56 protein-coding genes and 2 tRNA genes (1 of these 58 cut by a window edge) are annotated in these 54,276 nt (G+C 56.8%); 21 read left to right on the forward strand and 37 right to left on the reverse strand.

What is annotated here, in order from left to right:
- Nucleotides 1-1,251, forward strand: partial view of a methyl-accepting chemotaxis protein gene (locus HFD94_RS02870; protein WP_010255214.1) — the 3' portion only. Its footprint begins 327 nt before the window's first position; only the last 1,251 of its 1,578 coding nucleotides appear in the window; its start codon lies off the left edge, out of view; the stop codon is at nt 1,249-1,251.
- Between the two features lie 310 nt (nt 1,252-1,561).
- On the opposite strand, the gene HFD94_RS22960 is transcribed toward HFD94_RS02870, so the two are convergent.
- From HFD94_RS22960 to proB, 10 genes are all read right to left on the reverse strand, one after another.
- A complete protein-coding gene (locus HFD94_RS22960) occupies nt 1,562-1,732 on the reverse strand; it encodes a cold-shock protein (protein ID WP_085978710.1) in 171 nt (56 codons plus the stop codon).
- Between the two features lie 3 nt (nt 1,733-1,735).
- Nucleotides 1,736-1,948 (reverse strand): RNA chaperone/antiterminator CspA, encoded by a 213-nt coding sequence (cspA, locus tag HFD94_RS02880; RefSeq protein WP_003854408.1) that lies wholly within the window; start codon nt 1,946-1,948, stop codon nt 1,736-1,738.
- 381 nt (nt 1,949-2,329) lie between these two features.
- Nucleotides 2,330-4,084, reverse strand: a complete 1,755-nt coding sequence (locus tag HFD94_RS02885) for a glycosyl hydrolase family 28-related protein (protein ID WP_167432740.1) — start codon at nt 4,082-4,084, stop codon at nt 2,330-2,332.
- 203 nt (nt 4,085-4,287) lie between these two features.
- Nucleotides 4,288-4,581 (reverse strand): hypothetical protein, encoded by a 294-nt coding sequence (locus HFD94_RS02890; protein ID WP_010255207.1) that lies wholly within the window; start codon nt 4,579-4,581, stop codon nt 4,288-4,290.
- Entirely contained in the window at nt 4,578-4,925 is a 348-nt protein-coding gene (locus HFD94_RS02895; RefSeq protein ID WP_010255205.1) for a hypothetical protein, read from the reverse strand. The genes HFD94_RS02890 and HFD94_RS02895 overlap by 4 nt, the downstream gene beginning before the upstream one ends.
- Nucleotides 4,922-5,389 (reverse strand): glycoside hydrolase family protein, encoded by a 468-nt coding sequence (locus HFD94_RS02900; RefSeq protein ID WP_010255203.1) that lies wholly within the window; start codon nt 5,387-5,389, stop codon nt 4,922-4,924. Before HFD94_RS02900 ends, HFD94_RS02895 begins: the two co-directional genes overlap by 4 nt.
- Before the next feature lie 204 nt (nt 5,390-5,593).
- Nucleotides 5,594-5,872 (reverse strand): hypothetical protein, encoded by a 279-nt coding sequence (locus tag HFD94_RS23155; protein ID WP_071785064.1) that lies wholly within the window; start codon nt 5,870-5,872, stop codon nt 5,594-5,596.
- A 423-nt stretch (nt 5,873-6,295) separates the two neighbouring features.
- Complete coding sequence (locus HFD94_RS02910; RefSeq protein ID WP_010255201.1) at nt 6,296-7,027, reverse strand: S24 family peptidase; 732 nt, start codon at nt 7,025-7,027, stop codon at nt 6,296-6,298.
- Between the two features lie 360 nt (nt 7,028-7,387).
- A complete protein-coding gene (gene proA, locus HFD94_RS02915; protein WP_033766601.1) occupies nt 7,388-8,641 on the reverse strand; it encodes a glutamate-5-semialdehyde dehydrogenase in 1,254 nt (417 codons plus the stop codon).
- A 10-nt stretch (nt 8,642-8,651) separates the two neighbouring features.
- The gene (proB, locus tag HFD94_RS02920; RefSeq protein ID WP_010255198.1) at nt 8,652-9,755 is read right to left on the reverse strand and encodes a glutamate 5-kinase; all 1,104 of its coding nucleotides are present in this window, start codon (nt 9,753-9,755) and stop codon (nt 8,652-8,654) included.
- Between the two features lie 238 nt (nt 9,756-9,993).
- Between proB and ompC the strand changes: the two genes are divergently transcribed.
- Nucleotides 9,994-11,106: a porin OmpC gene (gene ompC, locus HFD94_RS02925; RefSeq protein ID WP_010255197.1), complete on the forward strand. Its 1,113-nt coding sequence runs from the start codon at nt 9,994-9,996 to the stop codon at nt 11,104-11,106.
- 333 nt (nt 11,107-11,439) lie between these two features.
- On the opposite strand, the gene crl is transcribed toward ompC, so the two are convergent.
- The 3 genes from crl to gpt all read right to left on the reverse strand — a co-directional run bounded on the left by crl (nt 11,440) and on the right by gpt (nt 13,796).
- On the reverse strand, nt 11,440-11,841 hold the full coding sequence (crl, locus tag HFD94_RS02930) for a sigma factor-binding protein Crl (protein ID WP_003851176.1): 402 nt from the start codon (nt 11,839-11,841) through the stop codon (nt 11,440-11,442).
- 132 nt (nt 11,842-11,973) lie between these two features.
- Nucleotides 11,974-13,221, reverse strand: coding sequence for an esterase FrsA (gene frsA, locus HFD94_RS02935; protein WP_061901724.1), 1,248 nt, complete (start codon nt 13,219-13,221; stop codon nt 11,974-11,976).
- 116 nt (nt 13,222-13,337) lie between these two features.
- The gene (gpt, locus tag HFD94_RS02940) at nt 13,338-13,796 is read right to left on the reverse strand and encodes a xanthine phosphoribosyltransferase (RefSeq protein ID WP_031590376.1); all 459 of its coding nucleotides are present in this window, start codon (nt 13,794-13,796) and stop codon (nt 13,338-13,340) included.
- Nucleotides 13,797-14,050: 254 nt separating this feature from the next.
- Here gpt and pepD point away from each other — a divergent pair, with 254 nt between their 5' ends.
- The 4 genes from pepD to HFD94_RS02960 all read left to right on the forward strand — a co-directional run bounded on the left by pepD (nt 14,051) and on the right by HFD94_RS02960 (nt 19,365).
- Nucleotides 14,051-15,508, forward strand: coding sequence for a beta-Ala-His dipeptidase (gene pepD, locus HFD94_RS02945; RefSeq protein WP_010671162.1), 1,458 nt, complete (start codon nt 14,051-14,053; stop codon nt 15,506-15,508).
- Nucleotides 15,509-15,768: 260 nt separating this feature from the next.
- Nucleotides 15,769-17,274: a sugar ABC transporter ATP-binding protein gene (locus HFD94_RS02950; protein WP_031292786.1), complete on the forward strand. Its 1,506-nt coding sequence runs from the start codon at nt 15,769-15,771 to the stop codon at nt 17,272-17,274.
- Entirely contained in the window at nt 17,271-18,272 is a 1,002-nt protein-coding gene (locus tag HFD94_RS02955; protein WP_167432741.1) for an ABC transporter permease, read from the forward strand. Before HFD94_RS02950 ends, HFD94_RS02955 begins: the two co-directional genes overlap by 4 nt.
- A 25-nt stretch (nt 18,273-18,297) precedes the next feature.
- Nucleotides 18,298-19,365, forward strand: a complete 1,068-nt coding sequence (locus HFD94_RS02960) for a sugar ABC transporter substrate-binding protein (RefSeq protein ID WP_010255186.1) — start codon at nt 18,298-18,300, stop codon at nt 19,363-19,365.
- A gap of 36 nt (nt 19,366-19,401) precedes the next feature.
- Here the strand turns inward: HFD94_RS02960 and dinB are convergent, their stop codons facing one another.
- On the reverse strand, nt 19,402-20,457 hold the full coding sequence (gene dinB / locus HFD94_RS02965; RefSeq protein WP_031590388.1) for a DNA polymerase IV: 1,056 nt from the start codon (nt 20,455-20,457) through the stop codon (nt 19,402-19,404).
- 244 nt (nt 20,458-20,701) lie between these two features.
- Here dinB and dpaA point away from each other — a divergent pair, with 244 nt between their 5' ends.
- On the forward strand, nt 20,702-21,445 hold the full coding sequence (gene dpaA / locus HFD94_RS02970; RefSeq protein WP_010255183.1) for a peptidoglycan meso-diaminopimelic acid protein amidase: 744 nt from the start codon (nt 20,702-20,704) through the stop codon (nt 21,443-21,445).
- On the opposite strand, the gene HFD94_RS02975 is transcribed toward dpaA, so the two are convergent.
- Nucleotides 21,416-22,183 carry a class II glutamine amidotransferase gene (locus HFD94_RS02975; RefSeq protein ID WP_010255181.1) on the reverse strand — a complete coding sequence of 256 codons (768 nt, stop codon included), beginning with the start codon at nt 22,181-22,183 and terminating at the stop codon, nt 21,416-21,418. The two genes, dpaA and HFD94_RS02975, sit on opposite strands and share 30 nt — an antisense overlap.
- A 51-nt stretch (nt 22,184-22,234) precedes the next feature.
- Entirely contained in the window at nt 22,235-22,813 is a 579-nt protein-coding gene (lpcA, locus tag HFD94_RS02980; protein WP_010255178.1) for a D-sedoheptulose 7-phosphate isomerase, read from the reverse strand.
- A gap of 253 nt (nt 22,814-23,066) precedes the next feature.
- On the opposite strand from lpcA, the gene fadE reads away from it, so the two are divergent.
- Nucleotides 23,067-25,517, forward strand: a complete 2,451-nt coding sequence (fadE, locus tag HFD94_RS02985; RefSeq protein WP_111533468.1) for an acyl-CoA dehydrogenase FadE — start codon at nt 23,067-23,069, stop codon at nt 25,515-25,517.
- Nucleotides 25,518-25,709: 192 nt separating this feature from the next.
- On the opposite strand, the gene mtnK is transcribed toward fadE, so the two are convergent.
- Nucleotides 25,710-26,909 carry an S-methyl-5-thioribose kinase gene (gene mtnK / locus HFD94_RS02990; RefSeq protein ID WP_010671158.1) on the reverse strand — a complete coding sequence of 400 codons (1,200 nt, stop codon included), beginning with the start codon at nt 26,907-26,909 and terminating at the stop codon, nt 25,710-25,712.
- A 122-nt stretch (nt 26,910-27,031) separates the two neighbouring features.
- Between mtnK and mtnA the strand changes: the two genes are divergently transcribed.
- On the forward strand, nt 27,032-28,054 hold the full coding sequence (mtnA, locus tag HFD94_RS02995) for an S-methyl-5-thioribose-1-phosphate isomerase (RefSeq protein WP_089414533.1): 1,023 nt from the start codon (nt 27,032-27,034) through the stop codon (nt 28,052-28,054).
- A gap of 56 nt (nt 28,055-28,110) precedes the next feature.
- Here mtnA and HFD94_RS03000 read toward each other — a convergent pair whose 3' ends face one another.
- The 3 genes from HFD94_RS03000 to HFD94_RS03010 are packed head-to-tail and all read right to left on the reverse strand — an operon-like array spanning nt 28,111 to nt 29,949.
- Nucleotides 28,111-28,653, reverse strand: a complete 543-nt coding sequence (locus HFD94_RS03000) for an acireductone dioxygenase (protein ID WP_010671156.1) — start codon at nt 28,651-28,653, stop codon at nt 28,111-28,113.
- 1 nt (nt 28,654) lies between these two features.
- The gene (gene mtnC / locus HFD94_RS03005; protein WP_158131977.1) at nt 28,655-29,338 is read right to left on the reverse strand and encodes an acireductone synthase; all 684 of its coding nucleotides are present in this window, start codon (nt 29,336-29,338) and stop codon (nt 28,655-28,657) included.
- The gene (locus tag HFD94_RS03010) at nt 29,335-29,949 is read right to left on the reverse strand and encodes a methylthioribulose 1-phosphate dehydratase (RefSeq protein ID WP_010671154.1); all 615 of its coding nucleotides are present in this window, start codon (nt 29,947-29,949) and stop codon (nt 29,335-29,337) included. The genes mtnC and HFD94_RS03010 overlap by 4 nt, the downstream gene beginning before the upstream one ends.
- A 358-nt stretch (nt 29,950-30,307) precedes the next feature.
- Here HFD94_RS03010 and HFD94_RS03015 point away from each other — a divergent pair, with 358 nt between their 5' ends.
- Both HFD94_RS03015 and HFD94_RS03020 read left to right on the forward strand, forming a co-directional pair.
- Nucleotides 30,308-31,468: a pyridoxal phosphate-dependent aminotransferase gene (locus HFD94_RS03015; RefSeq protein WP_033766594.1), complete on the forward strand. Its 1,161-nt coding sequence runs from the start codon at nt 30,308-30,310 to the stop codon at nt 31,466-31,468.
- Nucleotides 31,456-32,223: an amidohydrolase gene (locus HFD94_RS03020; protein ID WP_159227321.1), complete on the forward strand. Its 768-nt coding sequence runs from the start codon at nt 31,456-31,458 to the stop codon at nt 32,221-32,223. The genes HFD94_RS03015 and HFD94_RS03020 overlap by 13 nt, the downstream gene beginning before the upstream one ends.
- A 27-nt stretch (nt 32,224-32,250) precedes the next feature.
- Here the strand turns inward: HFD94_RS03020 and uraH are convergent, their stop codons facing one another.
- The 9 genes from uraH to hpxU all read right to left on the reverse strand — a co-directional run bounded on the left by uraH (nt 32,251) and on the right by hpxU (nt 39,450).
- Nucleotides 32,251-32,586 carry a hydroxyisourate hydrolase gene (gene uraH / locus HFD94_RS03025; RefSeq protein WP_010671151.1) on the reverse strand — a complete coding sequence of 112 codons (336 nt, stop codon included), beginning with the start codon at nt 32,584-32,586 and terminating at the stop codon, nt 32,251-32,253.
- Nucleotides 32,583-33,077, reverse strand: a complete 495-nt coding sequence (uraD, locus tag HFD94_RS03030; protein ID WP_167432742.1) for a 2-oxo-4-hydroxy-4-carboxy-5-ureidoimidazoline decarboxylase — start codon at nt 33,075-33,077, stop codon at nt 32,583-32,585. Before uraD ends, uraH begins: the two co-directional genes overlap by 4 nt.
- A 2-nt stretch (nt 33,078-33,079) precedes the next feature.
- The gene (gene hpxK / locus HFD94_RS03035) at nt 33,080-34,333 is read right to left on the reverse strand and encodes an allantoate amidohydrolase (protein WP_167432743.1); all 1,254 of its coding nucleotides are present in this window, start codon (nt 34,331-34,333) and stop codon (nt 33,080-33,082) included.
- Nucleotides 34,330-35,565, reverse strand: coding sequence for an alanine--glyoxylate aminotransferase family protein (locus HFD94_RS03040; protein WP_010671148.1), 1,236 nt, complete (start codon nt 35,563-35,565; stop codon nt 34,330-34,332). Before HFD94_RS03040 ends, hpxK begins: the two co-directional genes overlap by 4 nt.
- A 20-nt stretch (nt 35,566-35,585) precedes the next feature.
- Complete coding sequence (locus HFD94_RS03045) at nt 35,586-36,317, reverse strand: amino acid ABC transporter ATP-binding protein (protein ID WP_010671147.1); 732 nt, start codon at nt 36,315-36,317, stop codon at nt 35,586-35,588.
- Complete coding sequence (locus tag HFD94_RS03050; protein WP_010255156.1) at nt 36,298-36,954, reverse strand: amino acid ABC transporter permease; 657 nt, start codon at nt 36,952-36,954, stop codon at nt 36,298-36,300. The genes HFD94_RS03045 and HFD94_RS03050 overlap by 20 nt, the downstream gene beginning before the upstream one ends.
- Nucleotides 36,954-37,622 (reverse strand): amino acid ABC transporter permease, encoded by a 669-nt coding sequence (locus tag HFD94_RS03055; RefSeq protein ID WP_010255155.1) that lies wholly within the window; start codon nt 37,620-37,622, stop codon nt 36,954-36,956. The genes HFD94_RS03050 and HFD94_RS03055 overlap by 1 nt, the downstream gene beginning before the upstream one ends.
- Before the next feature lie 10 nt (nt 37,623-37,632).
- Nucleotides 37,633-38,418: a transporter substrate-binding domain-containing protein gene (locus HFD94_RS03060; RefSeq protein ID WP_010255154.1), complete on the reverse strand. Its 786-nt coding sequence runs from the start codon at nt 38,416-38,418 to the stop codon at nt 37,633-37,635.
- A 192-nt stretch (nt 38,419-38,610) separates the two neighbouring features.
- On the reverse strand, nt 38,611-39,450 hold the full coding sequence (gene hpxU, locus HFD94_RS03065) for a MurR/RpiR family transcriptional regulator HpxU (protein WP_010255152.1): 840 nt from the start codon (nt 39,448-39,450) through the stop codon (nt 38,611-38,613).
- A 138-nt stretch (nt 39,451-39,588) separates the two neighbouring features.
- Here hpxU and HFD94_RS03070 point away from each other — a divergent pair, with 138 nt between their 5' ends.
- Genes HFD94_RS03070 through hpxZ form a run of 4 tightly spaced genes read left to right on the forward strand, consistent with a single transcriptional unit; the run spans nt 39,589 to nt 43,144 of the window.
- A complete protein-coding gene (locus HFD94_RS03070; protein WP_167432744.1) occupies nt 39,589-41,175 on the forward strand; it encodes a gamma-glutamyltransferase family protein in 1,587 nt (528 codons plus the stop codon).
- Between the two features lie 12 nt (nt 41,176-41,187).
- Nucleotides 41,188-41,370: an oxalurate catabolism protein HpxX gene (hpxX, locus tag HFD94_RS03075; protein ID WP_003852562.1), complete on the forward strand. Its 183-nt coding sequence runs from the start codon at nt 41,188-41,190 to the stop codon at nt 41,368-41,370.
- Nucleotides 41,367-42,764 carry an AtzE family amidohydrolase gene (locus HFD94_RS03080; RefSeq protein ID WP_122889168.1) on the forward strand — a complete coding sequence of 466 codons (1,398 nt, stop codon included), beginning with the start codon at nt 41,367-41,369 and terminating at the stop codon, nt 42,762-42,764. The genes hpxX and HFD94_RS03080 overlap by 4 nt, the downstream gene beginning before the upstream one ends.
- Nucleotides 42,764-43,144 (forward strand): oxalurate catabolism protein HpxZ, encoded by a 381-nt coding sequence (hpxZ, locus tag HFD94_RS03085; RefSeq protein WP_010255141.1) that lies wholly within the window; start codon nt 42,764-42,766, stop codon nt 43,142-43,144. Before HFD94_RS03080 ends, hpxZ begins: the two co-directional genes overlap by 1 nt.
- Before the next feature lie 50 nt (nt 43,145-43,194).
- Here hpxZ and puuE read toward each other — a convergent pair whose 3' ends face one another.
- From puuE to HFD94_RS03100, 3 genes are read right to left on the reverse strand one after another with little or no spacing between them, the layout of a single operon-like run.
- Nucleotides 43,195-44,148 (reverse strand): allantoinase PuuE, encoded by a 954-nt coding sequence (puuE, locus tag HFD94_RS03090; protein ID WP_010255138.1) that lies wholly within the window; start codon nt 44,146-44,148, stop codon nt 43,195-43,197.
- 32 nt (nt 44,149-44,180) lie between these two features.
- A complete protein-coding gene (gene hpxA / locus HFD94_RS03095) occupies nt 44,181-44,912 on the reverse strand; it encodes an allantoin racemase (protein WP_167432745.1) in 732 nt (243 codons plus the stop codon).
- Nucleotides 44,909-45,631, reverse strand: a complete 723-nt coding sequence (locus HFD94_RS03100; RefSeq protein ID WP_010671140.1) for a GntR family transcriptional regulator — start codon at nt 45,629-45,631, stop codon at nt 44,909-44,911. Before HFD94_RS03100 ends, hpxA begins: the two co-directional genes overlap by 4 nt.
- 144 nt (nt 45,632-45,775) lie before the next feature.
- On the opposite strand from HFD94_RS03100, the gene HFD94_RS03105 reads away from it, so the two are divergent.
- The gene (locus HFD94_RS03105; RefSeq protein WP_010671139.1) at nt 45,776-47,284 is read left to right on the forward strand and encodes an NCS1 family nucleobase:cation symporter-1; all 1,509 of its coding nucleotides are present in this window, start codon (nt 45,776-45,778) and stop codon (nt 47,282-47,284) included.
- A 49-nt stretch (nt 47,285-47,333) separates the two neighbouring features.
- Here the strand turns inward: HFD94_RS03105 and HFD94_RS03110 are convergent.
- Together HFD94_RS03110 and dnaQ are read right to left on the reverse strand one after the other, a co-directional pair.
- Nucleotides 47,334-47,410: transfer RNA gene (locus tag HFD94_RS03110), tRNA-Asp, on the reverse strand.
- A gap of 134 nt (nt 47,411-47,544) precedes the next feature.
- Nucleotides 47,545-48,276 carry a DNA polymerase III subunit epsilon gene (dnaQ, locus tag HFD94_RS03115; protein WP_010255127.1) on the reverse strand — a complete coding sequence of 244 codons (732 nt, stop codon included), beginning with the start codon at nt 48,274-48,276 and terminating at the stop codon, nt 47,545-47,547.
- 51 nt (nt 48,277-48,327) lie between these two features.
- Between dnaQ and rnhA the strand changes: the two genes are divergently transcribed.
- Entirely contained in the window at nt 48,328-48,795 is a 468-nt protein-coding gene (gene rnhA, locus HFD94_RS03120; protein WP_010255125.1) for a ribonuclease HI, read from the forward strand.
- On the opposite strand, the gene HFD94_RS03125 is transcribed toward rnhA, so the two are convergent.
- Entirely contained in the window at nt 48,777-49,514 is a 738-nt protein-coding gene (locus tag HFD94_RS03125; protein ID WP_010671138.1) for a class I SAM-dependent methyltransferase, read from the reverse strand. The two genes, rnhA and HFD94_RS03125, sit on opposite strands and share 19 nt — an antisense overlap.
- Before the next feature lie 42 nt (nt 49,515-49,556).
- Between HFD94_RS03125 and gloB the strand changes: the two genes are divergently transcribed.
- Nucleotides 49,557-50,312: a hydroxyacylglutathione hydrolase gene (gloB, locus tag HFD94_RS03130; RefSeq protein WP_010255119.1), complete on the forward strand. Its 756-nt coding sequence runs from the start codon at nt 49,557-49,559 to the stop codon at nt 50,310-50,312.
- 71 nt (nt 50,313-50,383) lie between these two features.
- A complete protein-coding gene (gene mltD, locus HFD94_RS03135; protein WP_022625195.1) occupies nt 50,384-51,760 on the forward strand; it encodes a murein transglycosylase D in 1,377 nt (458 codons plus the stop codon).
- Between the two features lie 110 nt (nt 51,761-51,870).
- Here the strand turns inward: mltD and HFD94_RS03140 are convergent, their stop codons facing one another.
- The gene (locus tag HFD94_RS03140; RefSeq protein WP_010255114.1) at nt 51,871-52,662 is read right to left on the reverse strand and encodes an endonuclease/exonuclease/phosphatase family protein; all 792 of its coding nucleotides are present in this window, start codon (nt 52,660-52,662) and stop codon (nt 51,871-51,873) included.
- A gap of 262 nt (nt 52,663-52,924) precedes the next feature.
- Between HFD94_RS03140 and yafC the strand changes: the two genes are divergently transcribed.
- Together yafC and HFD94_RS03150 are read left to right on the forward strand one after the other, a co-directional pair.
- Nucleotides 52,925-53,827, forward strand: coding sequence for a DNA-binding transcriptional regulator YafC (gene yafC, locus HFD94_RS03145; RefSeq protein ID WP_022625197.1), 903 nt, complete (start codon nt 52,925-52,927; stop codon nt 53,825-53,827).
- A 62-nt stretch (nt 53,828-53,889) separates the two neighbouring features.
- Nucleotides 53,890-54,036: a hypothetical protein gene (locus HFD94_RS03150; RefSeq protein WP_155724509.1), complete on the forward strand. Its 147-nt coding sequence runs from the start codon at nt 53,890-53,892 to the stop codon at nt 54,034-54,036.
- Nucleotide 54,037: 1 nt separating this feature from the next.
- Here the strand turns inward: HFD94_RS03150 and HFD94_RS03155 are convergent.
- Nucleotides 54,038-54,114: transfer RNA gene (locus HFD94_RS03155), tRNA-Asp, on the reverse strand.
- Nucleotides 54,115-54,276: the final 162 nt, after the last annotated feature.

Genomic DNA, 54,276 nt, shown 5'->3' on the forward strand with positions numbered 1-54,276 from the left:
ACGCCGGTCGGCAAGAAAAAGATCGCCGGTCTGCTGGCCTCTTCCCAGGCTTTTGAGAAAGTTAAAGCAGAGCTGATCACCCTGGTGAAAGCGGGCGATTTTGAGGCTGCCAGCACCTATGTCCTGAAATCAATGACCGCCACCCAGAACAAATTCCTTCAGGATGCCGTGGATTTTGCCAACTCTCAGGACGCACAGTTGCGCAGTGAAGGTCAGGGTATTGTGGAAAATGGTCAGTCAGCTATCTCCATTACGCTGATTTTCTCCGCGCTGGCGATTCTGGCGTCTATTCTGCTGGGCTACTTCCTGACCCGTTCTATTGTGCGTCCGCTGGTTGCAGCGGTTGACGTTGCTGAACGCGTTGCCGCAGGCGATCTGAGTTCACAGATGCAGGTGACCTCACGTGATGAAACCGGCGTCCTGATGCAGGCGCTGCAACGAATGAACGATAATCTGCTGTCGATTGTGACTGAAGTGCGTACCGGTTCCGACACTATTGCGGTGGCCTCTAATCAGATCTCCAGCGGGAACCTTGATCTTTCGACCCGAACCGAACAGCAGGCCAGTTCGCTGGAAGAGACCGCCTCTGCCATGGAGCAGATGACATCGACCGTGAAACACAACGCCGACAACGCGCGTGAAGCCAATCACCTGGTTTCAACCACTTCCAGCGTGGCGCGTGAAGGTGGCGTGGTGATGGAGCAGGTCATTGAGAAGATGGAAGCGATCGCCCTCTCCTCACGAAAAATTGTCGATATCATCAGCGTTATCGACTCCATCGCCTTCCAGACCAATATTCTCTCCCTCAACGCCGCGGTTGAAGCGGCACGCGCGGGTGAACAGGGTCGTGGCTTTGCGGTGGTGGCGAGTGAGGTGCGTAATCTGGCGCAGCGCTCAGCCTCAGCGGCCAAAGAGATTAAGGTACTGATTGAAGATTCCGTCGCTAAAGTCGATGAAGGCAGCAAGCTGGTGACACATGCCGGTTCAACTATCGGCGAAGTGGTGAACAGCGTGCAGAGCGTGGCAAACATCATGAGCGAAATCACCATTGCCAGCAGCGAGCAGAGCAGCGGCATCAATGAAATCAATCAGGCGATTACCCAGATGGAAGCGGTGACGCAGCAAAACGCCGCGCTGGTACAGGAAGCGTCAGCCGCCTCACAAGCGCTGCAGGATCAGGCAGAGCGTATGGCACAGGCGATGAGCGTCTTTAATACCGGCAAGCTCTCACTGCAACCCGTACTGCGTTAATCCCTCTCAACGGCCTGCTTCGGCGGGCCAGTTCAAGAATGGTGACGATAAGGGCGGATAGGTTACAGGCAACAGAGCGGTAAGCGGGAAGCGGGAAGCGGGAAGCGGGAAGCGGGAAGCGGGAAGCGGGAAGCGATGAACGTTATACAAGGGAGTTGCAACTAAACAGCGAAAATGAAGGTAAACAGGCAGGTTACGAGTAAAAAAGCGTGGGGTTTGAGAAGGAGGAAACGCAGAAACAAAAAAGGCTGCCAGAGGCAGCCTTTTATTACTGTAAATGCAACAACGCTATAAAGCTCACTAGCCTTAATCAGAGAGCGCGCAGCTGGCTCTGAATTGCAATCCTTGCCAGGTTCACCTGAACCACGACAGATTTGCAGAAAATGCATTTCGCTCCATGCGGGTTGGCTCTTGTAACATCAAAATGTGATGTACGAAACTGTGAGCCACTACAGTGAGGACATTTAAAAGTAATTTTCAGTCCTTAGAGACCAACAACGTTCGCAGCAGCTGGGCCTTTGGCGCCATTTTCTACTGTGAATTCAACTTGCTGACCTTCATCTAATGAACGGAAATCGGTGCCCTGGATTGCAGAGAAATGTACGAATACATCTTTGCTGCCGTCTGCAGGAGAAATGAAACCGAAGCCTTTCTCTGCGTTAAACCATTTAACGGTACCGCGAATTTTGTTAGACATGCTTAAATCCTTAATATATCGAGCCTTCCGGCATACATAATGGCCTGAGAACAGATTTTAATCAGAACGTAAGAGAAGACTCAAAAAGAAGGGATGTCTCGCGACAAACTTAGAGATGAGAACTGCTTTGGTTACTTACTTTGATAGTGTCTGTTAATCAAACCGACGATTCATTAGGCCACACTTCTTAAAGTGACGCAAGCCGTAATTCAAATTAATCGCAATCAGCCCGCTGACGAGGATGAAGGCGAAAGGCTGTGTCAGGGAGACTGTCTGGCTTCACAGTGCAACTGTGACTTTCCCGGCGACGTAAAAAGAAGCGGAGATAATGTCAGATCAAAAAAGGGCGAGGCCGGAGCCTCGCCCAAAACATGCCGATCATCAATCGTAGTAAGGAACCTTACGGTCAACGCCGTTGATATTGATCAGCACAAAACCGGTCGGAGCGGTCTTATTAGTCGGCGTACCCGCAGCAGTAGCCAGCGTAACCACCCCTTTTTCGTTGGCCCCGATGCCCGCCAGCCCGTTGTGCATGCCAAAACGTGCAGCGGGTTTCAGATTGCTGATTTTGGTGATGTCCGTAACCACCGACATATCAGCCTGGAACAGCGAGCAGGAACCGGTATCGAAGCGGGTCGGACCGGTCGTCTTCAGGTTGAACATGGTCTCGCCGCTGTTCGCTCTCAGCTTGACCCAGATTACGGCATAGGTGGTCCCTACCCGGCCATAACGAATGTCCAGCACGGAAGGCTGACCCATATGGTAAGCATCGGCCCAGACCGTCTCCAGTCGCTGGAGGTTGATCAGGGTTTTACCGGTGCCCACCACATTAACCGGCGAACCGGCGGTGCCGGAGGGCGTGGTCGCATCCGCTTTCCCGATCAGCTCCATTACCCATTGCTGGTTAGGCGCCGGGAAATAGAGCTGCCCCAGCCGATACCAGTTGTCGGTATCAGTGTTGTTCACCACTTTATAGCCGCTGTAGTAGCCGGCACGCAGCGAACCGGTCATGAACGTGCCGTAGTTCTCATCCCGACGATAGCCATATTCGAAGGTCGATAACCACTTACTTCCGGCCAGATCATTGGTGATTTTCGCCCCCGCCTGCAGGTTGATATGACGCATCACCACGCGGGCATTATTGAGATTGAGCGGCGTGCCGCAATCTTCCATGTTGAGCGTTTCGATGTTCCAGCCGCCATCCGACAGATCCCCCGGGTTAGTCGTGTGCTCAATCCAGACGTTACGCATGAGCCCCTGAGTGACGCGCGGCATATAGAGCGTGGCGTCGCCATAGCCCGACTGGAAGTTGGCATTACACAGCTCAATGGCGGTTGAGTGGTCCCAGTTCCCCTTCGGCGTGTTTGACCAGCCGACATCAAATACCCGTGAAAAGGTATTGGAGCTGTAAATCTGATCGAACTTACTGTCGAGCGTATCCTGCAGCTTAAAGACGGTTCCCCCGGTACTTTGCGCCTTGAAGCAGAAGATATTGACGATCTGGCCTCCGACAATGGTATTTTCAAAGAACGGCTGCGTGTTACTGCACTGTTCAGGCGTGACGGTGACTTTGGCCGTGGTGTCGACAGTCCCGGCGTTAGCCTGTCCATGCCAGCAGATGCCTTTAATGACGATTCGACGCGCATTAACCTTAAACACGGTTTTCGCGCTTTTATCAGAAACAATGGTGGTACGCGGTGCCGAGCCGAGCTCGATATCATCGCCTGCCAGACCAAAAAACGACAACTCCGTATCGCTGATATCGATGGGTGAAATCAGGAAGCGGCCCCCCGGAAAACGCACCGGAATCGCTTTCGCGTAGGCGTTGTAGGATTGTGTCCATGCCAGCATCCGCTTAAAGGCTTCAGTGTCATCGGTCACGCCATCCCCTTTCGCGCCAAAGTGCAGAATGTTCACTTCGGCGGGATCGTTGATGGTGCGCTTCCAGTAGAAACCGTTACCCACCGCCACCGTACCGCCATCATCTTTCAGCGGAGTGGTGCTGAGAAAACCGACAAAGTCTGCGCCGCCACGGAAGCTGGAGTCCTTATCGTAATAGCGTTTAAGGCTCGCGACTTCACCTGATTTTGGTGGAACAGTGGTACGCAGTTCAGCAAAAGAGTTAACTTCGATCATAGAATCCTCCTCAGGATCATAGAGATATCGCGCTGAAATCAGCGCACTACTTAGCCGCAGCCGGATGGCCGCAAAGGGAGTCCCACATGTCGTTGTGGGTGTTGATGGCGCGCACCGTACGAACGTCCATTTTTTGCGCGTCATCGCCGTAGGTATAAAGAGGGGAAAAAAGTACGCAGGCAGAGTCGGTGATCGCCACCGGCTCAGGGTTTGTGGTATTTCGACTGCTGCAGCTTGTCGCGAGCAGCAGCGTCATCAAGGCTATGGTTGTCAGTCGCCACACGGTTAGCCTCCTCGCGGTTATGTTGTTGCTGTTGCGCTACCGCGGTGACGCGGGACGCCTCCTGTTGCGCGTTATCGACGTCAGAACGCGCTTTTTGCTGCACTTTGCCGATTTTCTTGCCGCCGAAATAACTGGCGCCCAGCGCCGCGATGACCGCAGCCAGCGCGGCGATCCAGTGCCAGCTGCCGCCCAGTAAGGTGGTAATCAGAGTCATGGCTTCGCTCCTTCAGACTGCTCCTTCGCATTGAGCAGGTTTTTCTGACGAACAAATTGTGCAATCACCCCCATCGCCACCATGAAGGCGCCCACCAGCCCGAGGTAGTTGTGCGGCAGAATCGCTTTAACGTCTTCGGGCAGTGCGCTCCAGGCATCAACGGCGGCCGAAGGAAACGACTGCGCCCAGGCGCTGAGCATGGAACCCAGCGACGCAAGCCAGACAGACCAGGTTTTGAAAAGCAGACGGGCATGAGAGACAAACTGGAGGGTGGTAAAGCGCTGCAGCAGCAGCAGAATGATGATTGCCGTCAGCACGGCGGTGAGAAACATGAGCCATCTCATAGCAACCCCCTGTAAACCGCATAGGTTCCGCTGCGCATCATCTCCGCGTGACGTCTGGCGCGGCCCGGCGTCTGACGGGCCCAGAGGCTGTTCATCATCGCGTCAGCCGCATCATTAAACTGTTCAGCCACGATCGCGCTGAGCATGTTTTTGAACTGCAGGACGCCCTCGACGCCCAGCTGATAAGCCATGCTCAGCAGCACGTCGGTGCGGGCGTCGTTGCACTTCGCCAGCGCATTACGCAGCAGCTCCCTGCCCTGCATCTCCTGAATTTTGTTTTCAAGAATGCACTGCTTCCAGACATCACCGACGCGCCGTGGCACGCGGAAAGCGTAATTACTCAGAGACGCCCCCTTGGGTCCAATGCGAATGCCGCCGGCCACCGTGGGAAAGCCCAGCGTGTCGAGATAGGGCGTGTCGACATACCCCTCTTCAAAATTCAGTACTGCGATTATCTGGCTCATAACGACTCCTCAATGACGGGTTAAAGCAACTCAGCCTTGTGAAAAGAAATACATAACGCTCGCTGATCATTACTCAGCACGGCGCAGCAGAAGGCCTTACTGACCCTGCAGCAAAACTGAACAGTAATTCAGCAAATTGCGCCCAGTGAGAACTGGAGAAAGCGAAGAGTTAGCCGGAACGGAAAAATGCGTTTTCTGCGCGTTTCAGCTCACGGCGTAGAGATGAACGTGCGGAAGACAGCAATTGTCGAAACTGGGTGTTTCCTGACTGGTGACGCGGGGTGCAGTAATTGCGCGGTCAACGCGCGGGGCGACCTGACGCTGGCAGATTTGCTCTGCACGTCTCAGGGTGGGTGTTTCAGTTGGGAAGTTCAGGGCCTCGTCGATACTCTGTGTCAGGCTGCTGAGAGGTTGGCGCCGCCGGTGGCGACGAGTACGTGCGTTGCCTATAAAAACGCTTTTGCCATAGTGAATTATCGCCATAACTCCTCCTGTGAATGAGTCTTTGGCGATGGGGTGGCAGGCGCGAGCTTTCGGCGAACCGAACGGGCCCGAATGTCGCGTATCACGGTCGCACGCTTGCCGCCCGGCTGCATCAGCAGTCAGGTGGAAAGTAAGCGAGGGGAAATAAACGGCATCTGACGACGCTGCATTTTGCGCATCCACCCCATCCCAAAGTTCACTAACTTTGTGGTGGTATGATTCGCGCTTGTGCAGCGCCTCAATTGTTTAAGAGCGGCTCGTCCCTGAAAGAACTGCTTCGTTCATCCATATCCAAATTATTAACAGGTTCTTATGCTTTATCAAACACTGTTGGTTAATTTTTTATTTACCGCTGGTTAAATTTATGAATTTATGCCGATTATTTTTTTTTCAGCCTTCCTGAAAAAACCGGCAGAAGTGGCCTTAACCGAGGATTTGATAATGTCGCGCCTGGCTCATGATCACTTTGGCCAGTACCTTCAGGCTGGTGACGTCATCATGATTGAGATACCAGGTTTCATAGCGCTTATTGTCTGATATCACAGCGATTTTCTTATGCTGCAGCTGCAGGCGCTTGAGATAGAGCTGCTCATCGAGGGTGAAAATATAGATGCCGTCGCCGTCGAACATCCGCACGCTGATATCCACAAACAGCTGATCGCGCGGCGCAAAGGTGTCAGCCATGGAGTCACTGTTGATAGCGATTAACCGGATGTTTTCCGCCGGGCGCCCGTTGAACAGCACCCGCGCCTCATCCAGACCATATTCGATCGCCTGGATAGTCTCGACAAACTCATCACGCGCGGGCAGGCCTGCAGCACTTCGCTGACCAATGTCGAGGCTATCAATCCGAAACACATTCTTCTGACCGGTGAGCGCACTTAGCGTCACCGGTTCAGCAGGTTGTTCCATACCGTATTGCAGCCACTCAACCCTGACGCCTAGCAGCTGACTGAGAGCCAGTAAATTGCCGCCATCCGGCACTGACTGCGCGTTAAACCACTTCCACACTCCCGGCGTTGAAATCTTACAGCCTTGCTGCTGCAGAGCCCTGGCAACCTGTTTGTTTCGTCCATGTCCGGCAATGCCGGCACTCTCACAGGCCGCTATCAGCCTGGCGGTGAAAGCTTGTCTTGTACTTTCTTTTTTAACCATTAGTTAATAATCAGCCATAGAAGAGATACTGGATGTTATTTTCATTATTGCTACCAGTTCATTTTATATTACCGCTCGTTTACTACCTAACCGCTTTATCAAGCATTCCTGATAATCATTATCCGCTTCAGCCCGCGGCTGGACAAAAAATATTGCCTCAGGCCGCGTACAGCCCCGGCTTTCAGGAATGTTCCGTAAAAAATTGCGTGAATATCAGCCAGAATAATGGCCAGTAGTGACGAGACCGGAACGGAAATTAAGCTGATGCGCAGAAAACTCTATCTTTCACTGGACCGGAAAATGGAGCTAAAAAAAACGGGAGTCTCTGAAAGACTCCCGCTTTGTTAAAAATTATGGCAGTTATGGCCGGAGCGTATCGTCGCCCCATGCTATCCATTTATAGGTCGTCAGCGCCTCTAATCCCATCGGACCACGGGCATGCAGTTTCTGTGTACTGACCGCCACTTCGGCACCCAGGCCAAACTGTCCGCCATCGGTGAAGCGGGTGCTTGCGTTGACATAGACCGCTGAGGAGTCGACCTGACGGACAAAACGCGCGGCGTTGCGGGTATTACGGGTCAGGATGGCATCCGAGTGCTGCGTGCCGTGCGTACGGATGTGATCGATCGCCTCATCCATATCCGCCACTAATTTGACGTTAAGATCCAGCGACAGCCACTCATCATTGTACTGCTGCGGATTCACCTGCGTGACCGATGCCGGGCCTTGCTGCAGCTGCGCCAGCACGTTGCTGTCAGCATGCAACGCGATCGCTTCCTGTGCCATACGCGCGCTGAAGGCGGGCAGGAAACGATCGGCAATCGCCTGATCCACCAGCAGCGTCTCCAGTGAGTTACAGGCGCTGGGACGCTGTTTCTTGGCGTTGACGATCAGATCAAGTGCCGGTTCGATCTCCATCGTCTCATCAATATAGATATGACAAACGCCGATGCCGCCGGTGATCACCGGAATAGTGGAGTTTTCCCGGCACAGCTTATGCAGCCCGGCTCCGCCACGCGGGATCAGCATATCGACGTAGCGATCCAGCTTCAGTAGCTGATTCACCAGCTCGCGATCCGGATTTTCGATCGCCTGAACGATCGCCGCAGGCAGACCGTGCTGTTTCAGCGCGTTCTGGATCACCCGGACGGTGGCCGCATTGGTGCGCCAGGTCTCTTTACCGCCGCGCAGAATGGCGGCGTTGCCGGTTTTCAGGCACAGAGTGGCGACGTCCACCGTGACATTGGGACGCGCCTCGTAGATTACGGCCACCACGCCCAGCGGCACGCGACGACGCTCAATGCGCAGCCCGCTGTCGAGCTGACCGCCGTCAATTAGCTGTCCAACCGGATCGGCCAGCTGGCAGACCTGGCGCACATCGCTGGCGATGCTGCCGAGGCGTTGCGGATTGAGTGTCAGCCGGTCCAGCAGCGCGGCGCTCATACCGTTCTGACGCGCATCGGCTAAATCCAGCTCATTGGCCGCCAGAATGTCTGCGCTTTCCGCCTCCAGACGGTCGGCAATAGTCATCAGAACCTGATTTTTCTCTGCAGTCGACAGATCGGCCACGGTGTAAGCTGCGGCGCGCGCCGCTTTTCCCATCTCTTCTAGCATTGTCCGCTCCTTAACTGACGATCATGTCGTCGCGGTGAACCGCCACCGGGCCATATTCATAGCCCAGGATTTCGCTGATCTGCTGGCTGTGATGACCGGCAATCATCCGCATCGCGTCGCTGTTGTAGCGTGAAACACCATGCGCGATATCCCTGCCCTGCAAACTGCGGATACGGATCACTTCCCCACGTGAGAAATTCCCCTGAATAGCACGGATCCCTTTCGGTAGCAGCGAACTGCCGCGTTCAATAATTGCTGCCAGCGCACCATCATCGACGGTGAGTTCACCTGCCGGAGGCGCACCGAAAATCCAGCGTTTACGATTTTCCAGCGGCGATTGCTGCGCATGAAAGCGCGTACCGACCGGCTTGCCGTCAATAACATCGCTGATTACGCCGCTGCGGCTGCCCGAGGCGATGATCACATCGATACCGGCGCGGCAGGCGACATCCGCCGCCTGAAGCTTGGTCGACATGCCACCGGTGCCGAGACCCGATACGCTGTCGCCCGCCAGGGCACGCAACGCATCATCAATCACATGGACATCACTGATCAGCTCAGCCTCAGGATTGTTACGCGGATCGGCGGTGAACAGTCCCTGCTGGTCGGTCAGCAGCAGCAGCTTGTCGGCACCGCCGAGCATCGCCGCCAGCGCCGAGAGATTGTCGTTGTCACCCACTTTGATTTCAGCGGTGGCGACGGCATCGTTCTCATTGATCACCGGCACAATGTGGTTATCCAGCAGCGCGCGCAGCGTGTCGCGGGCATTCAGGAAGCGCTCGCGATCTTCCATGTCGGCACGGGTCAGCAACATCTGACCAATATGGATACCGTAGATTGAGAACAACTGTTCCCACAGCTGAATCAGACGGCTCTGCCCCACCGCAGCCAGCAGCTGCTTTGAGGCGATGGTGGGTGGCAGTTCGGGGTAACCCAGATGTTCGCGTCCGGCGGCCATCGCGCCAGAGGTCACAATCACAATGCGGTGGCCCGCCGCGTGCTGCTGCGCACACTGACGAACCAGTTCCACCATGTGCGCCCGATTCAGCCGGCGGGAGCCGCCGGTGAGAACGCTGGTACCCAACTTGACCACTAAGGTCTGACTGCCACTCATATTTCCTGCCGTAGTGAAAAATTTTTACGAAAGGACGTTTTAACAGGAGTCGATAAGGAAGCCAACAGCCAGCGGGGGAAAAGCACGAATTTACGCGGACAAGGACGTAGACCAAAAGTTCAGGGTTAACAAGAAATCATGAAAAGTGTCATAAAAAGTTCATCGCCGACGGGTAAAAAGTCCGTGCTTTACAAAAACTTTCATTTTTTTACGGCGTTCACATTGGGATTGATAGCAAATGAAGAAAAGCACACTGGCCATGATCCTCTCCACGCTGACGCTGGCATCCGCCGCGCAGGCTGCCGAAATCTATAACAAAGATGGCAACAAACTGGACTTATACGGCAAAGTTAAAGCTGAGCACTACATCAGCGATAATGCCAGCCAGGATGGAGACAAGTCCTATACCCGTATCGGTTTTAAGGGTCAGACACAGATTAACGACCTGATGACCGGTTATGGTCAGTGGGAATATCAGTACAACGTCAATAACTCCGAAGGCAGCGACGCCAACAATGGCAACAAAACCCGCCTTGGGTTTGCTGGTCTGAAATTCTCGCAGTATGGTTCGGTCGATTACGGTCGTAACTACGGTGTGCTGTATGACGTTGAGGCCTGGACCGACGTGTTCCCGGAATTCGGCGGTGACGGTACAGCCCGTTCCGATAACTTTATGACTCAGCGCGCTACCGGTGTGGCGACTTACCGTAACAACAACTTCTTTGGTCTGGTCGATGGGCTGAAGTTTGCGTTGCAGTATCAGGGTAAAAACGACGCCACCAGCGCCAACACCCGCACCGACATTAACCGTCAGAATGGCGACGGCTACGGTGCCTCACTGGGCTATGCCCTGGGTGATTCCGGTGTGAGCCTGATGAGTGCCATCACCTCTTCTGACCGTACCAACCAGCAGCAGGCACGTGCCTATGGCGGCGGTGACCGTGCGGATTCCTGGGGCGCAGGCGTGAAGTATGATGCCAACAGCGTTTACCTGGCGGCGATCTATACCGATACCCGCAACATGACACCAATCAGCGGCACCAACCGTAACACCGGTGCTACCGTCGCGGGCGCAGCCAACAAAGCGCAGAACATCGAACTGGTGGCGCAGTATCAGTTTGATTTCGGCCTGCGTCCTTCTATTGGCTATGTACAGACCAAAGGCAAAGATATCGAAAACGGTATCGGCGATGCGGATCTGGTGAAATATATCGACGTGGGCGCGACCTACTACTTCAACAAAAATATGTCCGCCTTCGTTGATTACAAAATCAACCAGCTGGATGATGACAACGCGCTGTCGATTAACAACGATGACGTGGTCGCGATGGGTGTGACTTACCAGTTCTGATTTCAGGCTAATGCCGCACAGCATAAGCTACAGAATGTGTGAGCATGAAAAAGGGCACGTTTTTCAACGCGCCCTTTGCTTGTTAACAGCATCTGGCCCGCTCTGCTATGAGATCGAGCTGGCGCAGGGAACACGGTCAGATCGGAAAGACGCAAAAGACGTCATCCCTGACACGCTCGGCCCGCGCCGTCCCTGGCGCGGGACGCTTTCCTCTTCTGCCCATGTTCCCTGCGTGTTGAGCTTATTCGTTGCTGCCAGATTCACCCTACTTGAGATTTGTCAGCAGTTTGTGGGCAAACGTTTTAACTCACCCTTTAATCTCTAAACACCCAATCAGGCGCTCAGCTTCACCGGTTTCTCATCGAAATCGCTGGCCGGAATCAGATCCAGCTCGAACTCTTTCAGCATCGCTTTCAGACGGGTATGGAAATTCCGTAAGGTCTCTTCCACGCGCGCCGTATTCTCTTTGCCTTTGATGGTTGCCACCGACCAGTCACCCTCTTTATCGAACAGACCGATATGGTAGACATAGGTAAAGTGGTCAGCCTGCGCTTCCAGCTCCATCCACCAGCCCCAGAACTCACGCAGTTCCGGTGCCGGTTTCACATTAACGCAGGCAGCCAGGCAGTCGAAAAAGAACCGGGTTTCGCCACATTTCCCATCGCGAATATAAGGCCCAAGCTCCGTAAAGCGCTTAAGCAGGCGACTGCGGGGATGACCACTTGGTAACGTCATGCTGAATCTCCATAGATTTTGACCGCTATACAGCCTTGATTTTCCGGACGGCCAGGGGATGTCATGTTTCGCTTAACGGCAGCCCGGAAGAATTCCGCTACTAGTTGTAGCAAATACTGTAAATTTTGCCAGTTACCTTTTTAAACGCTTCTCCAGCCAGTCGCAAATTTCATTCAGCGCCTTGTCGAAACTGGCCATCATCGGCTTCACCGGAATCAGCAACGCCTTACCGTCTGACGAAGAGTTAGCGATCAGCTTGCTCTCCTCTTCCGGGCTGAAAAGATCGTTTTGCCAGTAGCCCGACAGCATGGGTGTCGGCGTCCGGCGGCCCAGCAATCCCTGAGTTTTCAGCGAATATCGATTGAGTTCGGTACGCAGCGCACTGTCAGAGGCAGTTGCCATGCCCAGCCGGCTCGCCAGCATATCCATATACATATCCGGGATCTCATCCTGCAACGCCGTCTGCGTCAGCAGCGCATGCACAATCGGGCCAAGACAGGCGACCCCACGCAGCCGCTGCGATTCCAGATAGGCCAGTCGTACGGCCACGTTAGCGCCAAAGCGATAACCAAACGCCGCCACGCGGGTATGGTCGATCCAGGGCACGTTTTTCAGATCGCGCAGCACCTGCTGATGCAGAAAGCTGGTGTCCTGACTCAGCGTCCATTTCACCGAGTTGCCTACCGACGGCACATCAATGGTCAGCATGGCGATGCCGCGCGGTGCAAGGTAATCATGGAACAGGCGATAGTGATCGCTCTGTAATGAGTCGAGCGCGCCACAGAACAGCACGGTGGGATAAGGCGCTTCAACGTCAGGCGGCATGTGCAGAAAGCCGTTAACCGGGCTGCCACCCTGAATGGCGAACGTCAGCGGTTTCAGCTCGCCCGGCAGGCGTTGAGTCGCCTCTTCATAGGCGCGGTTCGCCAGCGTCTGCGCCTGGTCGGCCAGCTCATCCCCTTTTATATAGGGATAGGCCGCAACGCTGTAGAGATGCGCCGCGTGTAACCAGTAGTCGCCCGCCTCGCTGTCGTCGGTGGCCTCCAGCGCTTTCTGCTGCCAGATACCCGCCTGTTTACACCATTCGAAATGCCAGTTGCCGCCGCGAAAACCGATTACAGTGTCGAGCAGAGTCTCATCAGTATGTTCAACATTGCTGATGGCAATCCGAGCCAGCACTTCGCTGATCTCCTGCGGCGTCAGGCCACGCCATGTCCACATCAGCTTATTCAGCATACGATACCAGCCACGCTGGCTGTCACCATCCAGGGCTGAGTGGACATCCGAAGTAGCATGATGGTGGCGGCGAACCAGGGATGAGGTTTCAGGATGTTTAAAGCGCGGTTTGAACAACTCCTCGCTGAGATTTTTGCTCGACATACTCACTTCTCCTGCAACAGAAACGGCGATGGCTAAGTGTACTGTACGGCAATTCGGGGTGCGAGGCACAGAAAGCACAACGCCCGGAAAACCGGGCGTTGTCTGATGTGTATCAATCAGTTTTTAACAATCGGCGGGATGTAGACCACACCCATATCCCACGGCTGCTCGATCCAGGTATCCTGCGGAATATCGACAATATAATCATCAACCAGTGAGCGACCGGCCGGTTTAGCGAAAATGGTGCAGAAACGCGCTTTCGGGTACATCTCGCGAATCGCCTGGGCGGTGCCGCCGGTATCTACCAGGTCATCGATCACGATAAAGCCTTCACCGTCGCCTTCTGCGCGCTTCAGAACTTTCATTTCGCGCTGATGATCGTGGTCATAGCTGGAGATGCAGACGGTATCGACGTAGCGGATACCCAGTTCACGTGCCAGCAGCGAAGCCGGTACCAGACCGCCGCGGCTCACCGCGATAATGCCTTTCCACTGTTCAACAGGAAGCAGGCGCTGGGCCAGTTTACGGGCATGAATCTGAAGCATGTCCCAGGTAACGACGTATTTTTCGCTCATAGAATAGAAATCCCAGCCAACCGAGGTGGCGTAAAAATGTGCAACGGGGAAAAGGTTGCGCGAGATTATAAGGAGTTGACGCACTAAAAACCAGCACCCGCGCACTGGTTGCGGCTTTTTAGCGCGTCTGAGAGCGCACCCGGTAGAAAACAGTGATATTCTCGGGCCTGGCTCGTCAGATTCTCTGACGGCGATTTTTCACTGGAAACTCGCGATGTCCGGCCTCGCCGGTACACTGACACAGGAGACCTGTCGTGTCTGAATTGTCTCAACTCTCTCCACAGCCGCTGTGGGATATTTTCGCTAAGATCTGCTCTATTCCCCATCCCTCTTTTCACGAAGAAGCGCTGGCGAGTTACATCGTCGGCTGGGCCAAAGAGCAAGGCTTCTGGTGTGAGCGCGATCAGGTCGGCAACATCCTGATTCGTAAGCCCGCCACCGCAGGCATGGAAAACCGTACCCCGGTTGCGCTGCAGGCGCATCTGGATATGGTGCCGCAGAAAAATAATGACACCGTTCATGACTTCACCAAAGATCCGATTCAGCCCTGGGTTGACGGCGAGTGGGTGAAAGCGCGCGGCACCACGCTGGGCGCGGACAACGGCATCGGTATGGCTTCTGCGCTGGCAGTACTGGCTGACAACAGCCTGACGCATGGCCCGCTGGAAGTGCTGCTGACCATGACTGAAGAGACTGGTATGGATGGCGCATTCGGTCTGCAACCCAACTGGCTGCAGGCAGAAATCCTGATCAACACCGACTCCGAAGAAGAAGGTGAGATCTACATGGGCTGCGCGGGCGGTATCGACTTCGTCACCACCCTGCCGCTGACCCGTGAAGCGGTGCCTGCTGAATTCCAGACCCTGAAGCTGACGCTGAAAGGCCTGCGTGGCGGTCACTCCGGTGCCGATATTCATATGGGCCTCGGCAACGCCAACAAACTACTGGCGCGCTTCCTGGCGGCACACGCTGCTGAACTGGATCTGCGTCTGCTGGCCTTCAGCGGCGGTACGCTGCGCAACGCGATCCCGCGTGAAGCCTTCGCTACCGTGGCGGTCGAGAGCCACAAAGCGGATGCGCTGAAATCAGCGGCGGCGCACTTCCTGAGCGCCATCAAAAATGAGCACGGCATCAAAGAGCCGAACATCGCCCTGGTCACTGAGCCGCTGGCGCATCAGGGTGATGCTCTGAACGCTGACAGCCGCGATCGCTTCCTGAACCTGCTCAACAGCATGCCAAACGGTGTGATCCGCAACTCCGACGTGGCGAAAGGCGTGGTAGAAACCTCACTGAATATCGGTGTGGTGACCATGGAAGCCGATCATGCAGAGATCAACTGCCTGATCCGTTCGCTGATCGACACCGGCCGCGATTATGTGGTGCAGATGCTGACCTCATTGGGCCAGCTGGCCGGTGCACAGACCAAAGCGAAAGGCGGCTACCCAGGCTGGCAGCCTGATGCGGACTCCGCCATTATGGCGCTGACCCGTCAGACCTATATCGCGCTGTTTGATAAGACCCCGAACATTCAGGTGATCCACGCCGGTCTGGAGTGTGGTCTGTTCAAAAAACCGTATCCGGAGATGGATATGGTATCGATTGGGCCGACCATCACCGGGCCGCACTCGCCGGATGAGCAGGTTCACATCGAAAGCGTTGGCCTTTACTGGAAACTGCTGACCACCCTGCTGAATGTGGTGCCAGAAAAGTAATTCTGTCACAAAAAAAGTAAACCAGGCTCCGGCCTGGTTTTTTTATGCCTGTGACTTTCTCCCAGCATAATTCGCTGCCTTTTCCGCCCTTTACCCCGCTATTCCGCCGCTTTCCCGCGCTTCGCTGGTCACAGCCGCCATTATGTCCAGATGTCTGGATGGCTAATAAGATTTCGTGCTAGCTTATGCGCTTTCGGCTGTTGCCGCGCCTGAAGGTTCAGGAAAAAATGCGGCCAGTGATTCTTCAGGAGAGTAATGACATGCCAGGGTTAAACTGCCTTGAGATGCGTAACATCTCCATCGCTTTTGGCGGGTTTGCCGCGCTATCGTCGGTGGATTTCCGCAGTGACGGCCATTCAGTACATGCTCTGACCGGCGCTAACGGCGCGGGCAAGTCAACGCTGATGGCGATCCTTTCCGGTGCGCACAGCCACTACAGCGGCGAGATCCTGCTGGATGGTGAGCCGGTCTCCATCCGTACGCCGCGTGATGCGAAACGGCTGGGTATCCATCTGGTTCAGCAGGAAGTGGACGTGGCGCTGGTGCCGCAGCTCAGCGTCGCGGAAAACATTCTGCTGGATCGGCTGGCAGAGCCTGGCCACCGCTATCGCTGGGGCGAGGTTCGGCGTCAGGCGCGGGCGCTGCTGGCTCAGCTCGACGTGGCGCTTGACGTCAACCGGCTGGTGGAGCGCTGTACCCTGGCTGAAAAGCAGCAAATTCTGCTGGCGCGCGCGCTGTCGCACCACTGCCGCTTTCTGATTCTGGATGAACCCACTGCCCCGCTGGATCAGCATGAAAGTGAGCGGCTGTTTGCTGTGGTGCGTCGCCTGCAGGCCAGCGGCATCGGCGTGGTGTTTATCTCTCACCGCATCCATGAACTGAAAGCAATCTGTGACCAGCTGACGGTGCTGCGTGATGGCCGGTTGATCGAAACCGGCCCGATGGCGGCACTGAGCGGTGAGCAGATCGTGGAGAAGATGCTGGGGCATCAGCTCACCGATATCTTCCCGGCCCGTCGTGCGCAGCAGACTCAGCCGCTGCTGCTGGCGATTGACGGTCTTCATGATGAGCAACTGCTGCAGGATATCTCGCTACGATTGCACAAAGGGGAAATTCTGGGCATTGCAGGCCTGGCCGGTGCCGGTAAAACCGAACTCTGTAAGGCGCTGTTTGGTGCCAGCAAAAGCCGCGTCAGTCGCGGTGAACTGCATGGCCAGCCGTGGCAGCCCCGTTCGCCGCATGACTCCGTCAGTCGCCGCATGGCGCTGGTGCCGGAGGAGCGGCGCAAAGAGGGGATCTTTATTGATGAGTCGGTGGCAATGAACCTCAGCGTCAGCGCAGACGACAGCTTTTCGCGCTGGAGCCTGTTTGGCCATCGCCAGGCGTGGCGCTGGGCGGAGCAGGTTATCCAGCAGTTGCAGGTGCGCACCACCGGTCCGGCACAGACGCTGCGCCGTCTCTCCGGCGGCAATCAGCAGAAAGTGGCGATAGGCAAATGGCTGCGCAACAACGCCGACGTGCTGATTTTCGATGAGCCGACGAAAGGCGTCGATATCAAAGCCAAAACCGAACTCTTCACCCTGATCGATAACCTGGCGCGCGAGGGGAAAGGCATCATTTACGCGTCGGGAGAGTTTTCTGAACTGGTCGGTTTATGCGACCGGATTTGCGTGCTCTGGGATGGACGCATTGTGGCCGAGCTGGCTGCACGCGACGTCACCGAAGAGACGCTTTTGCTCTATTCCACCGGAGGAACCCCTGCGTGAGCAGCAAAGAAACCAGCCTGAATCTGACAGCCTCGCCGTGGCGTCACCAGTTGTTCGACTTTCTCTATAAATGGGGCATGTTGCTCACGGTGGTGATCCTGATCGCCGCCTTTGGTCTCGCCTCCGACAGCTTCCTTGAACCCAACAACATCATCAATATTCTGCGCTCAATTGCCATTGTCACGGTGATTGCGATCGGCGTCTCGATCTCGCTGACCGTTGGCGGCTTTGATCTGTCGGTCGGATCGACCGCCTCGCTGGCCAATGCGCTGGTGATTTCTCTGTTTGTCTGGTACGGCTTCGGCACTACCACCGCCATCCTGCTCACCCTGGCGCTCTGCACCCTGGTCGGGCTGTTTAACGCCTTTCTGATTGTGATCCTGCGCATCCCCGACATGCTGGCAACGCTGGCGACACTGTTTGTGATTCAGGGGGTGGCGATGACCTACAGCTTTGGCGGATCGATCACCGAGAACATGGTGCTGCCGAGCGGTGATATGGCGGAAGGCACCATTCCGGCGGCGTTTGGCCTGCTCGGCCAGGTGCCCACCATCGTCATCATCATGCTGGTCGTCACCGTCGCCGCGCAGCTGGCGCTCTCACTGACTAAACATGGTCGCCGGATGTATGCGCTGGGCGGCAATCCGGAAGCGGCGCGCCTCTCCGGCATCCGCACCACCCGCTATCGGGTGCTGGCTTATGTGATCGCCTCACTGCTGGCCGGTCTGGGCGGCATTCTGCTCGCCTCGCGTATCGGCTCCTCGCAGGTGAACGCCGGTAGCGGCTACCTGATGGACGCGGTCGCGGCGGCGTGGATTGGCTTCTCACTGGCGGGCTCCGGCAAGCCGAATGCGCTGGGCACGCTGGTCGGTGCGGTGATCCTCGGCGTGCTGCAGAACGGTCTGGTGATGCTCTCTGTTCCCTACTACGCCATGGACATTATTAAAGGGCTGGTGCTGGGTTTAGCACTGGCGATCACCTATATCCAGCGCCGCTGAGGCGCGTTTACCGGAGTTGATAACAATGCAAAAAATAACACTCTCGCTGCTGGCCCTGAGCCTGCTGAACGCCAGCGCCGCCTTCGCGGATACCGTCACGCCGGTGCCTGCGGCTATCGCCAGTCATGATGGCCCGATCCGTATTGCGGTGATCCGCAATCTCGGCTCCGATGACAACACCACCCAGTTTGTTGCCGGTGCCATTCAGCAGGGTCGCCAGCTTGGCTTCAAGGTCAGCACCTTCCTCAGCAACGGCGACGATGCGCGCTTCCAGGATTTCGTGAATCAGGCGATCAGCCAGAAATATGACGGCATCGTGCTGTCGCACGGTAAAGCACCCTACGCCAGCGGACTGGTGAAGCGCATTGCCGATGCAGGCATTAAGCTGTCGGTGTTTGATACGCCGGTGGATAGCCCGATCCCGGGCGTCACCGTCACCGCGCAGGATGACGCTTCACTGGCGCAGTTGTCGCTGGGCCAGCTCATCCATGATTTCAACGGCAAGGCGAACATCGTCAAGCTATGGGTTGCCGGTTTCCCGCCGATGGAACGCCGTCAGGTGGTGTATGAAAAACTGCTGAAAGAGAATCCGGGCATTCATCAGCTTGAGTCGATTGGTGCGGTTTCAACTGACGTTCAGGGCGACACCGCCAATAAAATTGGCGCGATTCTGGCGAAATACCCGAAAGGCAAAATCGACGCCATCTGGGGTGCCTGGGATGCCTTCAGCCAGGGCGCTTACAAAGCGCTGCAGGAGAATGGCCGTACCGAGATCAAGCTCTATAGCATTGATGTCTCGAACCAGGATTTGCAGCTGATGCGCGAGAAAAACAGCCCGTGGGTGCAGACGGTAGCGGTCGATCCTAAAACTATTGGCGCGGTGAATATGCGTCTGGTGGCGAAGAAAATTGCCGGTGAAGAGACGCCAGCGACTTATCAGTTTAAAGCGGCATCGATCTCTCAGCAGCAGCTTAACAGCCAGCCTGGCGCGGTGAACGTCGCGTCGCTGAACAAGATCATTCCGGGCTGGGGCAGCAATGAGGATTTCGTCGCACCGTGGTTTGCGACCCTGGCGGCGAAATATAAGAAGTAATCGGATGTCAGCCTTGCCGGTCGGTGAGGCTGACGGTTACAGACCCAGCAGCAGCTGACGCTCCAGCTGGGGATCCACCATCGTCACATGTAATCCCACCAGCCGCACGCCGCGCCCGGCACGACGCTCATCCCAGGTTTTACGGGCGATGGCAATCATGTCCTCTTTGTTCAGCACCGGCCAGATATGCTCCTGGGTCGTCTGCTGAAAATCACTGAACTTCAGTTTGACGCCCTGACGCGCCACCTGCTTGTCAGGTCGGATCTGCGTCAGCCGGCGATCCAGTTCGGCGTAGAGAAAATCGATAATTTCCAGGCAGGCATCCCAGTCGCTGATATCTTCCGCCAGCGTCCGTTCAACCCCCAGCGATTTACGTTCGCGCTCAACGATCACGCTGCGGTCATCAATGCCATTGCTGCGCTCCCACAGCACCCGGCCAAACTTGCCAAAGCGCTTTAACAGCAGCGCTAAGTCCGCCTTCTGCACGTCGCCACAGGTCACCAGCCCCATCTCTTCCAGCTTTTTGGCCGAGACCTTGCCGACGCCAGGGATCTTCGCCAGCGGCAGAGTCAGCAGAAAACCGGACATCTCCGGCGGGGTAATCACGAACTGGCCGTCCGGCTTATTGAGGTCAGAGGCGATCTTCGCCAGAAATTTAATCGGGGCGATGCCCGCTGAGGCGGTAAGCCCGGTTTCACGGTAGATGGTGGCGCGGATCGCCTGCGCCATCAGTGTGGCAGAGCCGTGACAGTGGGGGCTGTCGGTGACATCCAGGTAAGCTTCATCGAGGGAGAGCGGTTCAATCAGCGGCGTATAGCGGGTAAAGATGTCGCGGATCTGCGCGGAGGCTTCTTTATAGGCGTCAAAGCGTCCTGGCAGCAGACGCAGATGCGGGCATAACTTGAGGGCCATGCCGGTTGGCATCGCGCTGCGCACGCCAAATTTGCGCGCCGGATAGTTGGCGGTGCTGATCACGCCGCGACGCTCGCGGCTGCCACCAATGGCGATCGGGATGTCGCGCAGCTGGGGATTATCACGCATCTCCACCGCGGCATAGAAGCAGTCCATATCGACATGAATGATTTTACGCATACCCCCTCCGGCACTGGATAAGTATACAGTTGGCAGGGGTAACTGCAATATTTGTCGCGCTGACGATTAAAGTTTACAAATTTCTGGTCGAATATCCTTCAGTAAATCGCGAATTTGGCTGACGCCGTCTTGCTAAAAAAACAGACAATGTTTAATGTTGCGCTGCGGTAGCGGACAGTTCCGATAATGCAAACAGAGACGCACATTTTGCGTCATGTTCTCTTCACCTCAAGGTACACACAGCATGGGCAAAATCGCACTCCTGTTTGCGATGATTTTACTGCCAGCCCTCAGCATGGCAATGACACCCGAACCCGTCTCAACGGCACCGGTCAGCAAAGAATTAAAGAAGCAGTTACTCGGCACCCCGGTCTATATCCAGATCTTCAAGGAAGAACGCACGCTCGAACTCTACGGCAAAATCGGTAACGAATACCGCCTGCTGGACACCTACCGCATCTGTAACTTTTCTGGCGGCCTCGGCCCGAAACGCCGTGAAGGCGATTTCAAAAGCCCGGAAGGTTTTTACAACGTGAAGCTGAATCAGCTGAAGCCGGATAGCCGGTTTTATCGCGCGATCAACATCGGCTTTCCGAATCAGTACGATCGTAATCAGGGCTACAGCGGCAATTACCTGATGATTCATGGCGACTGTAAGTCGATTGGCTGCTATGCCATGACTAACGCCTATATGGATGAGATTTTTACCTATGTGAATGCCGCGCTGCGTAACGGCCAGCAGGATATCAGCATCAGCATCTATCCATTCCGCATGACCGACAGCAATATGCAGCGTCACCGCTACTCCACCTATGCCAGTTTCTGGCAGCAGCTGCAGCCGGGATATGCTTACTTTGCTAAATATCATCAGCCGCCGATGGTCAATGTCGCCAGCGGTAAGTATGTGATGAACAGCAGCCCGGCACCGGTTTTAGCCAGTCCCGAAGCCGCTTCACGTTCATTCCTGGCGCTCTCCAAGGCAGAATAACGCCCATTCACCTGGCACGATCCGCTGCCAGGTTTCATTGGCCGTCAGTGGCTGCGTAGCAATCACCGTCACCACGTCATGCGGCGTGGTGTGCTGCTGAAAATCGACCTCCACATCCTGATCCAGTAACTGCGCCCGGCCAAAGGGTGCGCGGCGGGTGATCCAGTAAAGATTGGTGGAGCAAAAGGCCATCAGATAACGGCCGTCTGACAGCAGCATGTTAAACACGCCCTTCTGCCGCAACGTGCCGGCAAGCTCCCCGATAAAACGAAATACCGCAGGCCAGTTGCCTGGCGTACGCGGATAGCGCGTCGCCAGCTGATGCAGGATCCAGCAGAACGCCTTCTCGCTGTCCGTTTCGCCTACTGGCCGGAATGTGCCGGTCTCCAGCTGCCGATAGCCCCTGAGCTGCCCATTGTGCGCATAGGTCCAGTTACGGCCCCACAACTCACGGGTAAACGGGTGGGTATTTTCCAGCGACACCTGCCCGCGATTCGCCTGGCGGATGTGCGCCACCACCGAATGCGATTTGATCGGATACTCCTGCACCAGACGCGCAATCGGCGAGTTAAAGCTCGGCAGCGGATCTTTAAACGTACGACAACCTTTATCTTCGTAGAAGGTAATGCCCCAGCCATCTTTGTGAGGCCCGGTTCCACCGCCACGCTGAACCAGACCGGTAAAGCTGAAACAGATATCCGTGGGAACATTGGCGCTCATCCCGAGCAATTCGCACATAGCCACCGCCTTAGAGTAAGCGGCCTCCCGTCAGGCGGGAGGCCAGCGCAGTTACTTCACCATCTCTTTTTCGATCAGCAGCATCAGGATGTGGATCACTTTAATGTGGATCTCCTGGATACGATCGGCATAACCAAAGTGTGGCACCCGGATTTCAATGTCGGCACTGCCTGCCATCTTACCGCCATCTTTACCGGTCAGGGTGATCACTTTCATCCCCTGCGCACGGGCAGCTTCAATCGCTTTAATGATATTGGCAGAGTTACCGGAAGTTGAGAGGCCCAGCAGCACATCGCCCGGACGCCCTACCGCTTCCACATAGCGTGAAAAGACATAGTCATAACCAAAATCATTACTGACGCAGGAGAGATGGCTGACATCAGAGATGGCAATCGCCGGATAGCCAGGACGATTTTCGCGGTAGCGACCGGTCAGCTCTTCAGCGAAATGCATCGCATCGCAATGTGAACCGCCGTTACCGCAGGAAAGCACCTTGCCGCCCGCCTTAAAGCTGTCAGCCAGCAGCACCGCCGCACGCTGGATCGCATGGATATTGGCCTCGTCGCTGAGGAATTTATTCAGCGTATCAGCAGCTTCATTAAGCTCAGAGCGGATAATGTCCTGGTACATAGGGATGTCCTTTTTTAGGAGAGGTTAATCGCAGCAAGTTTAACGGAATGGCCGGTCAGCGCAAAGCGTCATGCCATGGCTGGCCAGGCAGTGGCGGCGATTATCGCTGCAGCGGGTGATGCAAAAATGGACAGAAATCGGTTTTTGTGAGGCAGGTTGTAATTGCGATGTAAACAAATTGATAAATCAACCCAACTGCTCTAAACCTCTCTACATAACAGGTCAGACCTCTTACTACTTGGAGCGGTTCATTATGATGGTTGTCTCGATACTTGCCACGGTGGCGCTGATTGGCGCCCTGTTCTATCACCGCCTGTCGTTGCGGCTCAGCAGCGCGATTCTGCTGCTGTGGACTGCTGCGATGGCTTTTGCTCACCTCTGGACGCCATGGTTACTGTTGCCGCTGGCGATCATCCTGCTGCCGTTCAACCTGCCGTCACTGCGCCGCAGCCTGTTTTCAAAGCCGATGTTTCAGCGCTTCCAGCAGGTGATGCCGCCGATGTCACGCACCGAAAAAGAAGCGATCGATGCGGGCACCACCTGGTGGGAAGGCGATCTGTTTCAGGGCAAACCAGACTGGCAGAAGCTGCACAACTATCCGCAGCCGCGCCTGACTGCCGACGAGCAGGCTTTTCTCAATGGTCCGGTTGAAGAAGCATGCCGCATGGCCAACGATTTCCAGATCACCCATGAGCTGGCCGATATGCCGCCGGAACTCTGGGCTTATCTGAAAGAGCATCGTTTCTTCGCGATGATTATCAAAAAAGAGTATGGCGGACTCGATTTCTCCGCCTATGCGCAGGCCTGCGTGCTGCAAAAACTGTCGGGCGTCTCCGGGATTCTGGCGATTACCGTGGGCGTGCCTAACTCATTAGGTCCGGGCGAACTGCTGCAACACTACGGCACTGAAGATCAGAAAAATCACTATTTACCCCGGCTGGCACGCGGCGATGAGATCCCCTGCTTTGCGCTGACCAGTCCGGAAGCGGGCTCAGATGCCGGAGCCATCCCCGATACCGGCGTGGTCTGCATGGGCGAGTGGCAGGGTCAGCAGGTGCTGGGCATGCGGCTGACCTGGAACAAGCGCTATATTACGCTGGCGCCGATAGCCACCGTGCTGGGGCTGGCATTTAAACTCTCCGACCCGGATCATCTGCTCAGCGATAACGAAAATCCTGGCATTACCTGTGCGCTGATCCCGACCAACACGCCCGGCGTGGAGATTGGCCATCGCCACTTCCCGCTTAACGTGCCGTTCCAGAACGGGCCGACACGCGGCAATAATATCTTTGTACCGATTGACTATATTATCGGCGGCCCACAAATGGCCGGTCAGGGCTGGCGGATGCTGGTGGAGTGTCTGTCTGTGGGTCGCGGCATTACGCTGCCATCGAACTCAACCGGCAGCCTGAAAAGTGTGGCGCTGGCGACAGGCGCCTATGCCCATATCCGTCGTCAGTTCCGCGTCTCAATCGGTAAGATGGAAGGGATTGAAGAGCCGCTGGCGCGCATTGCCGGTAACGCCTACGTGATGGATGCGGCGGCTACGCTGATTACCGCCGGTATTATGCAGGGTGAAAAACCGGCAGTGCTGTCGGCGATTGTGAAATATCACTGCACCCATCGCGGTCAGCGCGCCATTATCGACGCCATGGATATTGCCGGCGGTAAAGGCATTATGCTGGGTAACAGCAACTTCCTGGCCCGCGCCTATCAGGGTGCGCCTATCGCCATCACGGTAGAAGGCGCTAATATTCTGACCCGCAGCATGATTATCTTCGGACAGGGTGCGATTCGCTGCCATCCTTACGTACTGCAGGAGATGGCGGCGGCAGCCAGCAACGATGTTAACGCGTTTGATCAGGCGCTGTTCAGCCACATCGGTCATGTCGGCAGCAGCACCATGCGCAGCCTGTGGCTGGGCTTAACCGCCGGACGCACCAGCGCCACCCCGACCCGCGATGGCACCCGCCGTTACTATCAGCATCTGAACCGCATCAGTGCCAACCTGGCGTTGCTCTCTGATGTGTCGATGGCGGTGCTGGGCGGCAGCCTGAAACGTCGTGAGCGTATTTCGGCGCGTCTGGGCGATGTGCTGAGCCAGCTCTATCTCGCTTCGGCGACGCTGAAACGCTATGACGATGAAGGCCGCAACGAAGCCGATCTGCCGCTGGTGCACTGGGGCGTGCAGGATGCGTTACATCAGGCGGAAGTCGCGATGGACGATCTGCTGCGTAACTTCCCGAACCGTCTGGTCGCGGGCGCATTGCGGATGACTATTTTTGCAGGCGGTCATCACTGCCCTGCTCCGTCTGACCGTCTGGACCATCAGCTGGCAAAACTGCTGCAACAGCCGTCAGCTACCCGCAGCCGTCTGGGCCGTGGCATGTACCTGACGCCCAGCGAGCACAACCCTGCCGGTCAGCTGGAACAGGCGTTGCAGGATGTGATGGCGGCAGAAGTGATCCATGACAGGCTGTGCAAACAGACGAAGCAGCACCTCTCCTTTACCCGGCTGGATGCGCTGGCGAAGCGCGCGCTGGAGCAGGGCTGGATTGATGCTAAAGAGGCTGAAGTGTTGCAGCGTGCTGAGGCCAGCCGCCTGCGTTCGATTAACGTCGATGAGTTTGAGGCGGATGCGCTGGCAGTGCCGGTGCCAGAGAAAGCCCCTCAGGCTGCGTCGCGGGCGAGTGAGGCAGCATAGGGTTAGCGTTAGCCTGCATCACCGGCGCAGGAACAGGGTCAGAAGAGGAAAGCGTCCCGCGTCAGGACAACGCGGGCCGAGCGAGCCAGGGATGGCTTTAGCGACTTTCCGATCTGCCCCTGTTTCCGGCGCGGGCACACTCTTACAGCCAGCCTTTGATTTACCTGAAAGCCGACATCACGTCGGCTTTTTTTATCCCGCCTGACGGATGCGGGCAATCAGCGCATCCACATCTTCTACATGATCGGCCGCCAGAATCAGCGTGCGTCCCAGATTAATTGCATTACGGATGCAGTCGGTACGCATCGCCGGATCGGCAATCAGCTTCATATCCGCCACGTGTGACATCCCCACCGTGCGGCGAATCAGTTCGGTGCCGCAGTAACCAATGGTATCAGCCCATACTTTACGCAGAAACGCCTCCGCATAGCCTGGATAAGCCAGCGCCTCATCACGGGTTTTCTCTGCCGCCAGTGCCAGAAAGCCCGCGGCAAAGGTGGTCCAGAGGGTGTGTACATCGCTGAGACGCTGCTCGCGTGCATCGGCGGCCTCACGCGGTGGCAGCAGACCCGGCACGCCGCAGTAGTTAATCAGCAGGTTGCCGATGGCGGTGCCGACATCAAAACCGATAGGGCCAAAATAACCAAATTCCGCATCAATCGCTTTCAGGCTGCCATCAGCAACGAAAATCGATCCGCTGTGAATATCACCATGCAGCAGCGCTTCAGCGTGGGCAAAGAAACGATGCTTGAGACCGCCCACCGCAATGCGCAGTGCATCGTCATTACGCAGGCTGGCGACCAGCGGTTCAAGCGCTTCGGGATAGCTATTGCGCTCATGGTCGGTATAGGGATCGTTAAAGAAAAGATCTTCGGTGATTTCACACATTTCCGGATTAATAAAACGCGCCACTTCCGCTTTTTTCTGGTGCGGATGCAGGGTGAAATCGGAGGTATGAAACAGGGTTTGTGCCAGATAGTCGCCTAACTGCTGAGCCGCTTCCGGGTAATAAGCGCCCTTTACCAGCTCGCCGCGCCAGATGCGATGACTGGAGAGATCTTCCATTACCATCACCGCCAGCTCCGCATCGTAATGGGTGATCTTCACCGTGTGCTGCGGACAATATTTGTAGTGTTCGACCAGGGTCTGCGCTTCCAGCCGCGCCCGATCCAGCGTCAGCGGCCAGGACTCACCCACACAGCGCACATAGGGCAGCGCCTGCTTGACCACCACCCGGCTGTTGCCCTGATCGTCATAAATTTTAAACACCAGGTTGAGGTTGCCATCACCAATCTCTTCTGCGCTGCTCAGCGCGGCAGGATTGTCCACGCCGCCAAATTGTCGGGCATATTCCACAGCATCAGCAGCAGTAAAGGTACGGTATTGCGACATTGCCTGTTCCTCATCAATCGAAGGGGGATAACCTGGGTGTAATAAGCCGTTCAGACGTCTATACATCCGTTCAGCATGTTGGCACAATAGGTATCATTAACGCAACATGGATTTCACCCACAATGCAGACACTTCAAACCACCAGCTTACAGGTTCGTGACAATCAGCTCTGGATTCTGGATCAGCAGGCACTGCCGCAGCAAAAGAACTGGCTGTCCGCGCACAGCGTGCCCCAGCTGATTGAACATATTCATGCGCTGCGGGTGCGCGGTGCGCCGCTGATCGGCCTTTCCGCCTCGCTGCTGCTGGCGTTGCTGGCAGAACAGGGGCAGACGCGCGCTGAACTGGCGCAGGCACTGGAGACCCTGCGCGCCGCCCGCCCTACCGCTGTCAATCTGATGAACAATCTGGACCGGATGAAACTGGCGCTGGCGCAGCCGGACTTTGCCCCCGCGCTGGCAGAAGAAGCCTGGCGACTGGTGCAGGAAGATAAGCAGCTGTGTGACGCCATTGCTGACGCGGGTTGTACGCGGGTGAAACCCGGTAGCCAGCTGCTGACCCACTGTAATACCGGCGGACTCGCCACCGCCGGTGTGGGCACCGCCCTTGGCGTGATTGCCCGCGCCCATCAGCAGGGGCTGATTAAGAATGTCTGGGTTGATGAAACCCGTCCGCTGTTACAGGGCGGCCGGTTAACCGCCTGGGAGCTGGGTGAGCTGGCGATTCCTTACACCCTGATTACCGATTCCATGGCCGCCAGCCTGATGGCCCGTGGAGAGGTCGATGCCGTATGGGTAGGCGCTGACCGCATTGCCGCCAACGGCGATGTGGCGAATAAAATCGGCACCTACAGCCTGGCGGTGCTGGCCCATTATCATCAGATTCCGTTTTACGTGGCGGCCCCGCATACCACGCTGGATCGCAGCTGTCCGGACGGCGCAGCGATTCCTATTGAGCAGCGCGCCGCCAGTGAAGTAACGGGCGTTGCCGGCAGTTTTGGCAGCGTGCAGTGGGCGCCGGAAGCGGCGAAGGTCTATAACCCGGCGTTTGATGTCACGCCCGCCACCCTGATCAGCGGCTGGGTACTGGACACCGGGGTAGTCACGCCTGACCAGGTTCAGGGTGGCATTTTCCAGCCACAATAACGGTCTGCAAGGCGTTTGCCGCTCACGGTAAACGCCTTGCGAAAACAACGGGCGGTTTACGCCAGACGCGGATAGGCATCCGCAATCTTATCGCCGGTAAAGTTCGCTACCCAGCCTTCCTGATTATCGAAAATACGGATAGCCGTGAAGTGCGGTGACGATCCCATATCAAACCAGTGTGGTGTTCCCGCTGGTACCGAGATCAGATCGTTTTTTTCGCAGAGGATCTGCAGGATCTCGCCATCCAGGTGCAGACAGAAGAGTCCGGCACCCTCAACAAAGAAACGCACCTCATCTTCGCCGTGTGTATGTTCAGAGAGGAACTTCTCGCGCAGCACGGTTTTCTGCGGATTATCGGCGCGCATGCTGATCACATCCCAGCTCTGATAGCCCTTCTCTGCCACCAGCCGATCGATCGCATGCTGATAGGCGTTGATCACCGTTTCGGGATCCGGATTTTCACCCAGATCGCGATCGGCTTCCCAGCGCTCAAAACGGACGCCTTTGGTGCTCAGGCGTTCACGAATCTCTTCCGCGTCGGTGCTGTGCCACACCGGCTGGCTGGCTTCGCGGTCGGTAAAAATAGTCAGTGCGCTCATCCTAAATTGACTCCGGGTTAATCTGGGAAAAATCCGTCACCTGACGATGGCGGCTCTCGCCGTCCGCATCGCCACGCAGTAGTTGCAGCGTCTGCCAGCCCGCCTCAGCGGCGGCATCCAGCTCCTGATGAATATCGGAGAGAAACAGCAGCTGCTCCGCTGGCTGACCAATTTCAGCGGCGATAGCGCGATAGGCTGCGACTTCGCGTTTGGCACCCACGTGCGTATCAAAATAGCCGCTGAAGAGGTCAGTAATATCACCTTCGTCGCTGTAGCCAAATAACAATTTCTGCGCCGCAACCGAGCCGGAGGAATATACATACAGTTCAATGCCCTGTGCCTTCCAGCGGCTTAGTGCTGGCAGGACGTCAGGATAGAGATGGCCGGTAAAACTGCCGTTAACATAACCATCGCGCCAGATCATGCCCTGCAGCGCCTTCAGGCCGGTTGATTTGCGATCCTGGTCCATAAACCCCAGCAGAATCTCTGTCACCGCATTCAGGTCGGCCTGCGGCTGACCGGCCTCCTCACGTACCGACTGCAGCGCTGCGGCGACCTCGGGCTGATGCGCATTTTCACGCAAAAAACTCGCCAGATGCTGGCGGGCGTAGGGAAACAGGATGTTATGTACAAAACGGATATCGCTGGTGGTGCCTTCGATATCAGTAACAATGGCGCGAATCATGCTCTCTCCAGCAGGCGACGTTGACGTTCACATTCAAATAAAAATTCCAGACCTTCCAGATGACGGCGTGCTTCGCTGACATCCCGGCCCCAGCAGGTTAAGCCGTGGCCGCGCAGCAGAAAGCCGTAACGCAGCGGAAAGCGGGCGGCGTAATCTTCAATTTCTGACGCCAGCGCCGCAATGTCCTGGCTGTTGTCGAACACAGGAATGGCCAGCGTATCCAGATGGGTGTGCTGGCCACTTAACGATTTTTGCATCTCATAGCCGTGCAGCAGCAGCGCCGCGCCCTGCTCCACCCGCGACAGAACAGTCGCATTCACGGTGTGGGTATGCAGCACCGCGCCCGCCTCGGGAAAAAGTCGATAGATCATCGTGTGCAGACCGGTTTCTGCCGACGGCTTACGGCCAGAGAGCGACTGGCTGGTAGCAATATCGACCTCGATAAAGTCATCCCGCGTCAGCGTGCCTTTATCTTTGCCCGATTCACTCAGCAGGCAGACATGTTCATCGCGGCGCACCGACATATTTCCGCCGGTGGCCGGTGCCCAGCCTTTCTCGCCAATCCAGTGACAGGCGGCGACCAGCTGATCTAATGGAAGACTCTGCGACATAAAAGTTCCTTGCGGTGAAATGTGATCTCGGGTGGCTCAGCCCAGATAACGATAATGGCTATAAAATTACAACAGGTTGAAAATCTTAAACAGTTAGCAAACGTGCCCGACTGCTGAACCATACTCTCCGGGTCCTGCCAGATGATCCGCATCTCAGCAAGGCAGCAAGTGCGCGCATCCCCGGGAGCTGACACTTGTCAGTGACCGGGGTAAGCAAACGAAGCTAACGAAGCTGAGGTGTGGAGCATGACGCATTTAGCCATCTAAGCGTCTTGATTGCCAAATACTATCATCCTGTTTATAGTGGCACAAACACCGGGTGACACCGCATCAATCTTCGCGCTTAAGGCCTGACATCATGACGCAGCACAACCTGATCCCCGAGAGTAAACTCCCTTTGCTCGGCACCACCATTTTCAGCCAGATGAGTGCGCTGGCGCAGCAGCATAACGCTATCAATCTCTCTCAGGGCTTTCCTGATTTTAGCGGCCCGGACTATCTGCAGCAGCGGCTGGCGTATCACGTCAGCCAGGGCGCGAACCAGTATGCGCCGATGACCGGTGCGCTGCCGTTACGTGAGGCGATTGCAGAGAAAACCGCGCGGCTCTATGACTATCGTCCTGATGTCGAAACAGAGATTACGGTGACGGCAGGCGCAACCGAAGCGCTCTATGCGGCGATTACCGCGCTGGTGCGGCCAGGCGATGAAGTGATCTGCTTTGATCCCAGCTACGACAGCTATGCGCCTGCGGTAGAGTTGTCGGGCGGCGTGATGAAACGCATTACGCTGCAGCCGCCCGCTTTCCGGGTGGACTGGCAGGCGTTTGCTGCCCTGCTGAGTGATAAAACCCGGCTGGTGATCCTGAATACGCCGCACAATCCTTCCGCCACCGTCTGGCAGCAGCAGGATTTCGCCGCGCTGTGGCAGGCGATTGCTGCGCGACCGGTCTATGTACTGAGCGACGAAGTCTATGAGCACATCTGCTTCGATCAGGCAGGCCACGCCAGCGTGCTGGCACATCCCGAACTGCGCCAGCGCGCTATCGCGGTGTCGTCGTTTGGTAAGACCTTCCATATGACCGGCTGGAAAGTGGGCTACTGCATTGCCCCTGCCGCGATCAGCGCGGAACTGCGCAAGGTGCATCAGTATCTGACCTTCTCGGTGAATACGCCGGCGCAGCTGGCGATTGCCGATATGCTGCGTGAGCATCCGGAGCACTATCTTGAGCTGCCGGCGTTTTATCGCGACCGCCGCGATCGGCTGGCAACGGCGCTAAGCAGCAGCCGCTTTAAGGTGCTTCCCTGCGAAGGTACCTACTTTTTGCTGGTCGATTACAGCGCCATCTCCGATCTGGATGATGTCAGTTTCTGCCAGTGGCTGACCCGCGAAGTGGGCGTTGCCGCGATTCCTCTGTCGGTGTTCTGCGCCGATGCCTTTCCTCATAAACTGATCCGCCTCTGTTTTGCCAAACAGCCGGCGACATTAGATGCCGCCGCGGAGCGCTTATGTCAGCTTTAAAAATCACGTTACTGCAGGAGACGCTGAGCTGGATGGATGGCGAGGCCAACCTGCGCCATTTTGACGAGCAACTGGATGGACTCACCGGGCGCGATCTGATTTTACTGCCAGAGATGTTTACCACCGGCTTTGCAATGGAAGCGGCGAAAAGCTCGCTGCCTCAGGCGCAGGTGGTGGAGTGGCTGCATCAGCATGCCCGTCGCAACGATGCCCTGGTCGGCGGTAGCGCGGCGATTCAGACCGAACACGGCGCGGTAAACCGCTTTCTGCTGGTGGAGCCGGACGGCACGCTGCATCAGTATGACAAGCGCCACCTGTTCCGCATGGCGGACGAGCATCACCACTATCTGCCTGGCGAACAGCGTCAGGTGTTTGAGTGGCGCGGCTGGCGCATCCTGCCGCAAATCTGTTACGACCTGCGTTTCCCGGTCTTCTCGCGCAACCGCAACGATTACGATCTGGCGCTCTATGTCGCCAACTGGCCTGCACCGCGTGCACTGCACTGGCAGGCACTGCTGCTGGCGCGGGCAATTGAAAATCAGGCTTATGTAGCAGGCTGTAACCGCGTCGGCAGTGACGGCAATCAGCATGAATACAGCGGCGACAGCCAGATTATTTCACCGCAGGGCGAGATCCTCAGCGCGGCTGAGCCGCACCAGCGCGCCAGGCTGGACGCAGAGCTGTCGCTGAACGCACTGAATGCTTATCGCGAGCGCTTCCCGGCCTGGCAGGATGCGGATCGCTTTTCGCTGTGAATGGCGGGCGGGAAGTCAGACCGCCCATTAACTGCCGCGATAGGTTGACCACGACCAGGGCGAAATCAGAAACGGCAGATGAAAATGGCTGCCCGCTTCGGCAATCATAAAATCGATCTGCGCGCTGACGTAGAGTGCATCCCGACCGGCGGCGGCAAAATAGTCGCCGATTTCTGCCGTTAAACGGTAGTGGCCCGGCGTCAGCGGCTCGGGCGTGAGATCTTTCAGACGCCCGTCGCTGTCGGTTTCACCCTGTGAAATCGGAAACCACCCTTCCGGGCTGTTCTGCTCAAGTGAAATCGCTACACCGCTGGCCGGTTTGCCCAGCGCCGTGTCCAGAATATGGGTGGTAACAGTACTCATTGAATCGTCTCCTTCAGGCGTAACAGGGTAATTTCACGCAGCTGATCCAGCGCCTCCTGCTGCTCGGCAGGATCGCTATTCTGCAACCGACGCTGCAACTCTGCCAGCATCTGCTCGCCGCTGCGCCCTTTGGCGCGAATCAGAAACACCCGTCCAAAACGGGCTTCATACGCCTGATTCCCCTGCTGCATCGCCTGCTGCAAAGCGCTGTCGGCCTGCTGCATGGCGGACTGCTCTCCGCGTGAAAGTGCCGCTTCTTTATCCGTGCGGTTCGCGCGTTCGCCAATGCGGGGATGCGCCGACAGTGCGGCCTCCAGCTCAGGCTGCTGCCACTGGCGGGCCAGCGCATCGGCGGTTTCCCGTAGCGCATCCAGGGTGTCAAAAGGCCGCGCTGCCACCAGCGACTGCTGCCAGTGCGGGATAGCGACACAATGCCGGATGGCCGCCTGCGCCTCATCAGCTGTCAGCTGATTAAATGCGGCTAATTCCATGTTCAGCTCCGTTCAGCAATCAGCGAGACCGCCTGTAAATAAGCCTGCAGCGCGGGCGCCACATCAGCCACCGCGACAGACTCCGCCGGATGGTGGCTGATACCGCGATGGTTACGCACAAATAGCATGCCGACCGGCCAGCGTTCAGCGATAGCGATGGCGTCGTGCCCGGCACCGCTCGGCAGTGACAGGCTGCGACCCTGCACCGTTTCCACCGCATGACTCAGCGCCTGCTGCAGCGCGGAGTCACAGGCGGTGGCACCGATGCGATAATATTCGTTCGACTCAAAGCGGAGTCCACGCCGCAGCGCAATCGCCTCCGCCTGGGTTAACAGACTGGAGAGCAGTGTCTCCAGTGGGTTATCCAGCGGACCGCGCACGTCCAGCGACAGCGATACCTCGCCAGGGATTACATTGACCGCTCCCGGCGCGCAGTTAATCGTACCGACGGTAGCCACCAGTTGCGGATCCTGCTCACGGGTGGTCTGCTCAATAAACACCATCCACTCGGCAGCAGCAGCCAGCGCATCTTTGCGGTGGGTCATCGGCACCGTGCCCGCATGGCCCGCTTCACCGGTGAAACGGCAGTTGAGGCGGCGCGCACCGTTGATGGCCGTGACCACACCGAGCGCCAGATCCTCCTGCTCCAGGCAGGGGCCCTGCTCGATGTGCAGCTCAAGATAACCGACGATATCCTCAACCCGCCGCGCCGCAGATGCGATCCTGTCGCTGTCGAGCCCGACATCCGCCATCGCCTGCGCCACGGTAATGCCGTTGCCGTCAGGATGCGTCACCCAGCTTTGCGGCCAGCTGCCGGTAATGCCACGACTGCCGAGCAGCGTAATGCCAAAACGGGTGCCCTCTTCGTCACCAAAGCCAATGACTTCAATCGCCAGCGGTAAGCGGCGCTGATGTACGTTAAGCCACTGTACGGTTTCAATCGCGCTGAGCACGCCCAGCATGCCGTCGTAGCGACCGGCGTTGCGCACCGTGTCGAGATGCGAGCCAAGCAGTAACGCGGGTGCACCCGCTTCTGCCGCCTCGTAGCGCCCACAGATATTGCCGACTTCATCCTGCCACACCTGCATCCCCGCCGCCTGCATCCACTCACCGACACAGGCGTTGGCGCGCAGATGTTCGGGTGAGAGGTAGACGCGGGTCAGCCCCTCGGCCGTTTCGCTGATCGCCGCCAGCGCGTCGCAGCGCGCCATAACGCGCTGTGCAGCGGCCTGGGCTTCGCTGGCGCTCATCATCATGCGTGGCTCCCGTAGTGATCCCAGGCGGCCTGCGCCGCGGCACCCTGCGGCGTGCGATAGCCGACATAGGTCAGCACCGTTTCCAGCGCGGAGAGAGTCTGCATCACGCAATCTTTGCGCGCGTTATAACCCATGGTGCCGATGCGCCACACCTTGCCATGCAGCGGGCCAAACGAGGTGCCAATCTCAATGCCGAAATCTTCCAGCATCAGCTTGCGCACCTGATCGCCGTTTACGCCAGACGGGATCATCACGCCCAGCACGTTGTTCATTTTGTGTTTCAGGTCGCCGAAGGTCTCCAGCCCCATCCCCTGAATGCCTTTCAGCAATGCTTCACCGTGCAGCTTGTGGCGGGCGATGCCGTTGTCCAGCCCCTCCTGCAGGATCAGCCGGGCGCACTCGCGCGCGCCAAACAGCGCACTGGTCGCTTCGGTATGGTGGTTGAGCCGCTCCGGCCCCCAGTAATCCATGATCATGCCGAGATCAAAATAGTTGGAGTAGATCATCTCCTCTTCGCCATCCTGATGCGCCTCGGTGCGGATCCCCTGCTCTACGCATTTGCGTTTGCGGATCACCGCTTCCATCTCTGCGCTCAGCGTGATCGGCGAGGTACCCGATGGACCGCCCAGGCATTTCTGCATCCCCGCGGATACGGCATCAAGTCCCCAGGCGTCCGTTTCCAGCGCGTTACCCGCCAGCGACGCGGTGGCATCGGTGTAGAACAGTACGCCATACTGTTTGCAGATCGCACCCAGTTGCTCAAGCGGCTGCAGCATGGTGGTTGAGGTGTCGCCCTGCACGGTCAGCAGCAGGCGCGGCCGCACTTTTTTGATCGCATCTTCAATCTGGTCGGGAGTAAAGACTTCGCCCCACGGCACTTCAATGGTGTGCACTTCCGCCCGACAGCGGCGGGCAATTTCGCACAGCAGATGACCAAAGCGGCCAAACACCGGTACCAGCACTTTGTCGCCAGGCCGGATCGATGACAGCAGAATCGATTCGATACCGGCGCGGGAGGTGCCGTCAATCAGCAGTGTCCAGCGGTTCTCTGTGCGAAACACGCCGCGATAGAGCGCCATCACTTCATTCATGTAGTGGGTCATCGCGGGATCGTACTGCCCCAGCAGCTGACTCGACATGGCGCGCAGCACGCGTGGATCGGCATTGATCGGTCCTGGCCCCATCAGCAGACGCTGTGGCGGGTTAAGTTGTGGGTAGTGATTGATATCCATCGTAATTTCCTTTTTCAGAATCAGAGGCGAACCGAAGAGATAAACTGCTTCAGCTCCGGTGACTGCGGCTGAGCAAACAGCGTCTTACTGTCGCCCTGCTCCCAGACGCGCCCCTGATGCATAAAGACCACACGATCGCCCACGTCGCGGGCGAAGCTCATTTCATGCGTGACGAGGATCAGCGTCATCCCTTCTGACGCCAGCTGCTCCAGAACTTTGAGCACTTCGCCCACCAGCTCGGGATCGAGCGCGGAGGTGATCTCATCACAGAGTAAAACTTTCGGCGTCATCGCCAGTGCACGGGCGATCGCCACGCGCTGCTGCTGACCGCCGGAGAGGCTGGCAGGATAGTAGTTGAGACGCTCGCCCAGCCCGACCTTCTCCAGCATCTGCGCCGCCAGCGCCCGGCACTCGGCCTCGCTTTTTTTCAGCACCCGGCGCGGCGCCAGCATCACGTTCTCCAGTGCCGTCATGTGCGGGAACAGATTGAAGCTCTGAAACACCATCCCGACCGAGCGGCTGATTTCACGCGCCTGCGAGTCGCGATCGGTAATCGTCATACCGCCGAGCTTGATGCTGCCCTCCTGATAGCCTTCCAGCCCGTTCATGCAGCGCAGCAGCGTGCTTTTGCCCGATCCGCTGCGACCGATGATTGAGATCACCTCGCCCATGTCGATATCCAGATCCACGCCTTTCAACACATGGTTGTCGCCGTAATATTTTTGCACCTGATTAATGGTGATGAGCGGCATTGAATTTTTTCTCCAGATACTGGCTGTAGCGAGACAGCGGATAACACATCAGGAAGTAGCCCAGCGCCACCAGCCCAAAGACTTTAAACGGCTGATAGGTCACGTTGTTCAGAATGGTGCCCGCTTTGGTCAGCTCGATAAAACCGATAATTGACGCCAGCGCGGTGCCCTTGATCACCTGGACAGCAAACCCCACCGTCGGGGCAATACCGATGCGGATCGCCTGCGGCGCAATGACCCGCCACAGCGTCTGACCAAAGGTCAGGCCGAGACAGCGCGACGCTTCCCACTGGCCTTTTGGCAGGGCGCGGATGCTGCCGTACCAGATATCGACCAGAAAGGCGCTGGTGTAGAAGGTCAGCGCCAGCGAGGCCGCCGTCCAGGGTGCAACATCAATGCCGAACAGGCCGACGCCGAAAAACGCCAGGAACAGCTGCATCAGCAGCGGCGTGCCCTGAAACAGCGCGGTGTAACCGCGTACCAGCCGCGTTAACCATTTGCGTTGCAGCAGGCGCATAAACAGCAGCGGCAGCGTCACCAGCGTGCCGCCGACAAAGGCCACCAGCGACAGCAACAGGGTCCAGCGTGCCGCCAGCAGCAGGTTGCGCAGGATGTCCCAGTCGGTAAAGGTCGTCATCATGATGGCTGCACTCCAAACCATTTACGGCCAATCGCCAGCAGCAGATGGCGCATTGCAATCGACAACGCCAGGTAGATCAGCGTGGTCACCAGATAGACCTCAAAACTTAAGAAGGTGCGCGACTGGATCAGGTTGGCGGCGAAGGTCAGCTCCTCGTAGGAGACCTGCGACACCACCGACGAACCCAGCATCACGATGATGCACTGACTCACCAGCGCCGGATAAATGCGCTGCAGCGCGGGCGGCAACACCACCCGCAGAAACGTCTGGCTGCGGGTTAATCCCAGCACCCGTCCCGCTTCCCACTGCCCTTTGGGTGTCACCTGTATTCCGGCACGAATAATCTCGGTGCTATATGCCCCGAGGTTGATCAGCATCGCCAACAGCGCCGCCTCGCCAGCAGTGAGTTTCAGCCCCAGCGCAGGCAGACCGAAAACGATAAAGAACAGTTGCACCACAAACGGCGTGTTGCGGATCAGCTCGACATAGATGCCCCACAGGCGGCTCATCCAGCTGGGTCTGCCACTGCGCAGCGCCGCGCCCGCAATGCCGAGCGCCACACCACCGGTAGTCGCCAGCACCGTCAGCTGAATGGTGACCCAAAGACCGGAGAGCAGCTCCGGCCAGTAGGGCCACAGGGCGGGAAAGTTAAGTTGCCCGGTCATGAATCTTTCCTCAGGCGCCGAGGTTGGCGGGCAGCGGCGCTTTCAGCCACTCTTCTGACAGTTTATTCAGGGTGCCATCTTTGATGCCCTGCTCAATCAGCGCATTCACTTTCGCTTTCAGTGCCGGCTGATCTTTCTTCAGGCCGATATAGCAGGGAGAATCTTTCAGCATAAACTGCGCCACCGGCGCTTTAGCCGGATTCTGACGGGCAATGGCGGCGACCACCAGGTTGCCGGTCGCCACATACTGCACCTGACCGGAGAGATACGCAGACAAGGTAGTGTTGTTATCTTCGTAGCGTTTCACCTGTGCATCTTTCGGCGCAACGTCACTGAGCACCATGTCCTCTACTGCACCACGTGTTACGCCGATCGATTTGCCGCTCAGGGCAGACGCCGCTTTGATTTCATCGCCTTTCGGCCCGAATACACCCAGGAAGAACGGCGCATAGGCGCGGGTGAAGTCGATCACTTTTTCCCGCTCGGCATTTTTACCCATGCTGGAGATGACCAGGTCGACCTTGTCGGTTTGCAGATAAGGCACGCGGTTGGCACTGCTGACCGGCACCAGCTGCAACTTAAGTTTCATCTGCTTTGCCAGGTATCTGGCCGTGTCGATGTCATACCCCTGCGGCTGCAGATCGGTGCCAACCGAGCCAAACGGCGGGAAATCCTGCGGCACGGCGATGCGAATGACGCCGCGTTTCTGGATGTCCTGCAGTTGATCGGCCAGCGCGCTTCCCGCTTGTGCCATCAGTAATGCCGCTGTCGCAACCGCCATCAAAACTTTTTTCATTATGCACCCCGGTGAGATTAACGTGAAACAAAAGATTCTTTGAGATGCAATCTGCAACTAATGTGCCAATCCGGACGGCCACAGAAAAAGGGTTAAGCGGCAAAGCATTCGGCTGAAATCTGGCGTAATCGGGACGACTACGCCGGGGGAAGGTCTGTTCTGAAATGGGGCAAAGCACCAAAACGGTGCCTTTTAGCGGTGCTCCAGCTCGTCAAACTGCTGGTAAAGGTCGGCGATCTGATGAATGCGCTGACGTCCCTGTGCCAGCATTTCATGCAGCAGTGCATTGGCAATCAGGTTAACCAGACTCATGGCGGAGCCATAACTGTCGAAGGCGGAAACGCTGTCCAGCGGCGTACAGAGCTGCCAGCGCGCCAGCGCAATCACCGTCTGCGCCTGCGGCTCACACAGCGCCAGCAGCGGGATACCGGCCGCCTGCAACTGCTGCATCAGCGGGCGAATGATGCGGGGACGACGACGGAAGGCCATCACGACCACCATATCCTCCGGCGTAATATCCACCAGCTCCTCAGCCAGCGTCTGGCCCGGCTGCGGCAGGATATGTACCTGCGAACGCGCCTGCACCAGCTGCTGTCGCAGATGCAGTGCCACCGGATAGGCGTTGCGCATGCCGATGATAAAGACGCGTTTTGCCTGCGCCAGCTGCTGGATAACCTCATTAAAGTGCCGGGCATCCAGACTGTTCACCCACTGCGTCAGGTTAGCCATCTCCTGCTTGTAGTGTCGCGCCAGCAGCGTATTGCCCTGCACCGCATCACGATTATCGGTCAGCGGCATGCCGCTCTGGCGCAGGATGCGTAACTCATCACGCATATCCTTGTATTTTTCATAGCCCAGACGCTTAAACAGCCGGCTGACCGTGGCTTTCGACACGCCACTGAGCCGCGCCAGCTCGGCACTGTTGTAGCTGATCAGGTCATCGAAGTGGTCAAACACGAAGTCGGCAATACGCTGCTCCTGCGGGGAGAGCTGGGGATAGTGACTCCTGAGTCGTTCATCAAGCTGTTTCATAACCCGTCCTGTAACTTTTGTTTCAGCAGAAGCTAGCACAATTTGCGCCAGGTTAACCGGCGTATTGTCAGCTCAGGGTGAAAACTGGAACAGCTCTTGCTTTGTTATCGGTTCTGTCACCCGGATAACGAGAAAAAGATGATTCAAAGCAATATGGCCCCGCAGGGGATGGCGGTGACGCCACACCATCTGGCGAGTGAAAGCGCGCTCGCGGTACTGCGTGATGGCGGTAATGCCATTGAAGCGATGGTGGCCGCTGCCGCGACCATCGCCGTGGTCTACCCGCATATGAATGGACTGGGCGGTGATGGTTTCTGGCTGATTCTGCCGCCCGGCGGCGATCCTGTCGCTATCGACGCCAGCGGCGCAGCCGGTTCGCTGGCTCATCACGATTTCTACGCCGATCACCCTAAGATTCCGCATCGCGGGCCGAAAGCGGCGCTGACCGTGGCCGGTACGGTCAGCGGCTGGCAGGAGGCACTGAATCTCTCGGCTGAGATGGGCACCCCACCGCTGCCGCTGGCACGTCTGCTGCGCGATGCGATTCGCTACGCCGCTGACGGTATTCCGGTGACTGCCTCACAGAGCGCCGCCACCGCGACGTTCCGCAGTGAATTGCAGCATCAGCCTGGCTTCAGCGCCACCTTTATGCCTGACGGCAACGTGCCGCAGCCAGGCAGCCGTTTTACCCAGTCCGCCCTGGCAAACACCCTGAGCCAGCTTACTGAAGAGGGACTCGACAGCTTTTATCGCGGCCCGCTGGCTCACCATATGGCCGATGAGATGGCCACGCTGGGCATGCCGGTGACGCTGGCCGATCTGCAGCAGCATCGCGCCCGCCGCACGACGCCGCTGCATCTCTCCCACAGCGAAGGTGACATCTGGAATATCACCCCGCCAACGCAGGGCATGGTGTCGCTGGCGATCCTGGGCATCACCGATCGGCTGGAGATGGCGGAGGCTGACGATGCGCAGACGGTGCACCGTATCGTGGAAGCCACCAAAAAAGCATTTGCACTGCGCGACAAACACATCACCGATCCGCGTCACGTCACGGAAGATTTGCAGGCGCTGCTGGACAGCGATCACCTTGCCACGCTCGCCAGCCAGATCACCGATGGAGAGGCGGCGGCATGGGGAAACGGACGCGGGCCGGGCGATACGGTCTGGATGGGCGTGATGGACAGCAGCGGCCTGGCCGTCTCCTTTATTCAGAGCATTTATCACGAATTTGGCAGTGGTGTGGTGCTGCCCGGCACGGGTATCACCTGGCAGAACCGCGGCGCCGCTTTCAGCCTCGATCCTGACCATCTGCTGGCCCTGGCACCCGGTAAGCAACCGTTTCATACCCTGAATCCCGCCGCCGCACGGCTGAAAGATGGCCGGACGCTGGTGTATGGCGCGATGGGTGGGGATGGACAGCCGCAGACTCAGGCGGCGATTTTTACCCGCCATGTGATTCAGGGCTTGCCGTTACAACAGGCAGTCAGTGCGCCGCGCTGGCTGCTGGGCCGGACCTGGGGGCAATCATCAGACTCGCTGAAACTGGAAGGCCGTTTTGACGACGAAACGGTATTGATGCTGCGTCTGTGGGGACATGAGGTGGAGCTGCTGCCGGACTTCAGCGAATCCGTAGGCCATGCGGGCGCCATTGTGCGCCACAGCAACGGCATGTTTGAGGGCGCAAGCGATCCACGCAGTAACGGCAGCGCCGCCGGTTTTTAACAGGAGCGAATCATGAATCAACACGACTGGGCCAGCTACATCGGCCATATGGAGCAGATACTGCAACTGGAACTGGATGACGCCCGCCGCGCTGAACTGCTGATCCAGCTGTCGCGTATCGCGGAGATGGCCGCGCCGCTGATGGCGTTTCCGCTGGATGACCGGCTTGAAGTGGCAGGAGTATACCAGGCATGAGATTAGGTGACGTTTCGATTCAGACCCTGCAGCGGGCGATTCAGCAGGGTGAAATCAGTGCGCTGGAAGTGGCAAAGCGCACGCTGCAGGCGGTTGAGCAGCACAATCCGGCGCTGAATGCCTGGACGGAAGTGACCGGGCCGCGCATGTTAAAAGAAGCCAGTGCGATTGATGCGCAGCGGCAGCGCGGCGAAACCCTGCCACCGCTGGCGGGCATCCCGTATGCGGTAAAAAACCTGTTTGATGTGGCGGGTCACACTACCCTGGCCGGTGCCAGCCTGTTCAGCGACCGGCCGGCGGCACGTGCAGATGCGTTTGCTGTCGATAAACTGCGTCGCTCTGGTGCGCTGCTGTCTGGCATGCTGAACATGGATGCCTACGCGTATGGTTTTACCACCGAAAACAGCCACTACGGCGCGACGCACAATCCGCGCGATCTCAGCCGCGTGGCTGGCGGCTCGTCAGGCGGTTCGGCGGCTGCCGTGGCCGCCGGTCTGGTCCACTTTTCACTGGGCACCGACACCAACGGCTCGATTCGGGTGCCCGCGTCGCTGTGCGGTATTTTTGGTCTTAAGCCGACCTTTGGCCGGTTGTCACGCAGCGGCAGCCATCCGTTTGTCGCCAGCCTCGATCACATCGGTCCTCTGGCGCGGCGGGTTGAAGACCTGGCGCTGGTATATGATCTGTTGCAGGGCGCAGACCACACCGATGCGTTTCAGGCCGATCGCCCGCTGGCCGCGACGCTACCGGGGCTGTCACAGGGCAGCGAAGGCTTGCGCTGCGGCGTACTGGGTGGCTTTTTTGCCCGCTGGTGCGATGAGGATGCCCGCGCTGCCGTCGCGGTGATCGCGGCAGCACTTGATGCACAGGAAGAGGTGCTGATGCCAGACGCTGAGCTGGCACGCTCGGCGGCGTTTATCATGACCGCGGCAGAAGGCGGCAATCACTATCTGCCCGCCCTGCGCCAGACGCCTGAGCAGTTTGAACCCAATTCACGCGAGCGTCTGCTGGCCGGTGCCATGATGCCAGGTGCCTGGTACGTGCAGGCGCAGCGTTTCCGCCGCCATTTCCAGCAGCAGGTGTTGCCGCTTTTTGATCGGTTTGATGTGCTGATAGCGCCGGCGACACCCTGCAGCGCGATCACCATCGGTCAGCAGACCCTGTCGATTCAGGGGGAATCGCTGCCCGCTAAGGCGAGCATGGGTATGCTGACGCAGCCGATCTCCTTCCTGGGATTGCCGGTCTGTACCGTGCCGCTGGCGACCCGAAGCGGTCTGCCGATTGGATTACAGCTTATCGCCCGTCCATTTAATGAAGAGGCGGTGTTACGTGCCGCCTGGGCACTGGAACAACGCGGCATTACGATACCGCAAATCAATATGGCTGGAGCCTGATGAACAGAGAGATTAATTTACCGCAGGTAGTCACCGAGGTGACGGCGCAGTTTTACCGCTACGAGCAGGCGCTGGTCAGCAATGACGTGGCCGAACTGGATGCGTTGTTCTGGCACGACCCGCGAACCGTGCGCCTCGGCGCAGGTGAGAATCTGTATGGCATTGATGAGATTCGGGCCTTCCGCGCCGCGCGTCCTTCAGCCGGGCTGAACCGGACGCTGCGAAACACCGTGATCACCACCTTTGGCGAGGATTATGCGGTCTGCAGCACCGAATTTACCCGCACCGGCAGCGATAAAATTGGCCGTCAGCAGCAGACCTGGGTACGCATGCCCCACGGCTGGTGCATCGTAGCGGCGCAGGTCAGCCTGATGAGCTGACATCGTCCGGCGCTTCGCCCGATCAACGCGGGGCGAGCGCCGGAACCGGCTTAAGGTGCCGGGTGCGTGTTGATCCAGTGGTCAGCGATCTGCTGACGGGTACAGATCCAGACATCCTCATGCTGCTGGATGTGATCGAGAAAATTCTGCAACGCGCGGAATTTGCCAGGACGGCCCAGCAGGCGGCAATGCATACCGATCGACATCATCTTTGGTGCGGTTTCGCCCTCTTCATACAGCACATCGAAGCTGTCGCGCAAATAGGTAAAGAACTGTTCGGCGGTATTAAATCCCTGCGGCGAGGCAAAGCGCATGTCATTGCACTCCAGGGTGTAGGGGATAATCAGGTGCGGCTTAACCGTTCCATCCTGACAGGTGACCTGGGTCCAGAAAGGCAGATCGTCGCCGTAGTAGTCACTGTCATAGCTGAAACCGCCCTGCTCCACCACCAGCCGCCGGGTATTCGGGCTGTCGCGGCCGGTGTACCAGCCGGTCGGCGCTTTACCAAACAGATCGACCAGCACATCGACCGCCTGCTGCATATGCTGGCGTTCGGTTTTTGCATCCATGCCCTGATAGTGGATCCAGCGCCAGCCGTGACTGACCACATCGTAGTCAGCCTGTTTAATTGCCTCGACGACTTCCGGATGACGCGCCAGCGCCATCGCCACGCCGAAAACCGTTAACGGCAGACCGCGTTTCTGGAATTCGTTGTGGATGCGCCAGAAACCGGCGCGTGAGCCGTACTCATACAGCGACTCCATCGACATGTGGCGATCGGGATAGCTGGCTGCCCCGATGATGTCGGAGAGGAACTGCTCTGAGCCGGTGTCGCCGTGCAGCACGCTGTTTTCTGCGCCCTCTTCGTAGTTCAGAACAAACTGCACCGCCACACGGGCGTTGTTGGGCCAGGCGGCGTGCGGCGGATGAGCGCCATAACCGATTAAATCGCGCGGATAGTTTTTATTAAAACTGTACTCTTTCTTCTCTGCAGCGTCAGTCATCACTCCACCTGTTTTGATTCGGGAAAGTTCCGTTAGTTTAGATGCTGAAACGCACCTGAGAGAGGTTTCTGCAAAGGCCAGGCCAGATCACCATGTTTGCTGGTGCCAAAACCAAGCGCCACCAGCGACTCCACCATCTTCACCGCCGCGCTGACGCCATCGATCACCGGCAGGCCGAGCTCCCGGGTCAGCTCCCCGGCCAGCGTCGCCATTCCGCCACAGCCCAGCACAATCGCCCCGCTGCCATCTTCCCGTTTAGCCTGAATGCAGCGCTGCCGCACTTTTTCCTGCGCCAGGCCGCTGCCATCTTCCAGCGCCAGTACCGGCAGATCGATGGCATGCAGCGCGGCACAGTGATGGGTAAAGCCATACTGCTGCAGCAGATGACGCGCAATCACCAGGGTGCGCGGCAGCGTGGTGACAATGGAGAAACGCGTCGCCAGCAGCGTGGCGGTATGCATCGCCGCTTCCGCAATGCCGATCACCGGTCCGCTGGCCAGCTCGCGTGCCGCCAGCAAACCCGGATCGCCAAAGCAGGCAATGACGTGGCCGCTAACGCCCTGCGCTCTGCCCAGTTTAATCTGGTCCAGTACGCCGATGGCGGCGATCGCCTCATCGAAGTGCCCTTCAATGGAAGGCACGCCCTGCGACGGCGAAACAGCTAGAATTTCGGTGCCCGGTGCGGCGACCGCACGCGCGGCCTGACCGATAGTTTCGGTCATCGCCAGGCTGGTATTAGGGTTAATAACCTGAATCAGGCTCATGAGGCCGCTCCAGAGCCTGCGGCAAACAGTCGGGAAAAGTCGGGCAGCGTTTCCCCGCTGCGCTCAAAGTGCAGGCTGGAGACGATGTGCTCGAAGTGATGCTGTAGCGCCTGCGTCAGCGGCTGCAGCGCACGCGCGCGCAATAACTGAAGCAGATTCGCATGATCGTCACAGCGGCAGCCACGCTGCCAGGGTGCGCCATAGGCGGCGATCACCAGTGATGAGCGCTGCGTCAGACTGGTCACCATGCCGGTGAGCACCTGATTCCCGGAGATCGCCTGTAACTGAATATGAAAGGCCGCTGACAGCCGGATGGCTGCCGGGCCATCATGATCGGCGTGCGCCTGATTCTCCTGCGCGATGAGCTGCTCCAGCGCCACCAGATGCGGGGGCTGCAGATGGGCCAGGACCACTGGCAGATTAGCGCACTCCATTAAACTGCGGGTTGAGAAGATATCCCGCGCCTCTTCAACGCCGGGTGTGGAGACCTGCGCACCACGTTTGGGCGTCAGAGTGACCATTTGCACCGCCGCGAGGCGTTGCAGCACTTTGCGGATGCCGGTGCGGCTCACACCGAAGACCCCGGAAAGGGCCTCTTCCGGCAGTTTACTGCCCGGCGGCAGCTGATGCTCAACAATGGCGTTCATCAACGCCTGGTAAATCCCTTCATCTTTATCCTGCAGCCTGGTGGCGTCTCGCTGTCCTGTTTTACTCGTCATTACCCGCTCCGGTCGCTTGCTGTACGCCACATATCGTATACGTGAAAAATAAATATTGTATACAAGAAAAGAGATCTGGCCTGGATCCTGCAATACCGCTTTACCAGATTATTCATTCCACTCTCGGGTAGAGGAGCAGGTTTCATGCCAAATCAATCAACGGTGGCCAGCACGGCCTCTGAAGCCAACGCCCGTTACAGCCCACGACTCTGTAACGACGACCTGGCACCGACTCGCGATCAGAACTGGTCGTGGTACAACATTTTTTCTTTCTGGATGTCGGATGTGCACAGCATGGGCGGCTATGTGGTGGCCGCCAGCTTCTTCACGCTGGGATTAGCCAGCTGGCAGGTGCTGCTCTGCCTGCTGGCGGGGATCTGCATCGTGCAGATCTGTGCGAATCTGGTGGCGAAACCGAGCCAGATGGCGGGCGTCCCCTATGCGGTGATCTGCCGTCAGGCGTTTGGGGTGTTTGGTGCCAATATCCCGGCAGTGATACGCGGTCTGATCGCGTTCGCCTGGTATGGCATCCAGACCTATCTGGCGGCGAATGCGCTGATGCTGGTGCTGCTGAAGTTCGCGCCGTCGCTGACGTCGATGACCGTGCCGCACTGGCTTGGTCTGTCGCTGCTGGGCTGGTGCTGCTTCGGCATTATGTGGTTACTGCAGGCGATGGTGTTCTGGCATGGCATGAACGCCATCAAACGGTTTATTGATGTCGCCGGACCGGCGGTCTATGTGGTGATGGTGGCGCTGGCGGGCTGGATTGTATACAAGACCGGCTTCGATGGGATCTCGTTTACTCTCGCCAGCAAATCGCTGACCGCAGGCGAGCAGACGTGGCAGATGATTACGGCGACGGCGCTGGTGGTCTCTTACTTCTCCGGGCCGCTGCTGAACTTCGGTGACTTTTCACGCTACGGCAAAAGCATGTCAGAGATCCGTCGCGGCAACCGCTGGGGACTGCCGTTTAACTTTCTGCTGTTCTCGGTGGTGACCGTAGTGATTGTGTCGGGCACCCAGTCGCTGTTTGGCAAAATGATTACCGATCCCATCGAAACCGTGAGCATGGTCGGCAACGATCTGGCGGTCGCGATTGGATTGCTGACCATGATTACCGCTACCATCGGCATCAATATCGTGGCGAACTTCGTCTCGCCCGCTTTTGACTTCTCCAACTGTTCACCGCAGAAAATCAGTTTCCGTACCGGCGGGATGATCGCTGCGGTGGGGTCGGTGCTGTTAACGCCGTGGAATCTGTTCCAGTCTCCTGAGCTGATTCACTATACGCTGGATGTGCTGGGATCGTTTATCGGGCCGCTGTTCGGGATTCTGCTGACCGATTTCTATCTGATTAAACGTGGACGTATCTCGGTCGACGATCTTTTTAACGATACGCCAGCAGGCCGTTACTGGTATCGCGGTGGCTTTAACCCTAAAGCGATTGGCGCACTGCTGCCATCGGTGGCGATTTGCCTGGTGATTAGCTTTATCCCTTCCCTGCATCAGGTGGCGAATTTCAGCTGGTTTATTGGCGCCGGTCTGGCGGCAGGCTGCTATCGCTTTATCGCCCGTGAAGATCGTGAGGCGGAGGATGTCGCCCGCTGGCAAGGCGAGGTGATGCCGCAGAAGAACCAGGCCACCGCTGAATAGCAGACAGCAAAAAGCCGATTCATTTCTGAATCGGCTTTTTTAAAGAGATTGGCGGAACGGACGGGGCTCGAACCCGCGACCCCCTGCGTGACAGGCAGGTATTCTAACCAACTGAACTACCGCTCCGCGCTTTGTTCCCCGTCGGGAACGAGGCGCATAGTAATGGCAGCCTGTTGCGACGTCAACGCTTTTTCCAGGCGAACAAATCGTTTGCTGTTTTTTTCAGCTTGCCGTTGATTTTATCCACAAAAATGCGTAATTCAGCCGCGCCACAGGCAGCTGCCACCCTTTTTCATCACCAGATCCAGACGTGACTCATGGGCAACCACTTCTTCATCGCTGGCCGTGACCACTCGCAGTGCAGAGGTGGGACGCACGATGCGCTGGATGCTCTCTCCCTGCGCCTGTCGGGCGCTTTCACTTTCCGATAAAAAGGAGAGTGAAGTCTGTCCGCCGGTCATCGTCAGGAAGACTTCAGCCAGAATCTCGGCATCGAGCAGTGCGCCGTGCAGGGTTCGTTTGCTGTTGTCTATTTCGTAACGCGAGCAAAGCGCATCAAGGCTGTTGCGCTTGCCGGGAAACATACGGCGCGCCAGCGCCAGACTGTCGGTGATTTTGCAGAAGGTTTCGGTTTTCTCAATGCCACGGTTCAGCTTTGCAAACTCGTAGTCCATAAAGCCGATATCAAACGGGGCGTTATGGATCACTAATTCAGCACCGCGAATGTAGTCGAGAAACTCATCGGCAATCTCGCTGAAGGCAGGCTTGTCGGCCAGGAACTCATCGGCAATGCCGTGTACGCCAAAGGCTTCGGGATCGACCAGCCGATCGGGCTTGAGATACATATGGAAATTGTTACCGGTCAGGCGACGGTTAATCACCTCTACCGCACCAATCTCAATGATGCGGTGCCCCTCATAATGTACCCCGATCATGTTCATGCCGGTGGTTTCAGTATCGAGAACGATCTGGCGGTTATTTGCAGTGCTCATAAGACCCGTTTTATGTCAGACTTAGCGTTTTTGAGAGGAAGTCTACCAGAGATGCGCAAACAGGTAGAAATATTCACCGATGGATCCTGTCTTGGAAATCCCGGCCCCGGCGGTTATGGGGCGATTTTACGCTACGGTCAGCATGAGAAAACCTTCAGCGCGGGCTATCACCTTACCACCAATAACCGGATGGAGTTGATGGCGGCGATTGTCTCACTGGAAGCGCTGACTCAGCCGTGCGATGTGGTGCTCAGTACCGACAGTCAGTATGTGCGTCAGGGAATTACCAGCTGGATCCATAACTGGAAAAAGCGTGGCTGGAAAACCGCCGACAAAAAGCCGGTGAAGAATGTCGATCTCTGGCAGCGTCTCGACTTAGCACTCAGCACCCATAAGATTCAGTGGGAGTGGGTTAAAGGCCATGCCGGACATCCGGAAAATGAGCGCTGCGACGTGCTGGCCCGCAGCGCGGCTGAAAATCCCGCTTTTGAGGATATCGGTTATAAAACCGAATCCTGATCCTCTGCCTGCCGGAACTGGCGTGTGGCATTGACCGTCTGGCGGATCTTGCTGGTGCTCATACTCTTCTTAGCCCGGGTCGGCAGCAGCGGGAAGGTGCGTTTACGTGCCACCACAATATTCAGACAGCCCAGCGCCGGTAAGTGGGCGCTGATCAGTTTTCCGCCCTGCCGATGCCACGGCAGCACCTGAAAGCGGGTGCGATAGACTACCTCATAATTCAACAGTCCCAGCCAGTCGACTAACCGCACCTGGCTGAACATCCGTCCGCTCCAGGGGGCTTTGCGGTTCAGGCCCGGCACCATCTTACTCACGCCGAGCAGGCTGAATGGATTGAAGCCGCTGATAATCATCCAGCCATCATCAATTAACACCCTATCTACTTCACGTAACACCCGGTGAGGATCCTGGCTCCAGGCGAGCGTATGGGCCAGCAAACAGGCATCGATCGACTTCGACTCAAACGGCAGTTGCATCGGGTCAGCCAGCACCTGTAACAGCTCACCTTCCCTGCCAACATTGACCTGATGTGAAATAGCACAGTTTTCGGTGTTGATTTCTGCGCTGAGGTTGCCAAGCTTAAGCATATGAAAGCCATAAAGCTTTCCAAGGTAAGGCTGAAGCTGCTGCGTTAGCGCGTCGCGGAAATAATCTCCCCACGGCATATCGCGCCATGACAGCGGTGCGTTCAGAATCTGGCGTGATTTAGCGGGCTTCATGCTTTACGCTCTTCCTTTTCCTACGACCTGCGAGAGGTGATGATGAATCTTACCAGTATTCCTGCGTTGCAGGACAACTACATCTGGACGCTGACTGATGATGACGGTAAATGCCTGATTGTCGATCCCGGCGAAGCCCAACCGGTGTTAGAAAAAATGGCCTCCAACGGCTGGCAGCCGGTCGCTATTCTGCTGACTCACCACCATAACGACCACACGGGCGGAGTGAAAACACTGTGCGAGCATTTCCCTCAGCTTGAGGTCTATGGTCCCCAGGAAACTGCGGCTAAAGGGGCCAGAACCATAGTCAGCGAAGGCGATAAGGTCACGGTACTGGGCCTGACGTTTGAGGTGATCCACACCCCTGGTCACACTTTAGGACATATCTCATATTACAGCTCACCTTATCTTTTCTGTGGTGACACACTCTTTTCGGGCGGCTGCGGACGCCTTTTTGAGGGCACGGCAGAGCAGATGTATGATTCCTTTCAAAAGCTTAACCAGCTTCCAGGTGAAACATTAGTCTGCTGCGCACATGAATATACTTTATCCAATCTGAAGTTTGCTGCGGCTATTCTGCCCCATGACCCACAAATAACGGCCGAATATCAGAAAATTAAGGACTTACGCGCTGAAAATGGCATTAGTTTGCCCACAAAACTGGCGCACGAACGGACAATAAATTTATTTCTTCGCACGCAAGACGTTGATTTACAAAGGGCATTAAACGTTAACGTTACTGATGAACCCGTATGGCGTTCATTTGCCGTTCTACGCGAGAAGAAAGACGCTTTTTGATTTTTCGGGTTGTGTTGTGAAAAGTCGTCACGTATAGTTGCTCGTCTTTTAAGCGAACTATTGACACACACATGAAGGCTAAAGCGATCTTACTCGCCTCAGTCTTGCTGGTAGGATGTCAGGCGTCCAGGAACGATGCCAATATCCCGGTACAGCATGCACAGAGTCTGTCTTCAGCTGGTCAAGGTGAAAATGGAAAGTACGGAGACGAGTTTTTGTCGCCGCGATGGCAGGAAGATGGAACTGGCCTCGCAGCAGACGCAGATCTCTGGAGTTTCATTAGTGACGAGTTGAAGATGGGGATTCCGGAAAACCCGGCAATCCGCGAACAAAAAAGTAAATTTTTAAAAAATAAGAGCTATCTCCACGATGTAACATTACGGGCAGAGCCGTACATGTACTGGATAGTCGAGCAGATACAGAAACGTAAAATGCCGATGGAACTGGTACTGCTACCCATAGTGGAGAGCGCTTTTGACCCCCGGGCAACTTCATCAGCCAATGCCGCTGGTATCTGGCAGATTGTTGCTGCAACAGGTCGAAACTATGGTTTGAAACAGAACCAGTATTACGATGGGCGACGCGATGTGGTCGCATCCACGAAAGTTGCGCTGGATATGATGCAGCGTCTTAACACCATGTTCGACGGCGACTGGTTATTAACCATCGCAGCGTACAACAGTGGTGAAGGACGTGTACTCAAAGCGATAAAGCAGAACAAGGCGCGCGGTAAGCCGACTGACTTCTGGCATTTATCGCTGCCACGTGAAACGACCGTGTATGTGCCTAAAATGTTAGCTCTGAGTGAACTGCTCAAAAATAACAAGCGTTACGGTATCAAACTGCCGACACCTAATGAAAGTCGTGCTCTGGCGCGAGTGGAAGTGGGTCAGCAGATACAGCTGACGCAGGCTGCCGAAATGGCGGGTATGTCGCTCACGAAACTGAAGAGCTTCAATACCGGTTACAAAGGCGGCGCAACAGCGCCAAACGGCCCACACTATATTATGGTGCCGAAGTCGAACGTCGCGAAACTGCGTAACTCACTGGCTTCTGGTGACATCGCAGCGGTACAGCCTACTCAGCTTGCGAAAGCCAGTGCGAGTGGCGGGTACAAAGTGCGACGGGGTGATACGCTCTCTGGTATCGCCTCAAAACTTGGCGTTAGCGTCTCGACACTGAAGCAGGATAACAACCTGCGCGGTGCTGATATCCGACCGGGTCAGACTCTGACCATTGGTTCGAATGGCACCCGACTGGCTGATAACGGCAACAGCATCACCTATCGTGTTCGTAAGGGTGATTCTCTTGACAGTATTGCCCGTCATCACGGCGTTAATATCAAAGACGTGATGCGCTGGAACAGTGTGCTGGACAGTGCGAAAGATATTCAACCCGGCGATAACTTAACGCTGTTTGTGAATAATAACGCAACACCTGATACCTGATACGTTGAAAAGGCTGACATTTGTCAGCCTTTTTCTTTTATTCATCCGCCACCGTTTACTCATCTGCCGGACTTCCCTCCTCCTTCTGCAGGCTCGCTTAATGCACCGGACTAGCTTCCTGAACTGAACTCCACCAGTAAGGGGTTATGGTCGGACGCGCGCGTCACCAGCACGGATGCCTCACTCACCCTGAGATCGCGATAGAAGACGAAATCCAGCGGGCGACCAAAGGCTTTACGGCGGTGATCGGCAGTGAACATGACCTCTTCCAGCTTCATTCGCTGTGCAAAACGGTAGAGTGCATTGATACGCTGACGGCTCCAGGCATTGAAATCCCCGGCCATAATCACCGGCCCCTGGTGATGCATGATCTGCTCCCCGATTGGCCCCAGCTGTTTACTGTAGACGTCGACGCCCAGGCTGAAATTTACCGCATGGATGTTCACGACCATCAGCATTTCCCCCGTGGGCAGCGGATACGCCGTGACCAGTGCCGATTTTGACAGCCTCAGCAGAGGCTCACGCTCACGCAACGGGCAGCAATAGACCGGGTGCGCAGAGGCGAGCGTCATCACCCCAGAGGGATGCTGAGGCAGCACAAAGGCAGGTACCTGATCGGCAGCAAGATAATTACTGGTGGCAAATTCCACCAGTTCTGGTGTGGTCTGCGCTTCCTGCAGTAATACCAGGTGCGCATCTTTACCAAATCCTTCCAGTACCGACATCCAGTCTGCGCGTTGCTGCTTGAAGATGTTCCACACCAGAACTTTGAGGTTTGGGTGCGCGGGCAAGGGTGCGCCGGGTGGCAGTGCCTGACCGAGATGGAGCATCGCGCCAGGTGGAAAGATCTGTTCCACTGGTTGTCCTGCTACATATCGCATTGCATAAGTTTTTTTGCGCACTTTCCCGCCTGGCTGATGATTCAAAATACAGTTAACACCTGTCTGTTATAGGGATTTTAGACCGGGGTTTCAATGGATGCAGGTGAATGTCAGAATTCATCACCTTTTCCAGAATAAAGCAGCCCTTTTACGTTCGCTAAGCAAAACGAGGCAGATCAGGCGGTGACATCCCCGATGTCATCGTTAACGGCTCCTGTACTGGTTATAACAGCATTATCAGTCATAAACTGGCTTAATGGCCATGTGACTGCAGGGAGGAAGAATGAAGGCATCTTCTGATGAACTAAAAGTGTTTGTCAGCGTAGTAGAAAGTGGAAGTTTCAGTCGCGCTGCTGAACAGCTGAAGATGGCTAACTCTGCCGTCAGCAGGACAGTTAAAAAGCTGGAGAGCAAGCTGGGTATTGCCCTGCTGACCCGCACAACACGGCAGCTGGCGCTTACGCAGGAGGGCGAACGCTATTTTCGCCATGTTCAACGTTTTTTGCAGGAGATGACCACGGCAGAAAGCGATTTGATCGAGAGTTTACAGGCGCCTAAAGGACTACTGCGCGTTGATGCCGCGACGCCGGTCATTCTGCATTTGCTGATGCCGATGATTAAACCCTTTCGTCTGCGCTATCCTGACGTGACTCTTTCTTTGATCTCCTCAGAGAGTTTTATCAATCTGATTGAGCGGAAAGTGGATATCGCCATTCGCGCCGGCAATCTCACCGACTCAACGCTGCGCGCCCGGCTGCTGTTCAGGAGCTTTCGCAAGATGGTTGCTTCACCCGCCTATCTCCGTGAGCATGGGACACCGCAAACGGTGGCTGAGCTGGATAACCACCACTGTCTCGGCTTTGATGATTCCCCACGACTCAATCGCTGGCCCGTCTCCCGTGAAAGCGGCGAACTCTATGATATTAGCTGGGCTATCTCCTCTAACAGCGGAGAGACGATTAAGCAGCTCTGTCTTACCGGTAATGGTATTGCCTGCCTGTCGGACTATATGATCGATCGTGAAGTTGCTGAGGGAAAACTGGTGGAAGTGTTGGCCGATCAGCGTCTGCCGGTCGAGATGCCCTTCCATGCTGTTTACTACAGTGATATTGGCGTAAGCCAGCGTGTGCGCGCTTTTATCGATTTTCTGAGTGAGTGGACAGCTGACCAGCCGTGGCGTACCTGAAGTCTACAGGGGCAGGCCTGATCGGGGTCTGCCCGCACACAATTTGGAAGGGGTGGGATCGATTGCGCGATTATCGCTTCAGATTCAAAGAATTAGCGATCGTTAAAATGATCCGGGAGATCGAAGAGAATCAGCGCGGTGTATTTTTCCGTGTTGAATTTGCTGCAATGGAAAAAGCCCTGACCGTTAAGTCAGGGCTTTCCAATTAAGTGGCGGAACGGACGGGGCTCGAACCCGCGACCCCCTGCGTGACAGGCAGGTATTCTAACCAACTGAACTACCGCTCCACCGATTCTTTCACAGCTGTCAGCAACTGGCTGATGGCCGTCTGTTCCTGTTATTTTCCTTGTCAGGGGAAAAGGAACGAATTTGATGCCTGGCAGTTCCCTACTCTCGCATGGGGAGACCCCACACTACCATCGGCGCTACGGCGTTTCACTTCTGAGTTC

Origin of the sequence: Pantoea sp. EKM20T (genome assembly GCF_011800485.1) — a bacterium.
Lineage (GTDB): Bacteria > Pseudomonadota > Gammaproteobacteria > Enterobacterales > Enterobacteriaceae > Pantoea > Pantoea agglomerans.

What these genes read in the sequence shown, in the direction of transcription:
- HFD94_RS23155 (WP_071785064.1), bottom strand. Translation starts at nt 5,872, where the DNA reads ATGGCGATAATTCACTATGGCAAAAGCGTTTTTATAGGCAACGCACGT.
- dpaA (WP_010255183.1), top strand. Translation starts at nt 20,702, where the DNA reads ATGGGCAAAATCGCACTCCTGTTTGCGATGATTTTACTGCCAGCCCTC.
- hpxA (WP_167432745.1), bottom strand. Translation starts at nt 44,912, where the DNA reads ATGAGCCTGATTCAGGTTATTAACCCTAATACCAGCCTGGCGATGACC.
- hpxZ (WP_010255141.1), top strand. Translation starts at nt 42,764, where the DNA reads ATGAACAGAGAGATTAATTTACCGCAGGTAGTCACCGAGGTGACGGCG.
- HFD94_RS03000 (WP_010671156.1), bottom strand. Translation starts at nt 28,653, where the DNA reads ATGAGCGCACTGACTATTTTTACCGACCGCGAAGCCAGCCAGCCGGTG.
- HFD94_RS03100 (WP_010671140.1), bottom strand. Translation starts at nt 45,631, where the DNA reads ATGACGAGTAAAACAGGACAGCGAGACGCCACCAGGCTGCAGGATAAA.
- mtnK (WP_010671158.1), bottom strand. Translation starts at nt 26,909, where the DNA reads ATGTCGCAATACCGTACCTTTACTGCTGCTGATGCTGTGGAATATGCC.
- HFD94_RS02885 (WP_167432740.1), bottom strand. Translation starts at nt 4,084, where the DNA reads ATGATCGAAGTTAACTCTTTTGCTGAACTGCGTACCACTGTTCCACCA.
- uraD (WP_167432742.1), bottom strand. Translation starts at nt 33,077, where the DNA reads ATGGAATTAGCCGCATTTAATCAGCTGACAGCTGATGAGGCGCAGGCG.
- HFD94_RS02975 (WP_010255181.1), bottom strand. Translation starts at nt 22,183, where the DNA reads ATGTGCGAATTGCTCGGGATGAGCGCCAATGTTCCCACGGATATCTGT.
- rnhA (WP_010255125.1), top strand. Translation starts at nt 48,328, where the DNA reads ATGCGCAAACAGGTAGAAATATTCACCGATGGATCCTGTCTTGGAAAT.
- dinB (WP_031590388.1), bottom strand. Translation starts at nt 20,457, where the DNA reads ATGCGTAAAATCATTCATGTCGATATGGACTGCTTCTATGCCGCGGTG.
- HFD94_RS02950 (WP_031292786.1), top strand. Translation starts at nt 15,769, where the DNA reads ATGCCAGGGTTAAACTGCCTTGAGATGCGTAACATCTCCATCGCTTTT.
- ompC (WP_010255197.1), top strand. Translation starts at nt 9,994, where the DNA reads ATGAAGAAAAGCACACTGGCCATGATCCTCTCCACGCTGACGCTGGCA.
- HFD94_RS03060 (WP_010255154.1), bottom strand. Translation starts at nt 38,418, where the DNA reads ATGAAAAAAGTTTTGATGGCGGTTGCGACAGCGGCATTACTGATGGCA.
- gpt (WP_031590376.1), bottom strand. Translation starts at nt 13,796, where the DNA reads ATGAGCGAAAAATACGTCGTTACCTGGGACATGCTTCAGATTCATGCC.
- HFD94_RS03020 (WP_159227321.1), top strand. Translation starts at nt 31,456, where the DNA reads ATGTCAGCTTTAAAAATCACGTTACTGCAGGAGACGCTGAGCTGGATG.
- hpxX (WP_003852562.1), top strand. Translation starts at nt 41,188, where the DNA reads ATGAATCAACACGACTGGGCCAGCTACATCGGCCATATGGAGCAGATA.
- HFD94_RS03070 (WP_167432744.1), top strand. Translation starts at nt 39,589, where the DNA reads ATGATTCAAAGCAATATGGCCCCGCAGGGGATGGCGGTGACGCCACAC.
- HFD94_RS03045 (WP_010671147.1), bottom strand. Translation starts at nt 36,317, where the DNA reads ATGCCGCTCATCACCATTAATCAGGTGCAAAAATATTACGGCGACAAC.
- yafC (WP_022625197.1), top strand. Translation starts at nt 52,925, where the DNA reads ATGAAGGCATCTTCTGATGAACTAAAAGTGTTTGTCAGCGTAGTAGAA.
- mtnC (WP_158131977.1), bottom strand. Translation starts at nt 29,338, where the DNA reads ATGATTCGCGCCATTGTTACTGATATCGAAGGCACCACCAGCGATATC.
- frsA (WP_061901724.1), bottom strand. Translation starts at nt 13,221, where the DNA reads ATGTCGAGCAAAAATCTCAGCGAGGAGTTGTTCAAACCGCGCTTTAAA.
- fadE (WP_111533468.1), top strand. Translation starts at nt 23,067, where the DNA reads ATGATGGTTGTCTCGATACTTGCCACGGTGGCGCTGATTGGCGCCCTG.
- gloB (WP_010255119.1), top strand. Translation starts at nt 49,557, where the DNA reads ATGAATCTTACCAGTATTCCTGCGTTGCAGGACAACTACATCTGGACG.
- hpxK (WP_167432743.1), bottom strand. Translation starts at nt 34,333, where the DNA reads ATGATGATGAGCGCCAGCGAAGCCCAGGCCGCTGCACAGCGCGTTATG.
- cspA (WP_003854408.1), bottom strand. Translation starts at nt 1,948, where the DNA reads ATGTCTAACAAAATTCGCGGTACCGTTAAATGGTTTAACGCAGAGAAA.
- lpcA (WP_010255178.1), bottom strand. Translation starts at nt 22,813, where the DNA reads ATGTACCAGGACATTATCCGCTCTGAGCTTAATGAAGCTGCTGATACG.
- puuE (WP_010255138.1), bottom strand. Translation starts at nt 44,148, where the DNA reads ATGACTGACGCTGCAGAGAAGAAAGAGTACAGTTTTAATAAAAACTAT.
- mtnA (WP_089414533.1), top strand. Translation starts at nt 27,032, where the DNA reads ATGCAGACACTTCAAACCACCAGCTTACAGGTTCGTGACAATCAGCTC.
- HFD94_RS03040 (WP_010671148.1), bottom strand. Translation starts at nt 35,565, where the DNA reads ATGGATATCAATCACTACCCACAACTTAACCCGCCACAGCGTCTGCTG.
- proB (WP_010255198.1), bottom strand. Translation starts at nt 9,755, where the DNA reads ATGAGTGGCAGTCAGACCTTAGTGGTCAAGTTGGGTACCAGCGTTCTC.
- HFD94_RS02895 (WP_010255205.1), bottom strand. Translation starts at nt 4,925, where the DNA reads ATGAGATGGCTCATGTTTCTCACCGCCGTGCTGACGGCAATCATCATT.
- HFD94_RS03105 (WP_010671139.1), top strand. Translation starts at nt 45,776, where the DNA reads ATGCCAAATCAATCAACGGTGGCCAGCACGGCCTCTGAAGCCAACGCC.
- HFD94_RS03010 (WP_010671154.1), bottom strand. Translation starts at nt 29,949, where the DNA reads ATGTCGCAGAGTCTTCCATTAGATCAGCTGGTCGCCGCCTGTCACTGG.
- HFD94_RS02890 (WP_010255207.1), bottom strand. Translation starts at nt 4,581, where the DNA reads ATGACTCTGATTACCACCTTACTGGGCGGCAGCTGGCACTGGATCGCC.
- HFD94_RS02910 (WP_010255201.1), bottom strand. Translation starts at nt 7,027, where the DNA reads ATGGTTAAAAAAGAAAGTACAAGACAAGCTTTCACCGCCAGGCTGATA.
- HFD94_RS03125 (WP_010671138.1), bottom strand. Translation starts at nt 49,514, where the DNA reads ATGAAGCCCGCTAAATCACGCCAGATTCTGAACGCACCGCTGTCATGG.
- hpxU (WP_010255152.1), bottom strand. Translation starts at nt 39,450, where the DNA reads ATGAAACAGCTTGATGAACGACTCAGGAGTCACTATCCCCAGCTCTCC.
- proA (WP_033766601.1), bottom strand. Translation starts at nt 8,641, where the DNA reads ATGCTAGAAGAGATGGGAAAAGCGGCGCGCGCCGCAGCTTACACCGTG.
- HFD94_RS03015 (WP_033766594.1), top strand. Translation starts at nt 30,308, where the DNA reads ATGACGCAGCACAACCTGATCCCCGAGAGTAAACTCCCTTTGCTCGGC.
- HFD94_RS03080 (WP_122889168.1), top strand. Translation starts at nt 41,367, where the DNA reads ATGAGATTAGGTGACGTTTCGATTCAGACCCTGCAGCGGGCGATTCAG.
- HFD94_RS03055 (WP_010255155.1), bottom strand. Translation starts at nt 37,622, where the DNA reads ATGACCGGGCAACTTAACTTTCCCGCCCTGTGGCCCTACTGGCCGGAG.
- uraH (WP_010671151.1), bottom strand. Translation starts at nt 32,586, where the DNA reads ATGAGTACTGTTACCACCCATATTCTGGACACGGCGCTGGGCAAACCG.
- HFD94_RS03050 (WP_010255156.1), bottom strand. Translation starts at nt 36,954, where the DNA reads ATGACGACCTTTACCGACTGGGACATCCTGCGCAACCTGCTGCTGGCG.
- HFD94_RS02960 (WP_010255186.1), top strand. Translation starts at nt 18,298, where the DNA reads ATGCAAAAAATAACACTCTCGCTGCTGGCCCTGAGCCTGCTGAACGCC.
- mltD (WP_022625195.1), top strand. Translation starts at nt 50,384, where the DNA reads ATGAAGGCTAAAGCGATCTTACTCGCCTCAGTCTTGCTGGTAGGATGT.
- HFD94_RS02900 (WP_010255203.1), bottom strand. Translation starts at nt 5,389, where the DNA reads ATGAGCCAGATAATCGCAGTACTGAATTTTGAAGAGGGGTATGTCGAC.
- crl (WP_003851176.1), bottom strand. Translation starts at nt 11,841, where the DNA reads ATGACGTTACCAAGTGGTCATCCCCGCAGTCGCCTGCTTAAGCGCTTT.
- dnaQ (WP_010255127.1), bottom strand. Translation starts at nt 48,276, where the DNA reads ATGAGCACTGCAAATAACCGCCAGATCGTTCTCGATACTGAAACCACC.